Consider the following 57,049-nt stretch of genomic DNA (forward strand, 5'->3'; position numbering starts at 1 on the left):
TAACGGGTCCTGCATACTCATGGGCTAGACGCTCCTAATACAAAAAAATTAGCCTTGCGGCTACATATGTCGCCGAGAATCTCCGAGCATAGAAAACACGGGCTCAGGCGAGCCGGGTATTCTAGACACACTCCGGAAATGAAACAAGCCCCAAAAGGGGCTTGTTCCAGATTCAAGGTCACCGGTGGTCAGTATCTTGCGATACCTCCCACCTGGACGCTGAAAGTACTTACCAGCTGGCTTTAACCAGACCTGGTACGTCACCACGCATTGCCGCTTCACGCAGTTTGTTACGGCCGAGGCCGAACTTGCGGTAAACGCCGTGTGGACGACCGGTCAGGCGGCAGCGGTTACGCATGCGCGAAGCGCTTGCGTCACGTGGCTGCTTCTGCAGAGCAACTGTAGCTTCCCAACGCGCTTCTGGACTTGCGTTCAGATCAACGATGATCGCTTTCAGTGCTGCACGCTTCTTGGCGTACTTGGCAACCGTGAGCTGACGCTTCAGCTCGCGGTTTTTCATGCTCATCTTGGCCATGGTCCTACTCCAATCAGTTGCGGAACGGGAATTTGAATGCACGCAGCAGAGCGCGGCCTTCATCATCGTTCTTGGCAGTGGTGGTCAGGGTGATGTCCAGACCGCGGAGAGCATCGATCTTGTCGTAGTCGATTTCCGGGAAGATGATCTGCTCTTTCACGCCCATGCTGTAGTTACCACGACCATCGAAGGACTTGGCATTCAGGCCGCGGAAGTCGCGAACCCGAGGCAGGGAGATCGACAGCAGACGATCCAGGAATTCGTACATACGCTCACGGCGCAGGGTCACTTTGACGCCGATCGGCCAACCTTCACGGACTTTAAAGCCAGCGATGGATTTCCGAGCGTAAGTCACAACGACCTTTTGACCGGTGATCTTTTCCAGGTCAGCAACAGCGTGCTCGATGACTTTTTTGTCGCCGATCGCTTCGCCCAGACCCATGTTCAGGGTGATTTTGGTAACGCGCGGAACTTCCATCACGTTCCCGAGCTTAAGTTCTTCCTTAAGCTTGGGGGCGATTTCCTTCCGGTAAATCTCTTGTAGTCGTGCCATGGTCTTATCTACCTAGCAGTGTTCAAGCATCAACCGCTTTTTGGGTCGACTTGAAGACACGAATTTTCTTACCGTCTTCTACTTTGAAACCAACACGATCAGCCTTGTTGGTTTCGCCGTTGAAGATGGCGACGTTAGAAGCGTGCAGTGGCGCTTCTTTCTCGACGATACCGCCCTGTACGCCCGACATCGGGTTAGGCTTGGTATGACGCTTGACCAGGTTCAGACCACCAACGACCAGACGGTCGTCAGCGAGAACCTTCAGCACCTTACCGCGCTTACCTTTGTCTTTGCCGGCGATCACGATGATCTCGTCGTCACGACGAATCTTTTGCATGTCGGATCTCCTTACAGCACTTCTGGGGCGAGCGAGACGATCTTCATGAACTTCTCAGTACGAAGTTCACGGGTCACTGGCCCAAAGATACGGGTGCCGATCGGCTCTTGCTTGTTGTTCAGAAGAACAGCAGCGTTGCCATCAAAGCGGATAATGGAGCCATCTGCACGGCGTACGCCGTGACGAGTGCGGACTACAACAGCAGTCATCACTTGGCCTTTTTTCACCTTACCGCGAGGAATTGCTTCCTTCACGGTAACTTTGATGATGTCACCGATACCAGCGTAACGACGATGGGAGCCACCCAGCACCTTGATGCACATAACACGGCGAGCGCCGCTGTTATCGGCCACATCGAGCATGGATTGAGTCTGAATCATATAATTTCTCCGACCCCTAGTCCTTAGACTTCCACAGCGCGTTCGAGAACATCAACCAGTGCCCAAGACTTGGTCTTGGCCAGCGGACGAGTTTCACGAATAGTGACTTTGTCGCCGATGTGGCACTGATTGGTTTCGTCGTGCGCGTGCAGCTTAGTCGAACGCTTAACATATTTACCGTAGATCGGGTGCTTAACGCGACGCTCGATCAAAACGGTGATGGTTTTGTCCATCTTGTCGCTGACAACACGGCCAGTCAGCGTACGGACAGTCTTTTCGGCTTCAGCCATGATCACTTACCTGCCTGCTGGTTGAGCACAGTCTTCACGCGAGCGATGTCACGCTTAACTTGCGAGAGCAGATGAGACTGCCCCAACTGGCCAGTTGCTTTCTGCATACGCAGATTGAACTGGTCGCGCAGCAGGCCGAGCAGTTGCTCGTTCAGCTGCTGTGCGGATTTTTCACGAAGTTCATTCGCTTTCATCACATCACCGTCCGTTTAACAAAGGAGGTGGCGAGCGGCAGCTTTGCAGCAGCCAGGGCGAAAGCCTCACGCGCCAGCTCTTCAGAAACACCCTCGATTTCATACAGGACTTTGCCTGGCTGAATCTGGGCTACCCAGTATTCCACGTTACCCTTACCTTTACCCATCCGAACCTCGAGAGGTTTTTTGGAGATCGGCTTGTCCGGGAATACACGGATCCAGATCTTGCCGCCACGTTTTACGTGACGGGTCAGAGCACGACGCGCTGACTCGATCTGACGAGCGGTGAGACGACCACGAGCTACAGACTTCAGCGCGAACTCGCCGAAGCTGACTTTGCTACCGCGCTGAGCCAGACCACGGTTGTGGCCTGTCATCTGCTTGCGGAACTTCGTACGCTTAGGTTGCAACATTTGGCGTACCCCTTACTTAGCAGCTTTTTTACGAGGCGCTGGTGCTTGTGGTTTCAGTTCTTCTTGGCGACCACCAATTACTTCGCCTTTGAAGATCCAAACCTTTACACCGATCACACCGTAAGTGGTGTGAGCTTCGTAGTTGGCATAGTCGATGTCGGCACGCAGGGTGTGCAGTGGCACACGACCTTCGCGATACCATTCAGTACGTGCGATTTCAGCACCGCCGAGACGACCGCTCACTTGGATTTTGATGCCTTTGGCACCAATGCGCATGGCGTTCTGTACGGCGCGCTTCATAGCGCGACGGAACATTACGCGACGCTCCAGCTGCTGAGCTACGCTCTGCGCAACCAGCATACCGTCGAGCTCCGGCTTGCGGATCTCTTCGATATTGATGTGCACAGGCACACCCATTTGCTTGGTCAGGTCCTGACGCAGTTTCTCAACATCTTCACCTTTCTTCCCGATAACGATACCTGGACGAGCGGTGTGGATGGTGATACGTGCAGTTTGGGCCGGACGATGGATATCGATACGGCTTACGGACGCGCTTTTTAGTTTGTCTTGGAGATACTCACGCACCTTCAGATCAGCGAACAAGTAGTCCGCATAAGTCCGACCGTCTGCGTACCAGACGGAGGTGTGCTCCTTGACGATTCCCAGGCGAATGCCAATGGGATGTACTTTCTGACCCATCTCTTCGACTCCGTTACTTGTCAGCAACCTTGACAGTGATATGGCAAGACCGCTTGACGATGCGATCAGCACGGCCTTTGGCACGTGGCATGATGCGCTTCAGCGAACGCCCTTCGTTGACGAAAACGGTGCTGACCTTCAGGTCATCAACGTCTGCGCCTTCGTTATGCTCGGCGTTGGCTACGGCCGACTCCAGCACTTTCTTCATGATCTCGGCGGCTTTCTTACTGCTGAAAGCCAACAGGTTGAGCGCTTCGCCCACCTTCTTCCCGCGGATCTGGTCGGCGACCAAGCGGGCTTTCTGGGCGGAGATTCGAGCGCCCGACAACTTAGCGGCTACTTCCATTTCCTTACCCCTTAACGCTTGGCTTTCTTGTCTGCCACGTGCCCACGATAAGTGCGGGTACCGGCAAACTCGCCTAGTTTGTGGCCGACCATGTCTTCGTTAACGAGAACTGGGACGTGTTGACGACCGTTGTGTACTGCGATGGTCAGACCGACCATTTGTGGCAGGATCATCGAACGACGCGACCAGGTCTTAACTGGTTTGCGATCGTTCTTTTCCGCCGCCACTTCGATCTTCTTCAGTAGGTGAAGATCAATAAAAGGACCTTTTTTCAGAGAACGTGGCACTGTCGTATCCCTCTATTTACTTGCGACGACGGACGATCATTTTGTCGGTACGCTTATTACCACGAGTCTTCGCGCCCTTAGTCGGGAAGCCCCATGGCGATACCGGATGACGACCACCAGAGGTACGACCTTCACCACCACCGTGTGGGTGGTCAACCGGGTTCATGGCAACACCACGAACGGTTGGGCGAACGCCACGCCAGCGTTTGGCACCAGCTTTACCCAGCGAACGCAGGCTGTGCTCGGAGTTCGAGACTTCACCCAGGGTCGCGCGGCATTCAGCCAGCACTTTACGCATCTCACCAGAACGCAGACGCAGGGTCACGTAGACACCTTCACGAGCGATCAGCTGAGCCGAAGCACCAGCGGAACGAGCGATTTGCGCGCCTTTACCTGGCTTCAATTCGATGCCGTGTACGGTGCTACCAACTGGAATGTTACGCAGTTGCAGAGCGTTGCCCGGCTTGATCGGTGCCAGGGCACCTGCGATCAGCTGGTCGCCAGCGCTCACGCCTTTAGGGGCGATGATGTAGCGACGCTCGCCATCTGCGTACAGCAGCAGAGCGATGTGAGCAGTACGGTTTGGATCGTATTCGATACGCTCGACAGTGGCAGCGATGCCATCTTTGTCGTTACGACGGAAGTCGACCAGACGATAATGCTGCTTATGGCCACCACCGATGTGACGAGTGGTAATACGACCATTGTTGTTACGACCACCAGACTTCGATTTCTTCTCGAGCAGCGGTGCGTGAGGAGCGCCTTTATGCAGCTCCTGGTTGACCACCTTGACCACAAAACGGCGGCCAGGGGAAGTCGGTTTGCATTTAACGATTGCCATGATGCACCCCTTCCTTACTCAGCACTGCTGCTGAAATCGAGATCTTGGCCTGGCTGAAGGGAGATAACTGCCTTCTTCCAGTCATTACGCTTGCCCAGACCGCGAGCAGTGCGCTTGCTCTTACCCAGAACATTCAGGGTAGTAACACGCTCTACTTTCACGCTGAACAGGCTTTCGACGGCCTTCTTGATTTCCAGCTTGGTTGCATCGGTTGCAACCTTGAAAACGAACTGGCCTTTCTTGTCAGCCAGAACCGTAGCCTTTTCGGAAACGTGCGGGCCAAGCAGAACTTTAAATACGCGTTCCTGGTTCATCCCAGCAGCTCCTCGAATTTCTTCACGGCCGACACGGTGATCAACACCTTGTCGTATGCGATCAGACTAACTGGATCGGAACCTTGCACGTCACGTACATCAACGTGTGGCAGGTTGCGAGCAGCCAGGTACAGGTTCTGATCAACAGCTTCAGACACGATCAAAACGTCGGTCAGGCTCATGTTGTTCAGCTTGCCCAGCAGATCTTTGGTTTTCGGGCTTTCAACAGCGAAGTCCTGAACCACAACCAGACGATCAGTACGCACGAGTTCAGCAAGGATGGAGCGCAGTGCTGCGCGATACATCTTCTTGTTGAGCTTCTGAGAGTGATCCTGTGGACGAGCTGCGAAAGTGGTACCGCCGCCACGCCAGATTGGGCTACGGATAGTACCGGCACGAGCACGGCCAGTACCTTTCTGACGCCAAGGGCGCTTACCGCCACCACGTACGTCGGAACGGGTCTTTTGCTGCTTGCTACCTTGACGGCCGCCGGCCATGTAGGCCACGACTGCTTGGTGAACCAGCGTCTCGTTGAATTCGCCGCCAAATGTCAGTTCGGAAACTTCGATCGCTTGAGCGTCATTTACATTTAATTGCATGTCAGCTTCCCCTTAACCGCGAGCCTTGGCCGCTGGACGTACAACCAGGTTGCCGCCAGTAGCGCCAGGAACAGCACCCTTGACCAACAACAGATTGCGTTCAGCGTCGACGCGCACTACTTCGAGGGACTGCACGGTCACGCGCTCAGCGCCCATATGACCGGACATTTTTTTGCCCTTGAATACACGACCAGGAGTCTGGCACTGGCCAATAGAGCCCGGGACGCGGTGGGAAACGGAGTTACCGTGAGTGTTGTCTTGGCCACGGAAATTCCAACGCTTGATCGTACCCTGGAAGCCTTTACCCTTGGACTGACCGGTTACATCAACCAGTTGACCAGCGGCGAAGATTTCAGCGTTGATCAGATCGCCAGCCTGGTAGTCGCCGTCTTCGAGACGGAACTCCATAACAGTGCGACCAGCTGCAACGTTTGCTTTAGCGAAGTGACCTGCTTGAGCAGCAGTCACGCGCGAAGCACGACGCTCGCCGACAGTGACTTGCACTGCACGATAGCCATCGGTTTCTTCAGTTTTGAACTGGGTGACGCGATTCGGCTCGATCTCAATGACCGTGACCGGAATGGAGACACCTTCTTCGGTGAAAATACGGGTCATACCGCATTTACGACCGACTACACCAATAGTCATGTTGTAAACCTCATGAGTGTACGGGGCTTTCACCCGCTATGGCCGCCCATTTCAGAGCGTTACACGACTAAGACCCAAGTCTTAGCCGAGGCTGATCTGTACTTCCACACCGGCCGCCAGATCGAGCTTCATAAGTGCATCAACGGTTTTATCCGTTGGCTGGACGATGTCCAGTACGCGCTTATGAGTACGGATCTCGTACTGGTCACGCGCGTCTTTGTTGACGTGCGGGGAGACCAGAACGGTGAACCGCTCTTTACGGGTAGGCAGTGGAATTGGACCACGCACTTGAGCACCAGTACGTTTCGCGGTTTCCACGATTTCCTGGGTGGATTGGTCGATCAGGCGATGGTCAAAAGCCTTCAACCTGATACGGATTTGCTGATTTTGCATTGGATTTCAGACTCCGGCTGCTATTCCCAGCGAGCGCAATACGCCCGTTAAAAGGAGGCGCAATTCTATAGACGCCCCAGATAGGTGTCAACCCAATAAAAAAGGCCCCCGCTAAGCGGGGGCCTTCTCAAAAAATCGAGCTATCTCAGAAGAGATAATTACTCGATGATTTTAGCTACAACGCCAGCACCAACGGTACGGCCGCCTTCGCGGATTGCGAAGCGCAGACCGTCTTCCATTGCGATGGTTTTGATCAGGGTAACAGTCATTTGAATGTTATCGCCTGGCATTACCATTTCAACGCCTTCTGGCAGTTCGCAGTTACCAGTCACGTCAGTAGTACGGAAGTAGAACTGTGGACGGTAGCCTTTGAAGAACGGAGTATGACGGCCGCCTTCTTCTTTGCTCAGAACGTAAACTTCTGCGGTGAACTTGGTGTGCGGCTTAACCGAACCCGGCTTAACCAGAACCTGGCCACGCTCAACGTCGTCACGCTTGGTACCACGCAGCAGAACGCCGCAGTTCTCGCCAGCACGACCTTCGTCGAGCAGTTTGCGGAACATTTCAACACCGGTGCAGGTGGTGACGGTGGTGTCACGCAGACCAACGATTTCCAGTGGATCTTGAACGCGAACGATACCGCGCTCGATACGACCAGTCACAACAGTACCGCGACCGGAGATCGAGAATACGTCTTCGATTGGCATCAGGAACGGCTTGTCGGTCAGACGAACTGGTTCTGGGATGTAGGTATCCAGAGTTTCAACCAGTTTACGAACGGCAGTGGTGCCCATTTCGTTTTCGTCGTTACCTTCCAGAGCCATACGAGCAGAACCGATGATGATCGGAGTGTCGTCGCCTGGGAAGTCGTAAGTGCTCAGCAGATCGCGCACTTCCATCTCAACCAGTTCCAGCAGCTCAGCGTCGTCTACCAGGTCAGCCTTGTTCAGGAAAACCACGATGTACGGAACGCCTACCTGACGGGACAGCAGGATGTGCTCACGGGTTTGTGGCATCGGACCATCAGCGGCCGAGCAAACCAGGATCGCGCCGTCCATCTGGGCAGCACCAGTGATCATGTTCTTCACGTAGTCAGCGTGACCTGGGCAGTCAACGTGAGCGTAGTGACGAATAGTCGAGTTGTACTCAACGTGCGCGGTGTTGATGGTGATACCACGAGCTTTTTCTTCTGGTGCGCTGTCGATCTTGTCGAAGTCAACACGAGCCGAACCGAAAACTTCGGAGCAGACGCGAGTCAGAGCAGCGGTCAGAGTGGTTTTACCGTGGTCAACGTGGCCGATGGTGCCAACGTTTACGTGCGGTAGGGAACGATCAAATTTTTCTTTAGCCACGACAATTAACTCCTTGCCTAAAGGACTGAATCAGCCTTGTTTTTTGGATACAGTTTCAGCGATGTGCGCCGGAGCTGTGTTGTATTTTTTGAATTCCATAGAGTAGCTTGCGCGACCCTGGGACATGGAGCGAACGTCGGTCGCGTAACCGAACATCTCACCCAACGGAACCTCGGCGCGAATCACTTTGCCGGAAACCGTGTCTTCCATACCCAAGATCATGCCGCGACGACGGTTAAGGTCGCCCATGACATCACCCATATAGTCTTCAGGTGTAACAACTTCTACCGCCATGATTGGCTCAAGCAACTCACCACCGCCCTTCTGGGCCAGTTGCTTGGTTGCCATGGAAGCAGCCACCTTAAACGCCATCTCGTTGGAGTCGACGTCGTGGTAAGAACCGTCAAAAACGGTTGCTTTCAGGCCGATCAGCGGATAGCCGGCAACAACACCGTTCTTCATCTGCTCTTCGATACCCTTCTGGATAGCCGGGATGTATTCCTTAGGAACAACACCACCAACTACTTCGTTCACGAATTGCAGACCTTCCTGACCTTCGTCAGCAGGAGCAAAACGGATCCAGCAGTGACCGAACTGACCACGACCGCCGGACTGACGAACGAACTTGCCTTCGATTTCACAGTTCTTCGTGATGCGCTCACGATAGGAAACCTGAGGCTTACCGATGTTGGCTTCGACGTTGAACTCACGGCGCATCCGGTCAACCAGGATGTCCAGGTGCAACTCGCCCATGCCGGAGATGATCGTTTGACCAGTCTCTTCATCAGTCTTGACGCGGAAAGATGGATCTTCCTGAGCAAGTTTGCCCAGAGCGATACCCATTTTTTCCTGGTCATCCTTGGTCTTAGGCTCAACGGCAACCGAAATAACCGGCTCCGGGAAGTCCATGCGAACCAGGATGATTGGCTTAGCAGCGTCGCACAAAGTCTCACCAGTGGTGACGTCCTTCATGCCGATCAGGGCCGCGATGTCACCAGCGCGTACTTCCTTGATCTCTTCACGGGCGTTTGCGTGCATTTGCACCATACGACCCACGCGCTCTTTCTTGCCTTTAACCGAGTTGATCACGCCGTCGCCGGAGGCCAACACGCCCGAGTAAACGCGGACGAAGGTCAAAGTACCCACGAATGGGTCAGTAGCGATCTTGAACGCCAGAGCCGAGAACGGCTCGCTGTCATCGGCGTGACGCTCCATCTCTTCTTCCTCGTTATCAGGGTTGGTACCCTTGATAGCAGGAATGTCAGTTGGGGCAGGCAGGTAGTCGATAACGGCGTCGAGAACCAGGGGAACACCCTTGTTCTTGAAGGAAGAACCGCAAACAGCCAAGACGATCTCACCAGCGATAGTACGCTGACGCAGAGCGGCCTTGATTTCCGCGTTGGTGAGTTCTTCACCTTCGAGGTACTTGTTCATCAGTTCTTCGCTGGCTTCGGCAGCAGCCTCAACCATGTTATTGCGCCATTCGTCAGCCAGTTCCTGCAGTTCTGCAGGGATAGGCTTGCGAACAGGGACCATACCTTTGTCAGCGTCATTCCAGTAAACAGCTTCCATGTTGATCAGATCGATCTGACCCTGGAAGTTGTCTTCGGAACCGATAGCCAATTGGATTGGCACCGGGGTGTGACCCAGACGCTGCTTGATCTGACCGATCACGCGCAGGAAGTTGGCACCAGCACGGTCCATCTTGTTTACGTAAACAAGACGTGGAACGCCGTATTTGTTGGCTTGACGCCATACGGTTTCCGACTGAGGCTCAACACCCGAAGTACCACAGAACACAACGACAGCGCCGTCGAGTACGCGCAGGGAACGTTCAACTTCAATGGTGAAGTCTACGTGGCCCGGGGTATCGATTACGTTGAAGCGATGCTCATCCTTGTACTGCTTCTCGGAACCTTTCCAGAAGGCGGTAATAGCAGCAGAAGTAATGGTAATACCACGCTCCTGCTCCTGAACCATCCAGTCTGTGGTCGCGGCGCCATCATGCACCTCGCCCATTTTGTGACTTTTGCCGGTGTAAAACAGTACGCGCTCGGTGGTGGTGGTTTTACCAGCATCCACGTGAGCAACGATACCGATGTTACGGTAGCGGCTAATCGGAGTAGTACGAGCCATAAAGCCCTCGCAAAATTAGTGAAGCTAAGATTAGAAGCGGTAGTGCGAGAAAGCTTTGTTAGCTTCAGCCATACGGTGCACGTCTTCACGCTTCTTAACAGCAGCACCTTTACCTTCAGCAGCGTCCAACAGTTCGCCAGCCAAACGCAGAGCCATAGACTTCTCGCCGCGCTTACGGGCGAAGTCTACCAACCAGCGCATTGCCAGAGCGTTACGACGGGACGGACGAACTTCAACCGGAACCTGGTAAGTAGCACCGCCTACGCGGCGCGACTTCACTTCGACCAGCGGAGCGATGGCGTCGAGAGCTTTCTCGAAGATTTCCAGGGGGTCGCTGTTCTTGCGTTCTTTAACCTTTTCCAGCGCGCCATAAACGATACGCTCGGCAACGGCTTTCTTGCCGCTTTCCATCACGTGGTTCATGAACTTGGCCAGAATTTGGCTTCCGTATTTTGGATCGTCAAGCACTTCGCGCTTGGCTGCTACGCGTCTTCTTGGCATGGATAAGCCCTCAAACGGTCTTCAGGTTCGCTCGGAATCGGTGCCCTTTCGGGACGCCTCCGACCTTACTCTTATCGACTCAGAAAATAAGATGATTCAGTTTTACAAAAAGCCGCTACTACTTAGGCTTCTTGGTACCGTACTTCGAACGACCCTGGTTACGACCTTTAACGCCGGAAGTATCCAAGGAGCCGCGTACGGTGTGGTAACGAACACCTGGCAAGTCTTTTACACGACCGCCGCGGATCAGTACCACGCTGTGCTCTTGCAGGTTGTGGCCTTCACCACCGATGTACGAGGAAACCTCGAAACCGTTGGTCAGACGCACACGGCATACTTTACGCAGTGCCGAGTTAGGTTTTTTCGGCGTAGTGGTATACACGCGAGTGCATACGCCACGACGTTGCGGGCAGTTCTGCAGCGCAGGTACGTCGGATTTCTCGACGATACGCTTACGCGGCTGACGTACCAGCTGGTTGATAGTTGCCATCTACTAGCTCCACTGTTGTCTTGCGACGCTATTGTCTTGCAAGAAAAGCAAAATGGCAGGAACGAATTCCCGCCAAATTTAGGGGTACAAGAGTCTAAAGAGGATCTTGTCCCCAGTCAAGGCAAGGCCCCGACCTCCCCTCTCATCGAACCGCGACAAAATTGCCTCGATCCGACGAATGGGGGCTGCCAGGGCCCAGACTTATTTATCGCAGAACTCAGTTACCGCTAGAGTTCAGCGCTTCGGTCAGTGCAGCTTCCACTTCACTGGCGCTTACGCGCAGCGGCTTGTCAGCATCACGGCGGCGCTTGCGCTCGCTGTGGTAAGCCAAACCGGTACCTGCCGGGATCAGACGACCCACGACCACGTTTTCTTTCAGGCCGCGCAGGTAATCGCGCTTGCCGGTTACCGCTGCTTCGGTCAGTACGCGAGTGGTCTCCTGGAAGGAGGCCGCCGAGATGAACGACTCAGTGGACAACGACGCCTTGGTGATACCCAGCAGCACGCGAGTGAACTTGGAAACGAATTTCTCTTCGTTCGTCAGGCGCTCGTTTTCCACCAGCACGTGAGTCAATTCCATCTGGTCGCCCTTGATGAAACTGGAATCGCCAGACTCAGCGATTTCAACTTTACGCAGCATCTGACGCAGGATGGTCTCGATGTGCTTATCGTTGATCTTCACGCCTTGCAGGCGGTAAACGTCCTGGATCTCGTTAACGATGTACTTGGCCAGCGCACTCACACCCAGCAGACGCAGGATGTCGTGTGGATCGCTTGGACCGTCGGAGATAACTTCGCCGCGGTTTACCTGTTCGCCTTCGAACACGTTCAGGTGACGCCACTTCGGAATCAGCTCTTCATACGGATCGCTACCGTCGTTCGGGGTAATGACCAGACGGCGCTTGCCCTTGGTCTCTTTACCGAACGCGATGGTACCGCTGACTTCAGCCAGAATCGACGCTTCTTTCGGACGACGAGCTTCGAACAAGTCGGCAACACGCGGCAGACCACCGGTGATGTCACGGGTCTTCGAAGTTTCTTGCGGGATACGCGCGATAACATCACCGATCGCGATCTTCGCACCATCCGCTACACCGACCAGGGCGTTGGCTGGCAGGAAGTACTGAGCGATTACGTCAGTGCCTGGCAGCAACAAGTCCTTGCCGTTGTCATCGACCATCTTCACGGCAGGACGGATGTCTTTACCGGCAGCTGGACGATCTTTCGCGTCGAGTACTTCAATGTTGGTCATACCGGTCAATTCGTCAGTCTGACGCTTGATCGTGATGCCTTCTTCCATGCCCACGTAGGTCACGGTACCTTTCATTTCGGTAACGATTGGGTGAGTGTGCGGATCCCACTTGGCCACGATTGCGCCAGCGTCGACCTTGTCACCTTCTTTAACCGAGATCACAGCACCGTACGGCAGCTTGTAGCGCTCACGCTCACGACCGTAGTCATCAGCGATTGCCAGCTCACCGGAACGGGACACAGCAACCAGGTGGCCATCCACTCGCTCAACGTGCTTCAGGTTGTGCAGACGGACGGTACCGCCATTCTTCACCTGAACGCTGTCAGCTGCGGAGGTCCGGCTTGCCGCACCACCGATGTGGAACGTACGCATGGTCAGCTGGGTACCCGGCTCACCGATGGACTGGGCAGCGATAACGCCGACCGCTTCACCGATGTTCACCTGGTGACCACGAGCCAAGTCACGGCCGTAGCACTTGGCGCAAATGCCATAGCGGGTTTCGCAGCTGATCGGCGAGCGAACAATCACTTCGTCGATGCTGTTGAGTTCGATGAACTCGACCCACTTCTCGTCGACCAGAGTGCCGGCAGGAACGATAACTTCCTCGGTACCTGGCTTGAATACGTCACGGGCAATAACACGACCCAATACGCGTTCACCCAGCGGCTCTACAACGTCACCGCCTTCAATGTGCGGAGTCATCAGCAGGCCGTGCTCGGTGCCGCAATCGATCTCGGTTACAACCAGATCTTGTGCAACGTCTACCAGACGACGCGTCAGGTAACCGGAGTTAGCAGTTTTCAACGCGGTATCCGCCAGACCTTTACGAGCACCGTGAGTGGAGATGAAGTACTGAAGTACGCTCAAACCTTCACGGAAGTTCGCAGTAATCGGCGTTTCGATGATGGAACCGTCCGGCTTGGCCATCAGGCCACGCATACCGGCGAGCTGACGGATCTGCGCAGCAGAACCCCGCGCGCCCGAGTCGGCCATCATGTACATCGAGTTGAAGGATTCCTGGTCAACTTCGACGCCGTGGCGGTCGATGACTTTCTCTTTCGAGAGGTTGGCCATCATCGCCTTGGATACTTCGTCGTTCGCCTTGGACCAAAGGTCGATCACCTTGTTGTACTTCTCGCCCTGGGTTACCAGGCCGGAAGCGTACTGGCTTTCGATCTCTTTCACTTCGTCGGTGGCTGCACCGATGATGCGGGCTTTTTCATCCGGGATAACGAAGTCGTTAACGCCGATGGAAACGCCGGAAATGGTCGAATAAGCAAAACCGGTGTACATCAACTGGTCAGCGAAGATCACGGTCTCTTTCAAACCAACCACGCGGTAGCACTGGTTGATCAGCTTGGAGATCGCCTTTTTCTTCATCGGCAGGTTGACGACATCGTACGACAGACCTTTTGGCACAACTTGATACAACAGCGCACGGCCGACAGTGGTGTCGACGATACGGGTGTTGGTCACGCTGCCGCCGTCACGGTCGTTGACGGTTTCGTTGATCCGCACCTTGACCTTGGCGTGCAGTGCGGCTTCGCCGGCACGGAACACACGGTCAACTTCCTGCAGGTCAGCGAACACACGACCTTCGCCCTTGGCGTTGATCGCTTCACGGGTCATGTAGTACAGACCCAGTACAACGTCCTGCGACGGAACGATGATTGGCTCACCGTTGGCTGGCGACAGAATGTTGTTGGTCGACATCATCAACGCGCGCGCTTCCAACTGGGCTTCCAGTGTCAGCGGTACGTGCACGGCCATTTGGTCGCCGTCGAAGTCGGCGTTGTACGCAGCACAGACCAGCGGGTGCAGCTGAATAGCCTTACCTTCGATCAGTACCGGTTCAAACGCCTGGATACCCAGACGGTGAAGGGTCGGTGCACGGTTGAGGAGAACCGGGTGTTCACGGATCACTTCAGCGAGAACGTCCCAAACCTCTGGCAGTTCGCGCTCGACCATTTTCTTGGCGGCTTTGATGGTGGTCGCGAGACCGCGCATTTCCAGCTTGCCGAAAATGAACGGCTTGAACAGCTCGAGAGCCATCTTCTTCGGCAGACCGCACTGGTGCAGACGCAGGGTCGGGCCTACGGTAATTACCGAACGACCGGAGTAGTCAACACGCTTACCGAGCAAGTTCTGACGGAAACGACCTTGCTTACCCTTGATCATGTCGGCCAAGGATTTCAGAGGACGCTTGTTCGAACCAGTGATAGCGCGGCCACGACGACCGTTGTCGAGCAAGGCATCGACAGCTTCTTGCAACATACGCTTTTCGTTGCGCACGATGATGTCCGGAGCGGACAGGTCAAGCAGGCGCTTCAAGCGGTTGTTACGGTTGATCACGCGACGGTACAGGTCGTTGAGGTCGGAAGTCGCGAAACGACCACCATCCAACGGTACCAGCGGACGCAGATCTGGCGGCAGAACCGGCAGAACGGTCAGCACCATCCACTCTGGCAGGTTGCCGGAACCCTGGAAGGCTTCCATCAACTTCAGACGCTTGGACAGCTTCTTGATCTTGGTTTCGGAGTTGGTTTGCGGAATCTCTTCACGCAGACGGCCAATCTCGTGCTCCAGGTCGATAGCGTGCAGCAGTTCGCGGACAGCTTCGGCACCCATGCGGGCATCGAAATCGTCACCGAATTCTTCCAGCGCTTCGAAGTACTGCTCGTCGTTCAGCAGCTGACCTTTTTCAAGGGTGGTCATGCCTGGATCGATAACGACATAGCTCTCGAAGTAGAGAACGCGTTCGATATCACGCAGGGTCATGTCCATCAGCAAGCCGATACGGGACGGCAGCGATTTCAGGAACCAGATGTGGGCAACCGGCGAAGCCAGCTCGATGTGCGCCATGCGCTCACGACGAACCTTGGCCAGTGCAACTTCAACGCCGCACTTCTCGCAGATCACACCACGGTGCTTCAAGCGCTTGTACTTACCGCACAGGCACTCGTAATCCTTTACCGGGCCAAAGATCTTGGCGCAGAACAGGCCGTCACGCTCAGGTTTGAACGTACGGTAGTTGATGGTTTCCGGCTTTTTAACTTCACCGAACGACCACGAACGGATCATCTCAGGCGATGCCAATCCAATACGGATGGCGTCGAACTCTTCGACTTGACCCTGGTTTTTCAGCAAATTCAGTAGGTCTTTCAAGGCCTTTCCTCCTGGCGGAGCAGAGAGCGGGCTAAACGGCCCCGCTCTCGATTCGCGTCACGTGTTATTCGGTTTCCAGATCGATATCGATGCCGAGGGAACGAATTTCTTTGATCAACACGTTGAAGGACTCGGGCATGCCCGGCTCCATACGGTGATCGCCGTCCACGATGTTTTTGTACATCTTGGTCCGACCGTTCACATCGTCCGACTTCACTGTGAGCATTTCTTGCAGAGTGTAAGCAGCACCGTATGCTTCCAGTGCCCAGACCTCCATCTCCCCGAAACGCTGACCACCGAACTGAGCCTTACCACCCAGCGGCTGCTGGGTAACGAGGCTGTACGAACCGGTAGAACGAGCGTGCATCTTGTCGTCTACCAAGTGGTTCAGCTTCAGCATGTACATGTAGCCAACAGTAACCGGGCGCTCGAACTTGTTGCCGGTACGGCCGTCGAACAGCTGCATCTGGCCGCTTTCTGGCAGGTCTGCCAGTTTCAGCATGGCCTTGATTTCGCTTTCCTTGGCACCGTCGAACACCGGGGTAGCCATTGGAACGCCGCCGCGCAGGTTCTTCGCCAGATCCAGGATTTCCTGGTCGGAGAAGGTATCCAGCTCTTCGTTGCGACCGCCGATCTCGTTGTAGATCTCGTGCAGGAACTTACGCAGGTCTGCGACCTTGCGCTGCTCTTCGATCATACGGTTGATCTTCTCGCCCAGACCTTTGGCCGCGAGGCCCAGGTGGGTTTCAAGGATCTGACCAACGTTCATACGCGAAGGTACGCCCAACGGGTTGAGGACGACGTCGACCGGTGTGCCATTGGCATCGTGCGGCATGTCTTCAACCGGCATGATCACGGAGACCACACCTTTGTTACCGTGACGACCGGCCATCTTGTCGCCCGGTTGGATGCGACGACGGATTGCCAGGTAAACCTTGACGATTTTCAGCACGCCTGGAGCCAGGTCATCGCCTTGCTGCAGTTTGCGCTTCTTGTCTTCGAACTTGTCGTCCAGCAGACGGCGACGATCAACGATATAGGCCTGGGCCTTCTCGAGCTGCTCGTTCAGAGCATCTTCAGCCATGCGCAGTTTGAACCACTGGCCGTGCTCAAGACCGTCGAGAACTTCGTCGGTGATGTCCTGACCTTTCTTCAGACCTGCGCCGCCTTCAGCCTTGTGGCCTACCAGGGCGGAACGCAGACGTTCGAAGGTCGCGCCTTCAACGATACGGAACTCTTCGTTCAGATCCTTGCGGATCTCGTCGAGCTGGGTCTTCTCGATGGACAGTGCACGAGCATCACGCTCAACGCCGTCACGGGTGAAGACCTGTACGTCGATGACAGTACCCTTGGTACCGGTAGGTACGCGCAGGGAGGTGTCTTTAACGTCGCTGGCTTTTTCACCGAAGATCGCACGCAGCAGTTTTTCTTCTGGAGTCAGTTGGGTCTCGCCTTTCGGAGTGACCTTACCTACCAGGATGTCGCCTGCGCCAACTTCAGCACCTACATAAACGATACCGGCTTCGTCCAGCTTGTTCAGTGCAGCTTCACCCACGTTCGGGATGTCTGCAGTGATTTCCTCTGGCCCAAGCTTGGTGTCACGTGCCACACAGGTCAGTTCCTGAATGTGGATCGTGGTGAAACGGTCTTCTTGAACAACACGCTCGGACAGGCAGATGGAGTCTTCGAAGTTGAAGCCGTTCCATGCCATGAACGCGATGCGCATGTTCTGGCCCAGTGCCAGTTCACCCATGTCGGTGGACGGGCCGTCGGCCATGATGTCGCTACGCTGAACGCGATCACCCTTGCTCACCAGCGGACGCTGGTTGATGCAGGTGTTCTGGTTCGAGCGGGTGTATTTGGTCAGGTTGTAGATGTCGACACCGGCTTCGCCAGTTTCAACTTCGTCATCGGCAACACGGACCACGATACGGCTGGCATCAACGGAGTCGATCACGCCGCCACGACGAGCCACGACGCAAACGCCGGAGTCACGGGCTACGTTACGCTCCATGCCGGTACCTACCAGCGGCTTGTCAGCGCGCAGGGTCGGTACAGCTTGACGCTGCATGTTGGAACCCATCAACGCACGGTTGGCGTCGTCGTGCTCGAGGAACGGGATCAGCGACGCTGCAACCGAAACTACCTGCTTCGGCGAAACGTCCATCAAGGTGACGTCTTCCGGCGCCTTGACGGTGAACTCGTTCAAGTGACGAACCGCTACCAGCTCGTCGACCAGGACTTTCTTGTCGTTCATCGTGGCCGAGGCCTGGGCGATCACGTGATCCGCTTCTTCGATGGCGGACAGGAACACGATCTCGTCGGTGACCAGAGCGTCTTTCACCACACGGTACGGGCTCTCGAGGAAGCCGTACTGGTTGGTGCGCGCATACGCAGCCAGGGAGTTGATCAGACCGATGTTCGGACCTTCCGGCGTTTCGATCGGGCAAACACGACCGTAGTGCGTCGGGTGTACGTCACGAACTTCAAAGCCTGCACGCTCACGGGTCAGACCGCCTGGGCCCAGTGCCGAAACACGGCGCTTGTGGGTGATCTCGGAGAGCGGGTTGTTCTGGTCCATGAACTGCGAGAGCTGGCTGGAGCCGAAGAACTCTTTCACCGCCGCAGCCACTGGCTTGGCGTTGATCAGGTCTTGTGGCATCAGGCCTTCGCTTTCAGCCATCGACAGACGCTCTTTGACCGCACGCTCAACACGCACCAGGCCAACGCGGAACTGGTTCTCGGCCATTTCGCCTACGCAGCGAACACGACGGTTACCCAGGTGGTCGATGTCATCGACGATGCCTTTACCGTTACGGATGTCGACCAGAGTCTTCAGTACCGCGACGATGTCTTCCTTGCACAACACGCCCGAACCTTCGATCTCGGTACGACCGATACGACGGTTGAACTTCATCCGGCCGACCGCAGACAGGTCATAGCGCTCAGGGCTGAAGAACAGGTTGTTGAACAGGGTCTCGGCAGCGTCTTTGGTCGGTGGCTCGCCAGGACGCATCATGCGATAGATCTCGACCAGCGCTTCCAATTGGTTGCTGGTGGAGTCGATCTTCAGAGTGTCGGAGATGAACGGACCGCAGTCGATGTCGTTGGTGTACAGGGTCTCGATGCGAACGACCTGAGCCTTGGCGATTTTGGCCAGGATCTCGGTGTTCAGCTCGGTGTTGCACTCAGCCAGGATTTCGCCTGTAGCCGGGTGAACGATGACCTTGGCGGTAGTGCGACCCAGGACGTAGTCCAGAGGCACTTCCAGCTCTTTAATACCGGCTTTTTCGATCTGGTTGATGTGGCGCGCAGTGATACGACGGCCAGCTTCAACAATGACCTTGCCTTTTTCATCCTGGATGTCCAGGACGGCAATTTCACCACGCAGACGCGAAGCGATCAGCTCCAGCTTGAGGGTTTCATCCTTCAGGCTGAATACGTTGGTGGTGTAGAAGGCGTCCAGCACTTGCTCAGTGGTATAGCCGAGCGCGCGCAGCAGTACCGAGGCCGGCAGCTTGCGACGACGGTCGATACGCACGAACACGCAGTCTTTAGGGTCGAACTCGAAGTCCAACCAAGAACCACGGTACGGAATGATCCGCGCGGAGTACAGGAGCTTGCCGGAGCTGTGCGTCTTGCCGCGGTCGTGGTCAAAGAACACGCCCGGGGAACGGTGCAGCTGGGAAACGATAACACGCTCGGTACCGTTGATAACGAAGGTACCGTTCTCAGTCATCAATGGGATTTCGCCCATGTAGACTTCTTGCTCTTTGATGTCCTTGATCGCTTTGTTCGACGATTCTTTGTCGAAAATGATCAGGCGGACTTTTACCCGCAAAGGTACGGCGTACGTAACACCGCGCAACACGCATTCTTTGACATCAAATGCCGGTTCGCCCAGGCGATAACCGACGTACTCCAGCGCAGCATTGCCGGAGTAGCTGATGATCGGGAAAACGGATTTGAAGGCCGCATGCAGGCCCACGTCGCGGAACTGATCTTTGGTCGCTCCCGCCTGCAAGAATTCACGATACGAATCCAGCTGGATAGCCAGAAGGTACGGGACATCCATGACGTCCGGCAACTTGCTAAAGTCCTTGCGGATACGTTTTTTCTCAGTATATGAGTAAGCCATCAGCGTTCCCCAGCTTGGTCACCTGCTTGTTTGGCCCCTCCGACGGGAGCAGCCAGAAAATCTTGCAAACCCCATGGTTTGCACCACCGCATCGGGTGGCTACAGCGCGTTAATGGCGGCGACCGAGTCGACAGCCAAGAACGGAAAAAGGCCGGTGGCAAGAGCCACCAGCCATCAGCCTTCAGCTTAACGCTTGGGCTGGAGACGCAAGGTCGATGCTTACTTCAGCTCGACTTTAGCGCCTGCTTCTTCCAGTACTGCTTTGGCTTTGTCAGCTGCGTCTTTGGCAACAGCTTCCAGAACCAGGGCAGGAGCGCCGTCAACTACAGCCTTGGCTTCTTTCAGGCCCAGACCGGTCAGTTCACGTACTGCCTTGATCACGTTTACTTTCTTCTCGCCAGCTTCGGTCAGCATGACGTTGAATTCGGTTTGCTCTTCAACAACGGCAGCAGCAGCAGCTGGGCCAGCGGAAGCAGCGGCAGCGGAAACGCCGAATTTTTCTTCGAAAGCTTTGATCAGCTCAACAACCTGCAGAACCGACATTTCAGCTACGGCGTTGAGGATATCGTCTTGGGAGATAGACATTGCTGTATTTCCTGAATTGGGGGACGGCCTACGCGGCCATCGAAATAAACAAAAATACGCGAGAGAAGTCGCTCAGCCTTAGGCTGCGGCAGCTTCTTTTTGCTCGCGAACTGCAGCCAGAGTACGAGCCAGCTTGCTGGTAGCGCCTTGAATCACGCTCATCAGCTGCGAAATGGCTTCGTCGCGGGTCGGCAGTGTTGCCAGTACGTCGATTTGGTTAGCTGCGAGGAACTTGCCCTCGAACGCAGCTGCCTTGATCTCGAACTTATCCTGACTCTTGGCGAATTCTTTGAACAAACGGGCAGCAGCGCCTGGATGTTCTTTGGAGAACGCGATCAGAGTCGGGCCGGTGAACACGTCGTTGAGAACACTGTATTCAGTGTCAGCAACAGCGCGCTTGAGCAGGGTGTTACGTACAACACGTACGTATACGCCAGCTTCACGAGCCTCTTTACGGAGTCCGGTCATAGCGCCTACTGTCACACCACGGGCATCAGCCACGACAGCGGACAGAGCAGCTTTGGCAGCCTCGTTGACTTCAGCGACGATGGCCTTCTTGTCTTCGAGATTAATTGCCACGGGTTTAACTCCTGCTTGTTACCGTTTCATCTGGCCGAAGCCGGATGTCGTTTTGGTGTCTGATTCGGTAAGGAACCGGGAGCACCATCTGCGTAGGCTTGTGGTTTAAGACTTGCGCCGCCTACGGTCTTGGATAGCCCCCGCCAGGCAGGGACCCCAATTTTTTCAATTGGCGCAATCTCTCGCGCCAATCTGTGTCTTATACGTCCAGCGAGCCTTGGTCGATGACCAGACCTGGGCCCATAGTGGTGCTCAGGGTAACGCGCTTGACGTAGATACCTTTCGAGGAAGCTGGCTTGATACGCTTCAGATCAGCGATCAGGGCTTCAACGTTTTCCTTCAGCTTGACGGCGTCGAAGCCGACTTTGCCAACGGAGGTGTGAATGATGCCGTTTTTGTCGGTGCGATAACGAACCTGACCAGCCTTGGCGTTTTTAACCGCGGTAGCTACGTCTGGAGTCACGGTGCCGACTTTCGGGTTAGGCATCAGACCACGTGGACCGAGGATCTGACCCAACTGACCTACAACGCGCATTGCATCCGGGGAAGCAATAACTACGTCGTAGTTCAGGTCGCCGCCTTTCATTTCGGCAGCCAGGTCGTCCATGCCAACGCGGTCAGCGCCGGCGGCCAGAGCAGCTTCAGCTGCCGGGCCTTGGGTGAAGACAGCTACACGTACAGTCTTACCGGTACCGTGTGGCAGCACAGTTGCGCTACGAACGACCTGGTCGGATTTACGTGGGTCAACACCCAGGTTTACAGCAACGTCAACGGACTCGCTGAACTTGACAGTCGACAGCTCGGTCAGCAGGGCAGCAGCGTCTACAAAGTTGTAGGACTTGCCTGCTTCGATTTTGCCGGCGATAGCCTTTTGGCGCTTGGTCAGCTTAGCCATTACACACCCTCCACGTTAAGGCCCATGCTACGAGCAGAACCGGCGATGGTACGCACGGCTGCATCCATATCAGCTGCAGTCAGATCCGCGTTTTTGGTTTTCGCGATTTCTTCCAGCTGAGCACGAGTAACGGTGCCAACCTTAACGGTGTTAGGACGAGCGGAACCGCTAGTCAGACCAGCAGCTTTCTTCAGCAGAACCGAAGCCGGGGTCGACTTGGTTTCGAAAGTGAAGCTACGGTCGCTGTATACAGTGATGATCACTGGAGTCGGCAGACCTGGCTCAAGACCCTGAGTACGGGCGTTGAAGGCCTTGCAGAATTCCATGATGTTCACGCCGTGCTGACCCAGAGCTGGACCGACGGGTGGGCTAGGGTTGGCCTGAGCGGCCTTCACTTGCAGCTTGATGTAAGCGGTAATCTTCTTGGCCATGAGGCACTCCAATTACGGGTTCTAACGCCTCGAAAGGCTCCCCGGTTACTTGCGCGTTTATCCCAGTGACGACAAAACCCCACAGCCTAAGGCTGCGGGGTTGGGATGCTTGCCCAGCTAGACCTTCTCGACCTGGCTGAACTCCAACTCTACCGGAGTAGAGCGACCGAAAATGAGCACTGCCACTTGGATCCGGCTCTTTTCGTAGTTAACTTCTTCGACGGTACCGTTGAAATCAGCAAACGGACCATCTGTGACACGAACAACCTCACCCGGCTCGAACAAAGTCTTCGGCTTGGGCTTGTCGCTACCATCAGCAACACGACGCAGAATTGCTTCTGCCTCTTTGTCGGTGATCGGAGCAGGCTTATCAGCAGTACCGCCGATAAAACCCATGACACGAGGAGTGTCCTTGACCAAGTGCCAAGTACCTTCATTCATGTCCATCTGAACCAGCACGTAGCCAGGGAAGAACTTGCGTTCGCTTTTACGCTTCTGGCCATTCCGCATTTCAACCACTTCTTCAGTGGGAACCAGAATTTCGCCGAAGCCATCTTCCATGCCTGCGAGCTTTACGCGCTCTAGCAAAGAGCGCATAACATGCTTCTCGTAACCCGAGTAAGCATGCACAACGTACCAACGCTTAGCCACGGGACACCCTTAGCCAACAATCAAGGAAACAAGCCAGCCGAGCAGGGAATCAAGCCCCCACAACAGCAACGCCATAACCAGAACAACAGCCACAACGATCAACGTGGTCTGCGTGGTTTCTTGGCGAGTCGGCCAAACGACTTTACGGATTTCGGTGCGAGCTTCCTTTACCAAGACCGCGAACGACTTGCCTTTAGCAGTCTGCAGGCCTACAAAGGCAGCTACAGCGGCAAGGGCGAGCAAAGCGAGGACGCGGTACAGGATCGGCGAAGCAGAGTAGTACTGATTGCCAACAACGCCTACGACCACCAATGCGACTACGGCGAGCCACTTGACGAGATCGAAACGAGAGCTTTGAGCTTCAGCCTTAGGAGTCATCTATGAAGATCCTGTGAAAAGAAAGCCAGACACACCACGTGAATCTGGCAGGTCAGGAGGGAATCGAACCCCCAACCTACGGTTTTGGAGACCGTCGCTCTGCCAATTGAGCTACTGACCTAAAACAAAATCAGGCCGACCATTATGCAGGCCTGAAAAAGACTTTACAACAACCAACCCCTAGAGACTTGAAAACACCCAGCAACAAAGCCAAGCACAACACAATCAAGCCGAGGCAGCTGTTAAAACAAAGGCAGATATTTTCATATCTGCCTTGTTATATGGAGCTCTTGAGCGGATTTGAACCGCTGACCTCACCCTTACCAAGGGTGTGCTCTACCAACTGAGCTACAAGAGCAAAACACCGTGCACAACCTGCAAACTTGGAGCGGGTAGCGGGAATCGAACCCGCATCATCAGCTTGGAAGGCTGAGGTTCTACCACTAAACTATACCCGCGGAGCTTGCAGCTCACGCTAAAAATGGTGGAGGGGGAAGGATTCGAACCTTCGAAGTCGTAGACGTCAGATTTACAGTCTGATCCCTTTGGCCGCTCGGGAACCCCTCCTAAGCGAGCCGGCATTCTACATCACGCCGGCCTTCTGTCAAGCATTTTCTCATTTAAAAATATGAGGTTAGCTGCGTTGACCTCGCTTCTCACTGAAGGCCTTAAAGGTCTTCACTGCGAAGCGGGCGCCATTCTATGCAAACTATTCGAGAGTTGCAATGCCTTCGCACAGCATTATTTTATGTTTTAACTCATTGAATTCCTTAGCAAGGTTTTCAAAGGGCAGATCATCCGCCAGGCGTCGGCTTTCCGGGGCTACGCGAAGCCAGTAACCCGAGACGTCGGGCGTACTCAGCAACTGAAGCTTGACCTTTATATCCAGGCTAATGAGACGCTGTTCGAGAGATTGCGCTTCGTGCTGATCCGCAAAGCCGCCGATGTACAAGCAGGTGCTTTGCGCATCGGACGCTTTTGCCCGATCCCTGCGGACCACGGCATCCGACGATTCACTCAGCAGTCGAATATCCTGCTGAGAACCCCGATAGAGACTCAAGGGCGTGACATCCTTGGCGCGCAGAGGCGCTTCTTGCTGGTGCCAAATGTAGTAGAAGGCGTTGAGGACGAGTAAAAGCAAAAACAGCCAACGCATAATCACCTCAAGATAAAGGACATGCCATCGCCAACCCGACAAAAACCAAGTCAGGAACGAGTCGGGCCTGGGGCACGGCATCTCGGACCAGATCGGCATCTCCACCGGTCAGGAACACAGTGAAGTCATCACCCCAGTAGCTACGGGCCTGCTCAAGCTGAGTCAACACAAACCCCCTGAGCATCAGCGTGCAGCCGCGCTCGACTGCCTCTACGGTCGTACGACCAGGAGAAAGGCGCTCCAGAGCCCTTTCGGCGGCGGCATCGTCGTAACGGATCTTGCGCGTGTGCGTACGCAGCTGGTTTCGCATGAGCGGCATACCAGGACAAATAAAGCCGCCGAGGTGCTCGCCATCTGCAGCAATAAAATCTGCAGTCGCCGCCGTACCAAAATCAAGCACGAGGCAGGCACCTGAAGCCAATTTGAATCCACCCAACATTGCCAGCCACCGATCAAGCCCAAGACGCTCGAAATCCTCGTAGCCGTTACGTACGCCTGCCATTTCACGCGCAGAGGCCGCACAGGAAACAGCAACGCCAAAAGCCTCCACCAGCGCCTCGGCAAGCCTGCTTGTTTCTTCCTGGGCACGAACGCTCACCAACCGGCAGCGCGTCAGCGACAAGCCAGGCAACGCCACCAGGCTTTCTATCAACGCGACATCCGAACCCGCAACGCCCTCTGCGCAAGCACCTACCCCACCTGAGCCGAGCACACGCCATTTGATAAAGCTATTCCCACAGTCGAGCTCAAGAATCATCACGCAACCTCAGGCTTAACTCACCACCACTGTATATTTTCTCGCCCCCATCGACGCTTAAACGCAAAGCACCTTGCCCATCGACACCCAGCACCACGCCGTCCACTTGGTTGACACCTGCAATGAGCGATACCGCCTTGCCCTGCCACGCATGACTCTGCTCCCATTCCGCCTGAAGTGCTGCGAAGCCAGCGGCTCTATGACGATCAAGATAGCTTTGCAACTGCAAACCGAGTTGGGCCACCAGGACATTACGATTGACAGGAGCCCCCGTCTCGAGCTGCACCGAGGTCCATTGCTGATCAACCTCGTCAGCCCTCTGCATATTCACATTGATCCCGATTCCTAGGACAACGTGACAGATATCAGCAGGGTCCCCTACCAATTCCAGCAATATCCCGGCAATTTTTTTCTGCCCAACCAACACATCGTTTGGCCACTTCAAGGCAGCCCCGCGCATACCCGACTCACGCAGGGCCTGCATGACAGCCAGGCCGACAACAAGACTCAAACCTTCAAGCTGTCGAAGACCACCCTCTATACGCAGTACAAGGCTGTAATACACATTTTGCGCGAAGGGGCTGACCCACTTTCGGCCACGCCTGCCTCTTCCTGCTGTTTGCTGCTCCGCCAGCACCAGGAACGGCGCCGCAGAGCCTGTCTCGACAAGACGCAGTGCTTCGGCATTGGTAGAGTCAATGGAGTCGGAAATATGAACAGGCCACGCTAACGAGGGCGCAAACAGCGCGATCTCCTCAGCACTCAAGAACACCAGCGGCGAAGCCAATTGATACCCTTTGCCACGAACCTTATGGATGGGCAGGTTCAGCTCTGCCTCAAGGTGCTGGAGTTGTTTCCAGACTGCACTTCGACTGACGCCCAGGGCGGCGCCAAGTGCTTCTCCGGAGTGAAATCGGCCGTCTTTCAGAAGTTTTAACAACGTCAGCATGCAAGTATCGCCTCACAATGAGGCACGCATGATAGCCATGCGCAGGGTCATTGCATAGAAAGGCCGGACATAAGCGCTAAAGGTCTCAGCCACCTCCCGGCGCATTTTCGACCGCCCAAAACAAAACCCCTGTCTGCGTTAGCAAACAGGGGTTCTGGAATTTAATCTTGACGATGACCTACTCTCACATGGGGAAACCCCACACTACCATCGGCGATGCATCGTTTCACTGCTGAGTTCGGGATGGGATCAGGTGGTTCCAATGCTCTATGGTCGTCAAGAAATTCGGGTACTGAGTCGTGACCATGTGGCCTCGCTTCAGCAAATTGGGTATGTGATAGCTTTCGGTGTTTTGTGAACGTCGAACTTTCGGTTCATTTCGTCTTCACACACCGCAATCTGGTGCTCTTTTGCCTTTCAGCTCGAAGCAAGCAAATTGCTTGGGTGTTATATGGTCAAGCCTCACGGGCAATTAGTATTGGTTAGCTCAACGCCTCACAGCGCTTACACACCCAACCTATCAACGTCGTAGTCTTCGACGGCCCTTCAGGGAACTCAAGGTTCCAGTGAGATCTCATCTTGAGGCTAGTTTCCCGCTTAGATGCTTTCAGCGGTTATCTATTCCGAACATAGCTACCCGGCAATGCCACTGGCGTGACAACCGGAACACCAGAGGTTCGTCCACTCCGGTCCTCTCGTACTAGGAGCAGCCCCTCTCAAATCTCAAACGTCCACGGCAGATAGGGACCGAACTGTCTCACGACGTTCTAAACCCAGCTCGCGTACCACTTTAAATGGCGAACAGCCATACCCTTGGGACCGGCTTCAGCCCCAGGATGTGATGAGCCGACATCGAGGTGCCAAACACCGCCGTCGATATGAACTCTTGGGCGGTATCAGCCTGTTATCCCCGGAGTACCTTTTATCCGTTGAGCGATGGCCCTTCCATACAGAACCACCGGATCACTAAGACCTACTTTCGTACCTGCTCGACGTGTCTGTCTCGCAGTCAAGCGCGCTTTTGCCTTTATACTCTACGACCGATTTCCGACCGGTCTGAGCGCACCTTCGTACTCCTCCGTTACTCTTTAGGAGGAGACCGCCCCAGTCAAACTACCCACCATACACTGTCCTCGATCCGGATAACGGACCTGAGTTAGAACCTCAAAGTTGCCAGGGTGGTATTTCAAGGATGGCTCCACGCAGACTGGCGTCCACGCTTCAAAGCCTCCCACCTATCCTACACAAGCAAATTCAAAGTCCAGTGCAAAGCTATAGTAAAGGTTCACGGGGTCTTTCCGTCTAGCCGCGGATACACTGCATCTTCACAGCGATTTCAATTTCACTGAGTCTCGGGTGGAGACAGCGCCGCCATCGTTACGCCATTCGTGCAGGTCGGAACTTACCCGACAAGGAATTTCGCTACCTTAGGACCGTTATAGTTACGGCCGCCGTTTACCGGGGCTTCGATCAAGAGCTTCGCGTTAGCTAACCCCATCAATTAACCTTCCGGCACCGGGCAGGCGTCACACCCTATACGTCCACTTTCGTGTTTGCAGAGTGCTGTGTTTTTAATAAACAGTCGCAGCGGCCTGGTATCTTCGACCGGCATGAGCTTACGGAGCAAGTCCTTCACCCTCACCGGCGCACCTTCTCCCGAAGTTACGGTGCCATTTTGCCTAGTTCCTTCACCCGAGTTCTCTCAAGCGCCTTGGTATTCTCTACCCAACCACCTGTGTCGGTTTGGGGTACGGTTCCTGGTTACCTGAAGCTTAGAAGCTTTTCTTGGAAGCATGGCATCAACCACTTCGTTATCTAAAAGATAACTCGTCATCAGCTCTCGGCCTTAAGATCCCGGATTTACCTAAGATCTCAGCCTACCACCTTAAACTTGGACAACCAACGCCAAGCTGGCCTAGCCTTCTCCGTCCCTCCATCGCAATAACCAGAAGTACAGGAATATTAACCTGTTTTCCATCGACTACGCTTTTCAGCCTCGCCTTAGGGACCGACTAACCCTGCGTCGATTAACGTTGCGCAGGAAACCTTGGTCTTTCGGCGTGGGTGTTTTTCACACCCATTGTCGTTACTCATGTCAGCATTCGCACTTCTGATACCTCCAGCAAGCTTCTCAACTCACCTTCACAGGCTTACAGAACGCTCCTCTACCGCATCACTTACGTGATACCCGTAGCTTCGGTGTATGGTTTGAGCCCCGTTACATCTTCCGCGCAGGCCGACTCGACTAGTGAGCTATTACGCTTTCTTTAAAGGGTGGCTGCTTCTAAGCCAACCTCCTAGCTGTCTAAGCCTTCCCACATCGTTTCCCACTTAACCATAACTTTGGGACCTTAGCTGACGGTCTGGGTTGTTTCCCTTTTCACGACGGACGTTAGCACCCGCCGTGTGTCTCCCATGCTCGGCACTTGTAGGTATTCGGAGTTTGCATCGGTTTGGTAAGTCGGGATGACCCCCTAGCCGAAACAGTGCTCTACCCCCTACAGTGATACATGAGGCGCTACCTAAATAGCTTTCGAGGAGAACCAGCTATCTCCGAGCTTGATTAGCCTTTCACTCCGATCCACAGGTCATCCGCTAACTTTTCAACGGTAGTCGGTTCGGTCCTCCAGTTAGTGTTACCCAACCTTCAACCTGCCCATGGATAGATCGCCCGGTTTCGGGTCTATTCCCAGCGACTAGACGCCCTATTAAGACTCGCTTTCGCTACGCCTCCCCTATTCGGTTAAGCTCGCCACTGAAAATAAGTCGCTGACCCATTATACAAAAGGTACGCAGTCACAGAACAAAGTCTGCTCCCACTGCTTGTACGCATACGGTTTCAGGATCTATTTCACTCCCCTCTCCGGGGTTCTTTTCGCCTTTCCCTCACGGTACTAGTTCACTATCGGTCAGTCAGTAGTATTTAGCCTTGGAGGATGGTCCCCCCATATTCAGACAAAGTTTCTCGTGCTCCGTCCTACTCGATTTCATGACTAAGAGATTTTCGCGTACAGGGCTATCACCCACTATGGCCGCACTTTCCAGAGCGTTCCGCTAATCTCAAAGCCACTTAAGGGCTAGTCCCCGTTCGCTCGCCACTACTAAGGGAATCTCGGTTGATTTCTTTTCCTCAGGGTACTTAGATGTTTCAGTTCCCCTGGTTCGCCTCTTGCACCTATGTATTCAGTACAAGATAACCATCTTATGATGGCTGGGTTCCCCCATTCAGACATCTCCGGATCAAAGTCTGTTTGCCGACTCCCCGAAGCTTTTCGCAGGCTACCACGTCTTTCATCGCCTCTGACTGCCAAGGCATCCACCGTATGCGCTTCTTCACTTGACCATATAACCCCAAGCAATCTGGTTATACTGTGAAGACGACATTCGCCGAAAATTCGAATTTCTCAATTAAGAGAACTCACAAATTTTACCTTAGCCTGATCCGTTACCAGTGAAAGTAACGTTCAGTCTATCTTTCTATCACATACCCAAATTTTTAAAGAACGATCTAATCAAAGACTAGAAATCAACATTCACCATCAACTTGATGGAATGCTCATTTCTAAGCTTTCAAAACTTTCAGAAGCAGTAGTGGTGGAGCCAAACGGGATCGAACCGTTGACCTCCTGCGTGCAAGGCAGGCGCTCTCCCAGCTGAGCTATGGCCCCGTATTTCTACAGGCGTTTCCCACACAAAATTGGTGGGTCTGGGCAGATTCGAACTGCCGACCTCACCCTTATCAGGGGTGCGCTCTAACCAACTGAGCTACAGACCCAATTTCGGGCTGCTTCTTATCGTCTTCTTCAATGAATCAAGCAATTCGTGTGGGAACTTATGGAGCAGCTGATGTCGTCGATTAAGGAGGTGATCCAGCCGCAGGTTCCCCTACGGCTACCTTGTTACGACTTCACCCCAGTCATGAATCACACCGTGGTAACCGTCCTCCCGAAGGTTAGACTAGCTACTTCTGGTGCAACCCACTCCCATGGTGTGACGGGCGGTGTGTACAAGGCCCGGGAACGTATTCACCGCGACATTCTGATTCGCGATTACTAGCGATTCCGACTTCACGCAGTCGAGTTGCAGACTGCGATCCGGACTACGATCGGTTTTATGGGATTAGCTCCACCTCGCGGCTTGGCAACCCTCTGTACCGACCATTGTAGCACGTGTGTAGCCCAGGCCGTAAGGGCCATGATGACTTGACGTCATCCCCACCTTCCTCCGGTTTGTCACCGGCAGTCTCCTTAGAGTGCCCACCATTACGTGCTGGTAACTAAGGACAAGGGTTGCGCTCGTTACGGGACTTAACCCAACATCTCACGACACGAGCTGACGACAGCCATGCAGCACCTGTCTCAATGTTCCCGAAGGCACCAATCTATCTCTAGAAAGTTCATTGGATGTCAAGGCCTGGTAAGGTTCTTCGCGTTGCTTCGAATTAAACCACATGCTCCACCGCTTGTGCGGGCCCCCGTCAATTCATTTGAGTTTTAACCTTGCGGCCGTACTCCCCAGGCGGTCAACTTAATGCGTTAGCTGCGCCACTAAGAGCTCAAGGCTCCCAACGGCTAGTTGACATCGTTTACGGCGTGGACTACCAGGGTATCTAATCCTGTTTGCTCCCCACGCTTTCGCACCTCAGTGTCAGTATCAGTCCAGGTGGTCGCCTTCGCCACTGGTGTTCCTTCCTATATCTACGCATTTCACCGCTACACAGGAAATTCCACCACCCTCTACCATACTCTAGTCAGTCAGTTTTGAATGCAGTTCCCAGGTTGAGCCCGGGGATTTCACATCCAACTTAACAAACCACCTACGCGCGCTTTACGCCCAGTAATTCCGATTAACGCTTGCACCCTCTGTATTACCGCGGCTGCTGGCACAGAGTTAGCCGGTGCTTATTCTGTCGGTAACGTCAAAACAGTTACGTATTAGGCAACTGCCCTTCCTCCCAACTTAAAGTGCTTTACAATCCGAAGACCTTCTTCACACACGCGGCATGGCTGGATCAGGCTTTCGCCCATTGTCCAATATTCCCCACTGCTGCCTCCCGTAGGAGTCTGGACCGTGTCTCAGTTCCAGTGTGACTGATCATCCTCTCAGACCAGTTACGGATCGTCGCCTTGGTGAGCCATTACCCCACCAACTAGCTAATCCGACCTAGGCTCATCTGATAGCGCAAGGCCCGAAGGTCCCCTGCTTTCTCCCGTAGGACGTATGCGGTATTAGCGTCCGTTTCCGAACGTTATCCCCCACTACCAGGCAGATTCCTAGGCATTACTCACCCGTCCGCCGCTCTCAAGAGAAGCAAGCTTCTCTCTACCGCTCGACTTGCATGTGTTAGGCCTGCCGCCAGCGTTCAATCTGAGCCATGATCAAACTCTTCAGTTCAAACATCTTTGGGTTTTTAAGAAACCCTAAACTTGGCTCAGCAATCGTTGGTTACATCTTTGATTTCTCGCGGAGTAACTTGTGATGCTGATAATCTTGTTGACTATCAGTCTGACTCCACAAGCACCCACACGAATTGCTTGATTCAGTTGTTAAAGAGCGGTTGGTTAAGATCTTTCGTCTCAACCGAGGCGCGCATTCTACAGCAGCCTCATTTGCTGTCAAGTGATTATTTTCAGAAGTTTTCGAAGATTTCTTCAACAACTTCAACCACTTGCGCTTCCGATCTCTCGTTAGCGGGAGGCGAATTCTACAGCGTTACACGCTGCTGTCAACACCTCTTTTCTCCGCTTTCGACCGAGAAGATCGAAACGCTAATAGAGCCAAACAACACTGCCCTACCAACTCCTTCTGCGCTTCGATGAACTGAAGCAAGTCGCTGTCGAATCTCGCGTAACTCTTTGTTTACCAAGGAGTTTTCCGTTTCGACTACGCCGGAAGTGGGGCGAATTATAGACAGATATAATTCGCCGTCAACACTTAATTTCAGGTTTATTCGGATTTGAGCGTGATACGCGCAAATGCCTTCTTCCCGGCCTGGCAGACGTGGGTAGCGCCCAGCGCGTATATAAAGGTGCGATCGACAACCTCACCATCTATACGCACACCACCGGAACCCAGGAGGTCACGCGCAACCGCCGAGTTCTTGACCAGGCCTGCCTTATTAAGCACGGCAGCAATCGGCATCGCCTCAGCGGCAGACAGCTCAATCTCCGGCAGATCATCCGGCAGCTCGCCATCCTTCATGCGATTGCCCGCCGCGCGATGCGCACTGGCCGCCGCCTCTTCACCATGGAAGCGCGCAACGATCTCTTCAGCCAGCTTGATCTTAACGTCACGCGGATTGGCACCCGCCTCGACATCGGCGCGCAGGGCATTGATCTCATCCATGGAGCGGAAGCTCAACAGCTCGAAGTAGCGCCACATCAGCGCGTCGGGAATGGAAACCAGCTTGCCGTACATCACGCCCGGCGCTTCCTGGATGCCGACATAATTGCCCAGGGACTTGGACATCTTCTTGACGCCATCCAACCCTTCCAGCAACGGCATGGTCAGAATGCACTGGGCCTCCTGCCCATAAGCACGCTGCAGTTCACGCCCCATCAACAGGTTGAACTTCTGGTCAGTGCCGCCCAACTCAACGTCGGCACGCAACGCTACCGAGTCATAGCCCTGAACCAGCGGATATAGGAACTCATGAATGGCGATCGGCTGATTTGTCGAGTAACGCTTGTCGAAGTCATCGCGCTCAAGCATGCGCGCCACGGTGTACTGCGAGGTCAGGCGAATGAAATCCGCCGGGCCCATCTGATCCATCCAGGTGGAGTTGAACGCCACCTCGGTTTTCGCCGGATCGAGAATCTTGAACACCTGAGTCTTGTAGGTCTCGGCATTGTCGAGAACCTGCTCGCGCGTCAGCGGCGGACGCGTTGCACTCTTACCGCTCGGATCACCGATCATCCCGGTGAAGTCACCTATAAGGAAGATGACCTGGTGCCCCAGCTCCTGGAACTGGCGCAGCTTATTAATAAGCACGGTATGCCCCAGGTGCAGATCCGGCGCCGTCGGATCAAAGCCAGCCTTGATACGCAGGGGCTGGCCACGCTTGAGCTTTTCGATCAGCTCGGCCTCGACCAACAGTTCTTCCGCACCACGTTTTATCAGCGCTAGCTGCTCTTCAACCGACTTCATAACAGACCCGCAAGGCTCAGATTCAAAAGGGAACCAACCATACAAGATCAGGGACTAATTACAAGTTTTGCCCTGCGCACGGACACCGTTCAGCAAGCCCAGCGTTCGCGAGCTTGCGCCACAGATGATTTGGTTATATTTTATACAGTTATTTCATCTTCATCATGTCATTCATCTTTTCCATTTCATCTTCAAAGTCAAAATTACTTATGACCACAGAACCGTCTAAAGCGCCGCCGCTTTACCCGAAGACCCACCTGCTCGCAGCAAGTGGTATCGCCGCCCTTCTCAGCCTGGCACTCCTGGTATTCCCTTCCAGTGACGTAGAAGCCAAACGAACATCCCTGAGCCTTGACCTGGAAAGCCCGGTTGAACAACTCACACAAGATCAAGACGCTTCCGACGCACAACAAGCCACAAATGCGCCAACCGAATCGCCGTTCGCACAGATAGAAAGCAGCCCCGAAGACACCCAGCAGGCAACCCAGGACCAGCCTGTACCTGCTGCTGACACGGCCAAGAACCCTCTGCACCGCGAAGTGATCGTGACCAAGGGCGACACCCTGTCGACCCTGTTCGGGAAAGTCGGCCTCCCTGCCACTACCGTTAACGAGGTACTGGCCAGCGACAAACAAGCCAAGCAATTCACCCAGCTCAAACATGGCCAAAAGCTTGAATTTGAATTCACTCCCGATGGCCAGCTGAACAACCTGCACAGTAATGTCAGCGACCTTGAAAGCATCACCCTGACCAAGGGTGCCAAAGGCTTCGCCTTCAACCGCATTACCACCAAGCCGGTGATGCGCTCCGCCTACGTCCACGGCGTGATCAACAGCTCGCTGTCACAATCCGCCGCGCGCGCCGGCTTGTCTCACAGCATGACCATGGACATGGCCAGCGTGTTTGGCTACGACATCGACTTCGCCCAGGACATCCGCCAGGGCGACGAATTCGACGTGATCTACGAGCAGAAAGTCGCCAACGGCAAAGTGGTCGGTACCGGCAATATTCTCTCCGCGCGCTTCACCAACCGCGGCAAGACCTACACCGCCGTGCGCTACACCAACAAGCAAGGCAACAGCAGCTACTACACCGCCGATGGCAATAGCATGCGCAAGGCCTTCATCCGCACCCCGGTAGACTTCGCTCGTATTAGCTCGCGTTTCTCCATGGGTCGCAAGCATCCAATTCTGAACAAAATTCGCGCTCACAAGGGCGTGGACTATGCAGCCCCGCGCGGCACGCCCATCAAGGCAGCCGGTGACGGCAAGGTGCTGCTGGCCGGACGTCGCGGCGGTTACGGCAATACCGTGATCATCCAGCACGGCAATACCTACCGCACGCTGTATGGCCACATGCAGGGCTTCGCCAAGGGCGTGTCGACCGGCAGTAATGTCAAGCAAGGCCAGGTGATCGGCTACATCGGCACCACAGGCCTGTCGACCGGCCCGCACTTGCACTACGAGTTCCAGGTGAATGGCGTGCACGTCGATCCACTGGGCCAGAAACTGCCAATGGCCGACCCGATCGCCAAGGCCGAGCGCGCCCGCTTCCTGCAACAAAGCCAGCCGCTGATGGCGCGCATGGACCAGGAGCGCTCCACCCTGCTCGCCTCGGCGAAGCGCTAAGCCATGCCACGCTATATAGGTGTGATGTCCGGGACCAGCCTTGATGGCCTGGACATAGCCCTGATCGAACAAGACCCGGCGATCAAACTGATCGCCACGCACTACATCCCCATGCCCAGCGCCCTGCGCACCGAGCTGCTGGGTCTTTGCGCCAGCGGCCCGGATGAGATAGCGCGCTCGGCCATCGCCCAGCAGCACTGGGTAGAACTCGCCGCGCAAGGCATTCACGCCTTGCTCGAGCAGCAAAACCTCAAGCCCCAGGACATCCGCGCGATTGGCAGCCATGGCCAGACCATCCGCCACGAACCCGCTCGGGGTTTTACGGTGCAGATTGGCAACCCTGCTCTACTCACAGAGCTGACAGGCATCACGGTTGTCAGTGACTTTCGCAGCCGCGATGTGGCTGCCGGCGGCCAGGGCGCGCCATTGGTGCCCGCGTTTCATGAGGCATTGTTTGGTGAACGCACCGGCAACCGTGCCGTATTGAATGTGGGAGGCTTCAGCAATCTCAGCCTGATCGAGACCGGCAAGCCTGTCGCCGGTTTCGACTGCGGCCCGGGTAACGTCTTGTTGGACGCCTGGATTCACCTGCAGCGCGGCGAACACTTTGATCGCGACGGCCAGTGGTCTGCCAGCGGCAAGGTAGAACCCCAGTTGCTCAACGCGCTGCTGGCCGATCCCTTCTTCCAGACCCAAGGCCCGAAAAGCACCGGGCGCGAAGTGTTCAACCTCGAGTGGCTGCAACGACACCTCGCACGCTTGCCCGTGTTCGAGCCCCAAAATGTCCAGGCTACCCTGCTGGAACTGACGGCCCAGACCATCGTCGAGTCCTTGCAGGCTGCACAGGCCCAGACAGAGACCCTGCTGGTCTGTGGCGGCGGCGCCCACAATGGCACACTGATGAAGCGGCTGGCCGCGCTGCTCCCTGCGACCCAGGTCAGCAGTACTGCCACTTTCGGTGTAGACCCCGACTGGGTCGAAGCGATGGCCTTCGCCTGGCTGGCCCATTGCTGCCTGGCAGGCATTGCCGCCAACCGCCCGAGCGTCACCGGTGCACGCGGACTGCGGGTACTGGGTGCCATTTACCCCGCGTAACAATACCCAGACAGCAAAACGCCGCTTGGCCGATCAAAGCCAAGCGGCGTTTTTGTATCCGTTGCAGACCAGGACGTCGATCAGATCGAGAACGAAGACCCGCAACCACAGGTAGTGGTAGCGTTAGGGTTCTTGATCACGAAACGCGACCCCTCCAGACCTTCCTGGTAATCCACCTCGGCACCTGCCAGGTATTGGAAGCTCATCGGATCCACGACCAGGCTCACGCCCTCGCGCTCGACGATGGTGTCGTCATCGGCCACATCTTCATCGAAGGTAAAACCGTACTGAAACCCTGAACAACCGCCGCCCGTAACGAATACGCGCAGCTTCAAGCGATCATTACCCTCTTCATCGACCAGGCTCTTCACCTTGTGCGCAGCACCGTGGGTGAATTGCAAAGCCGTGGGGGTGAAGGATTCAACGCTCATGCTGATAATCTCCCGGCGTAGCGCCGCCATATGCGTAATGGCCGGCATTATCCGCTTCTCCTAGAAAAGCGGTCAACTATTATGGGAGCAGTGGCAAGCTTCAAGCCATGAGCTTCGAGCTTGCCACTTACACCTTGAAGCTGTTTTTAAGGCAGCATGCCCGCGTGGGACAAGCCCAGCTTCTCATCCAGGCCAAACAGGATGTTCATGTTCTGCACCGCCTGGCCCGACGCACCCTTGACCAGGTTGTCGATCACCGACAGCACCACGACCAGGTCGCCATCCTGAGGACGGTGCACGGCAATCCGGCACACGTTGGCGCCGCGCACGCTACGGGTTTCCGGGTGGCTGCCGGCCGGCATTACGTCGACGAACGGTTCATTGGCGTAGCGCTTTTCAAACAATGCCTGCAGATCCACCGACCGATCGACCACGGTTGCGTAGAGTGTGGAGTGAATGCCACGGATCATCGGCGTCAGATGCGGCACGAAAGTCAGGCCCACCTCCTTACCTGCGGCACGGCGCAGCCCTTGGCGGATTTCCGGCAGATGGCGATGCCCTTTTACCGCGTATGCCTTCATGCTTTCCGACGTCTCGGAGTACAGCGAACCCACAGCCGCACCACGACCGGCGCCACTCACACCCGACTTGCAGTCCGCGATCAGGCGCGAAGCATCCGCCAGGCCCGCTTCCAGCAATGGCAGGAAACCCAACTGCGTGGCGGTGGGATAGCACCCCGGTACCGCGATCAGGCGCGCTTGCTTGATCTGCTCACGATTGACTTCCGGCAGGCCGTAGACCGCTTCCTCCAGCAATTGCGGCGCACCGTGGGGCTGGCCGTACCACTTGGCCCACTCATCGGCATCCTGCAGGCGAAAGTCCGCCGACAAGTCGATCACCTTGGTGCCCGCAGCCAGCAATTCGCCAGCCAACGCGTGAGCAACGCCGTGAGGAGTGGCAAAGAACACCACATCGCAGGCGCCCAGTGTCTTGATGTCCGGAACGCTGAACGCCAGGCCGTCATAGTGGCCGCGCAGGTTCGGGTACATATCGGCCACGGCCAGTCCGGCCTCGGATCGGGAAGTGATGACCACCACCTCAGCTTGCGGATGCTGAGCCAACAGACGCAGCAATTCGACACCGGTGTAACCCGTGCCGCCGACGATACCGACCTTGACCATAAACCTGCCCTCAACGAACCCACTGGAAAGCCGTCGATAATAGGGGCCGTATCGTCCTGCGACAACCGTCAACGTGACGTACGGGCGCATGAGCCACTACTATCTTCAGTTACCGTGAACCTGGGAATAACTAGAAATGCTCTATCTATGGATCAAAGCCTTCCACATCGTCAGCATCGTCTGCTGGTTTGCCGGGTTGTTCTACCTGCCACGCCTGTTTGTCTACCACGCCCAAAGCGAAGACACCGTCAGCAAGGAACGCTTCAGCATCATGGAGCGCAAGCTCTACCGCGGCATCATGGGCCCGGCGATGGTCGCCAGCCTGGTATTCGGCATCTGGCTGATTGCGCTCAACCCTGCGATCTTTAAATCCGGCGCCTGGATCCACGCCAAGCTCACCCTGGTGGTGTTGCTGATCGGCTACCACCACATGTGCGGCGCGCAGGTAAAACGCTTCGCCCGTGGCGAAAACACCCGCAGCCATGTCTTTTATCGCTGGTTCAATGAAGTGCCCGTTCTGATATTGCTGGCTATCGTAATTTTGGTCGTAGTCAAACCGTTCTAATTTCAATTACTCGGGGTACCTCCAATGTCGCTGCCCGCTTTGCTTGAACAACGTCTGCGCCTGCCGGTCGTCGCTGCGCCGATGTTTCTGATTTCCAACCCGCAACTGGTCCTGGCGTGCTGTCGCAACGGGGTGGTCGGCAGCTTTCCGGCGCTCAATCAGCGCGAGAGCAGCGGCTTCAAGGCTTGGCTGGAGGAAATCGAAGCGGGCCTGGCGCAGCTGGACAATCCCGCGCCGTATGCCGTCAACCTGATCGTGCATAACAGCAACCCACGGCTTGAGGCTGACCTGGCCATCTGCGTCGAGCACAAGGTGCCCATCGTCATCACCAGCCTCGGTGCAGTGAAGGAGCTGGTGGATGCCGTCCACAGCTACGGTGGCTTGGTGTTCCACGATGTCACGACCCGGCGCCATGCCGAAAAGGCCGCTGAAGCCGGCGTGGATGGCTTGATTGCCGTAGCCGCCGGAGCCGGTGGTCATGCAGGCACCTGGAGCCCATTCGCGCTGATCGCCGAGATTCGCCAGTTCTTCGACAAGACCCTGCTGCTGGCCGGCTGCCTCAACCATGGACATGAAATCCTCGCAGCCCAGTTGCTGGGCGCAGACCTGGCATATTTCGGCACGCGCTTTATCGGCACCACCGAAAGCCACGCCCCGGATGCCTATAAAGAGATGCTGCTCACATCGCGCGCCGCCGACATCGTGCACACTCCCGCTGTCTCCGGCGTGCCTGCCAGCTTCATGCGCAAGAGCCTGGAAAACGCCGGTTTCGACCTGGCTGCGCTGCAAGGCAAGGGCGAAGTCAACTTCGGCTCCAAGCTCAAGCCGTTGAGCGACGAAGCGAAAGCCTGGAAGACGGTATGGTCTGCCGGCCAGGGTGTCGGAGAGATTGACGATTTGCCCAGCGTCGATGAACTCGTTGCCCGCCTGGATGCCGAATACCGCAAGGCGCGCGAGCAGGCGGCACAATTGCGCTGGCCACGCTGAACCCATCGCAAGGCCTGCCCATCCGGCAAGCCTGCACCACCTCCCTGAACAAGTGACAAGGAAGCCCGCATGAGCGACAACCGTTTCAAGATTGTGTTTGATGGAGCCTTGCTCCCGGGTGTCGAAAGCACCACGGCCAAACTGAACCTGGCCGAGCTGTTCAAGAGTGAAGTCGAAGCCATCGAGAAACTCTTCACTGGCCGCCCGGTTGCACTCAAACGCGATCTATCCCGTCCGGATGCCGAAACCTACCTCACTGCGCTGAAAAACGCCGGGGTGGATGCGCGCATCGAACCCGAACAACCAGTGGCCTTCAGCCTCGCCGAAACCCACGAGACGGAGTCCTCCAACACCGATTACTCGCGCCCGGCGGCCTCACCTTACGCCCCGCCACGCGCCACCGTGGGCGATGAACTGCCGGAATACGCCACCCTCAAGGTCTTTACCATCCACGGGCGCATTGGCCGTCTGCGGTATCTGGCCTGGACGCTGGTACTGACTCTCGCGCTGCTGGTGGCTGGCGGCATTATCAGCACCGTCAGTTTCGCGGTAGCCACGGCCTCGCCAGTATTGGGCACCCTCATTGGCGTGGTGCTCGGCCTGGCATTGTTCGTTGCGCTGGTGTGGGTCAGCGTGCAAATCGGTGTGCAGCGCCTGCACGACCTGGGATGGTCCGGCTGGCTGTACTTTCTGAACCTCGTACCTCTGGTGAACAGCGTCTTCCCGATCCTGCTGCTGGTATTGCCAGGTAATGCGGGCGCCAACCAATACGGCGCACCGCCTCCGCGCAACTCCACGGCGGTAAAAGTCCTCGCCACGTTGTGGCTGGCGTTTATCCCGGTGGTGCTGGCCATCGTCGTCACGCTGGGCATGAACGGTTACCTGGACCAGCTCGAAGCCAACATGGACAGCAGCTACGAAAGCAGCTCCATCACCTCCGATGACGACGCCGATCAAGCCGCCACTGTCGAGGAAGACGACGCGCAAAGTGCTGACGAAGCGGCCGAACCTGTAGACTCTCCAGAACAGTAAAGAAACGCCCGCCGCCTGTGATGCCTCCGTCACAGGCCGGGGGCGTTGCGATGGAGAAAGGCATGACCCGTTACGCTCTGATCACCGGTGCCTCCAGCGGCATCGGCCTGGCCTTGGCCGAAGCCCTTGCCCGTCGCGGCCGCAGCTTGATTCTGGTGGCCCGCCAGCGTGATCAGTTGGAAAGCATTGCAATCGAATTGACTCAACGCTTTGGCGTCGAAGTGCTGTTTCGCGCCTGCGACCTGGGCGAGCCACTGCGCTTGTCCGGGTTCCTGCTGGAGCTGGAAGAAGGCGAGCGGCAGATCGATTTGCTGGTGAACTGCGCCGGCATCGGCACCAGCGGCCCATTCCTGGCCCAGGACTGGATGACCGAGCAGGATCTGATCGAAGTCAACATCCTGGCCCTGACCCGCATGTGTCACGCCCTTGGCAATGCCATGGCGCTGCATGGCGGCGGGCAGATCCTCAACGTTGCCTCGGTTGCAGCGTTCCAACCCGGCCCGTGGATGAGCAGCTATTACGCCAGCAAGGCCTATGTACTGCACTTCTCCGAAGGACTGCGTGAAGAACTCAAGACCTGCGGCATCAAGGTTTCGGTACTCTGCCCGGGCCCGACGCGTACCGCGTTCTACGGCACCGCGCAAATGGACACGGCCAAGCTCGAGGGCAGCGACAAGCTGATGAGCCCGGAAGAAGTTGCGCTTTACACCGTGCGTGCGCTGGAAAAGAACAAAGCCATCATCATTCCCGGCCGACGCAACCGCTGGATCGCCTTCAGCCCGCGTTTCAGCCCGCGCTGGCTCACCCGCAAGATCGCCGGGGCCATCAACAAGGCCTATTGCCCGCGCTGATTGCCTGAGTACACTCACCCTGCACTTTCATAATGGAGAAACAGCTGTGGATACTCTGTTCACCAAGATCATCAACAGAGAAATACCCGCGGATATCATCTACGAAGATGATCAAGTCCTTGCCTTCAAGGACATCCACCCGGCAGCCCCCGTGCATTTCCTGGTGATCCCGAAGAAACACATTCCCACCCTCAACGACCTGACTGAGGAAGACAAGGCCCTGGCTGGCCATATTCTGTTCACTGCCCAGCGCCTGGCGGTGGAGCAAGGCTGCGAAGAAGGCTTCCGGGTGGTGATGAACTGCAACCCGAAAGGCGGACAGACCGTTTATCACATCCATATGCATGTGCTGGGTCAGCGCCAGATGAACTGGCCGCCGGGCTGATTCCCCGTTGGAGCTTGCGACTGCTTCGTAGTCGAACGGCAGCAAGCTCCCTCGCCACAAGGGCAAATTGACTCAGCGCAAACGCTCCCCCCTCTCTTGCGGTAAACTGGCCGCCGAGATTCTTCCCGGAGGTCAGCATGACTACCCAACGTCACTACTCGCCGATTGATCGCCTGTTACTGCAAGCCGACATGGCCATGCGCACGCTGCTGCCTTTCAGCGGCCAACCGTATCGCCCGTCGCCCGCCATCGTGCAGCCCGATGCACAGATGAGCGAGACCGATACCCGCCATGTCGCTGGCCTGATGCGTATCAACCATACCGGTGAAGTCTGTGCCCAGGCGCTGTATCAAGGCCAGGCCTTGACCGCCAAGCTGCCGCAGGTGCGTGCAGCCATGGAGCATGCCGCCGAGGAAGAAATCGACCACCTGGCCTGGTGCGAGCAACGCATCCGCCAGTTGGGGAGCCACCCCAGCGTGCTGAACCCGCTGTTTTATGGCTTGTCGTTTGGCATCGGCGCCGCCGCAGGGCTGATCAGCGACAAGGTCAGCCTGGGTTTTGTCGCAGCAACCGAACATCAGGTGTGCAAGCACCTGGATGAGCACCTTGAGCAACTGCCGGCCGAAGACGAAAAGTCGCGGGCGATTCTCGAACAAATGCGCATCGACGAAGAGCACCACGCCGAAAGCGCGCTGGATGCCGGCGGCTTTCGCTTCCCGGCTCCTGTGCGGTTTGGCATGAGCGTGCTGGCCAAGGTCATGACCAAAAGCACGTATCGGATCTGACTGCATCAAGCCTGAGTCGCAAAAAAGGGCGCTTTCAAAGCGCCCTTTCTTTTTGCCAGCAGATTGTGCCATCAACCCAGCTCAATGATTTCGTAATCATGGGTGATGGCCACACCGGCCGCGCCCAGCATGATCGACGCCGAGCAGTACTTCTCTGCCGACAGCTCGATGGCCCGCTTGACCTGGGCTTCCTTCAGCCCCCGCCCCTTGACCACAAAGTGCATGTGGATCTTGGTGAACACCTTGGGATCTTCAGTGGCGCGCTCGGCTTCCAGGAAGGCTTCGCAGCTTTCCACGGCCTGGCGGGACTTCTTCAGGATACTGACCACGTCGAAATTGCTGCAACCGCCTACACCCAGCAGGAGCATTTCCATCGGGCGTACGCCCAGGTTACGGCCACCGGCTTCCGGCGGGCCATCCATGACCACCACATGGCCACTGCCCGACTCACCGAGGAACATGGCTTCGCCCGCCCATTGGATGCGTGCCTTCATCGCCCAGACTCCACTGCTAAAAAAGGGTCGCCAGCTTAGCACAGGGGCTGATCACGGCAGTGTTTCCCATGAAAGCGATCAATAGCAGGATTTCCCGGCTAATTTGGCTAATAGAGACAGAATGTGTCTGGTAAGCTGGCGCCAACTCAATGGCGCATTGCCATCCTTTGTACAGCATGTATCAATGCCGATACCGCTGGTATAAAAACAAATCCATCTACACCGTGCAGTCTTTTCGGGATACAACCATGGTTGCTCTTACTCCCATACCCAAGATCAAGAATCTCGACAAGCTGCTGATGCACTGCCAGCGCCGGCGCTATCCGGCCAAGCACAACATCATCTGCGCCGGCGAGCGTTCCGAAACGCTGTTCTTCATTATCAAAGGCTCGGTCACCATCCTGATCGAGGATGAAGACGGCCGTGAAATGATCATCGCCTACCTGAACACCGGGGATTTCTTTGGGGAGCTGGGGCTGTTTGAACAGGCCGGCAAGGAGCAGGAGCGCAGTGCCTGGGTGCGCGCCAAGGTCGAATGCGAAGTGGCCGAGATCAGTTACGCCAAATTTCGCGAACTGGCCCAGCACGATCCCGACATTCTCTACGCCCTCAGCGGGCAAATCGCCCAGCGTCTGCGCGACACCACGCGCAAGGTCGGCGACCTGGCGTTCTTTGATGTCACCGGCCGCGTGGCGCGCTGCCTGTTGGAGTTGTGCAAGCAGCCCGACGCCATGACCCATCCCGACGGCATGCAGATCAAAGTCACGCGCCAGGAAATCGGGCGCATTGTCGGCTGTTCACGGGAGATGGTCGGACGGGTGCTCAAGGACCTCGAAGAGCGCAACCTGGTGCACGTCAAAGGCAAGACGATGGTGGTGTTCGGTACCCGTTAAGCCGGCAGGAAGCTGGCCAACATCTGACGGTACAACGTGTCGAGCCGGCTGATGGCGTCCGGCGCGGCGAAGGCTTCGTGCAGGGCGATATGGCTGTCGGCACGTACCCGCTGCTCAAGGCCACACGCCTGGTTGAAGCGATTGACCGCCGCGATCAACTCATCGCGATCGTTTTCCAGCAACAGCGCACCGTGCACCAACCCCACCGGACGACCGCCGACTTGTCGCCAGCGCTGGGCAGTGCCGACCATCTTGCGACCGTTGAGGTTGACGTTATAGCGACCATCACAAAACGCCCCGTCGATTTCACCGACCGAGGCGTCACCGCCCAACTCGATCAACAGATCGCAGATCGGCTGGCATAAACGCTGGTAACCGGTTTCGATGCGGCCTTGATCGCCTTCGCTGCGCGGGGGGGCGTAGACAAGGGCAATATTCACCGTGGCACTCGATTGCGGCACCGGCTCGCCGCCGGTTTCGCGCAGCAATACCGGCCAACCGGCGTCCGCCGAGACCTGGCTGGCGGTTTCGAACGCCGGCAGCCGACTCAAGCGGCGGGGCATTACCAGGGCTTGGTCGCTGGGTTGCCAGAACAATAGGCCGAATTCCTGCTCACCCGCGCAAACGGCCGCCAGGAGGTCTTGCTCGGCGGCAAGACCTGCTTGGACAGTCATCGACATTGGCTTGGTCATCGAACACCTACCTCTCTGGATCAGCACAGAATCAAATGTGGGAGCTGGCTTGCCTGCGATGCAGGCACCTCGGTGTATCTATATCACCAAGGTGACGCTATCGCAGGCAAGCCAGCTCCCACAAAAGCCAGCCCCCACACTTACCGACGTTGAAAGTCAGTCGAGGGTCGAACCACTCACCGCCACGCCACGCTCCGGGAAGAACAGACGCTGCAACTCCGCCCCCGGGTTCTCGGCGCGCATGAAGGTCTCGCCCACCAGGAACGAGTACACCCCACTGATTTCCATCAGTTCCACATCGGCACGGTTGACGATGCCACTCTCGGTAATCACCAGACGGTCGCGCGGAATCCGCGGCAGCAGGTCGAGGGTGTTTTCCAGGCTGACTTCGAAGGTGTGCAGATTACGGTTGTTGACGCCCACCAGCGGGGTGTCGAGGGTTTTCAGCGCACGTTCCAGCTCATCACCGTCGTGTACTTCGACCAGCACATCCAGGCCGACACTCTTGGCCACGGCCGCCAGCTCCGCCATCTTCACATCATCCAGCGCGGAGACGATCAGCAGCACGCAGTCGGCGCCCAAGGCGCGGGCTTCGACGATCTGGTACGGGTCGACCATGAAATCCTTGCGGATCACCGGCAACTTGCACGCCGCGCGAGCCTGCTGCAGGAACAGGTCGCTGCCTTGGAAGTAATCGATATCGGTGAGCACGGAGAGGCACGTCGCCCCGCCCTTCTCATAGCTCTTGGCAATGTCTTCAGGAATGAAGATCTCGCGGATCACACCCTTGCTGGGCGAAGCCTTCTTGATTTCAGCAATGACGGCAGGCTGTTTTTCCTTGGCCTGCTTGATCAGTGCATTGGCAAAACCACGCGGTGCGTCAGCGATTTTCGCCTGGCTTTCCAGCTCGGCGAGGCTGACGCGAGCACGGCGCTCGGCGACTTCTTCGGCCTTGCGGGCCAGGATCTTTTCCAGAACGGTCGGCACACTCATCCTTCATTCTCCATCTTGAATACTGCGGTGAATGCTCCCAGTTCTTCGAGCTTCTCGCGAGCCAGACCAGTGTGCAGCGCATCGTGGGCCAAGGCGACACCTTCCTTAAGACTATAGGCGTGGTCGGCTGCGTAAAGTGCCGCGCCAGCATTCAGAACAATCATTTCCGCCGCTTTTTGACCGTTCTCGGTCTTGCGACGCCCGAGGGCATCGCGAATCAGTTCCAGCGATGCCGCCGGGCTTTCCACCGCCAGGCCGTGCAGGCTCTGGCTTTTCATGCCCAAGTCTTCAGGCTCGACCCAGTATTCGGTGACCTGGTCGTCCTTCAACTCCGCCACGAAGGTCGGTGCTGCCAGGCTGAATTCGTCCAGGCCGTCCTTGGAATGCACCACCAGCACATGCTTGCTGCCCAGGCGTTGCAACACTTCCGCCAGCGGCCGGCAAAGGGCCTGGCTGAACACGCCGACCACCTGGTGCTTCACACCGGCCGGATTCGTAAGCGGGCCGAGCATGTTGAACAGGGTGCGCAGGCCGAGGTCCTTGCGCGGGCCTGCGGCGTGCTTCATCGCGCCATGGTGGGACTGGGCAAACATGAAGCCGATGCCGACGTTGTCGATGCAGCGCGCCACTTGTACCGGGGTCAGGTTGAGGTAGATGCCGGCTGCTTCCAGCAGGTCGGCACTGCCGCTCTTGCCGGACACCGCACGGTTGCCGTGCTTGGCCACGGTGCAACCCGCCGCCGCGACCACAAAGGAGGACGCCGTCGACACGTTGAAAATATTCGCACCGTCGCCGCCGGTGCCGACCACGTCGACCACGCCATCGAGGGTCTTGAGCTCAACCTTGTCCGCCAGCTCGCGCATGACCGACACGGCGCCGACGATCTCGTCGATGCTCTCGCTCTTCATGCGCATGGCCATCATGAACGCGCCGATCTGCGCGTCGGTGCATTGACCGGTCATGATCTCGCGCATCACATCGCTCATTTCAGCGGTGCTCAGGTCCAGGTGGCCGACGATACGGCTCAGGGCAGTCTTGATATCCATGGAAAGTCCTTAGCGCGTGCCGCCGCTCTGCTTGAGAAAGTTGGCGAACAGCTCGTAGCCCTGCTCGGTCAGGATCGATTCGGGGTGAAATTGCACCCCTTCGATATTCAGTGTCTTGTGGCGCAGGCCCATGATCTCGTCGACCGAACCGTCTTCCAGCTGGGTCCAGGCGGTGAGTTCCAGGCATTCCGGCAGGGTCTCGCGCTTGACCACCAGCGAATGGTAGCGGGTCACGGTCACCGGCAGGTTGAGGCCGTGAAACACGCCCACATCATTATGGAACACCGGGCTGGTCTTGCCGTGCATCACCTGGCGCGCGCGCACCACGTCACCGCCAAAGGCCTGGCCGATGGACTGGTGGCCCAGGCATACGCCCAGGATCGGCAGCTTGCCGGCGAAATATTGGATTGCATCCAGGGAAATACCCGCCTCGGTCGGCGTGCACGGGCCTGGCGAAACCACGATACGCTCCGGGTTCAGGGCAGCGATCTCGGCCACGCTCAGTTCGTCGTTGCGCACTACCTTGACCTCGGCACCCAGCTCGCCCAGGTACTGCACAACGTTGTAGGTAAAGGAGTCGTAGTTATCAATCATCAGCAACATGGGGGAAACCTCAGGAATTGGGGGTCTGTTCAGCCAGCGCAACGGCGCGGAACATCGCGCGGCGCTTGTTCAGGGTTTCTTCCCATTCGAGGGCCGGCACCGAGTCGGCGACAATCCCGCCGCCGGCCTGCACGTGCAGTTCCCCGTCCTTGATCACCGCCGTACGGATCGCAATGGCGGTGTCCATGTTGCCGTTCCAGGCGAAATAACCCACGGCGCCGCCGTAGACACCGCGCTTGACCGGTTCCAGCTCGTCGATGATCTCCATCGCGCGGATCTTCGGCGCACCCGACAAGGTGCCCGCCGGCAGAATCGCACGCAGCGCGTCCATCGCGGTCAAGCCGGCTTTCAGCTCACCGGTGACGTTGGACACAATGTGCATCACATTCGAGTAACGCTCGATCACCATCTTCTCGGTGAGTTTCACCGAACCGATTTCCGACACACGCCCGGTGTCGTTGCGGCCCAGGTCGATCAGCATCAGGTGCTCGGCGATTTCCTTGTCGTCACTGAGCAGGTCTTCTTCCAGCGCCAGGTCGGCTTCTTCGGTCGCGCCACGCGGGCGTGTGCCGGCGATCGGGCGCACGGTGATCAGGTTGTCTTCGACCCGCACCAGCACTTCCGGCGAACTGCCCACCACGTGGAAGTCGCCAAAGTTGAAGAAGTACATGTACGGCGTCGGGTTGAAGCAGCGCAGCGCGCGATACAGGTCGATCGGCGCAGCCTTGAAGTCGATGGACATGCGCTGCGACGGCACCACTTGCATGCAGTCACCGGCGAGGATGTATTCCTTGATGGTATCGACCGCGCGCTCGTAGTCATCCTGAGTAAAGCTTGAACGAAAGATCGGGTCGGCTGCCGGTGGACGGCTGAGGTCCAGGCCGCGACGCGGGGTGATCGGCTGGCGCAGTTTTTCCAGCAGGGCTTCGAGGCTGGCCTGGCCCTGCTCGAAGGCGTCGGCCTTGGACGGGTCGGCGAGCACGATCGCGTGCATCTTGCCGGCGAGGTTGTCGAACACCACCACCGCATCCGAGACCATCAACAGAATGTCCGGCACACCCAGCGGATCCGGGTTCGGGCATTTGCCCAGGCGTTTTTCCACGTAGCGCACGCAGTCGTAGCCGAAATACCCCACCAGGCCGCCGTTGAAACGCGGCAGGCCAGGGATGGTCGGCACGTTGTAGCGCGCCTTGAAGGTTTCGACGAACGCCAGCGGGTCTTCCACGTCATGGCTTTCGATCTCGACGCCATCATGGGTGATGCTCACGTGATGGTCGTGTACCCGCAGTACGGTGCGGCACGGCAGGCCGATGATCGAGTAGCGGCCCCACTTCTCGCCGCCCTGTACCGATTCGAGCAGGTAGGAGTTGGGCTCGTCGGCCAGTTTCAGGTAGATCGACAGCGGCGTATCGAAGTCGGCCAGGGTTTCGCAGGCCATGGGAATGCGGTTATAGCCGGCAGCGGCCAAACGCAGGAATTCTTCGCGGGTCATGATGTGCCTCGTGGCATGAGGGTCTAACAGTCAGGTATGCAAACGTGCCGCAGCGCGGCCAGGATCAGTCAGGCGCGCCAACGCCAGCGGGCCAGGGCCTTGATGACTTTCATCCAGAGTTTGCGAGTGACCACCACGATGGAATTTCCAGAAGGGGACGGATCGATGTCGGGCAACGTTATCTCAGCGCCCGCTCCCAAGCAACCGGGGATTAACAGTCGCAGGTCATCAATCACCAGCGCTGGCGACTCTTCGGCGATCGGCCGGCCATGGTTGTAGCCGTAACTGAGCGCCACGCACTGCACGCCAGCGGCCTTTGCCGCCAGCACATCACTGCGCGAATCGCCGACAAACAACGACTGGGAGGCCGGGATATTGGCCATTTTCATCACGAAAAACAGCGCTGCCGGGTCGGGCTTCTTCTGCGGCAAGGTATCGCCACCGATGATCCAGCGGAAATACCGGCCGATTTTCATCTGGTCCAACAGCGGCGCGACGAAACGCTCCGGCTTGTTGGTGATCAGGGCCATTTCCACGCCCTGCTTGCTCAGCCATTTGAGCGTGTCGCGCACGCCGGGGTAGACCACGGTCAGTTCGTGGCCGCCTTCATAGGCGGCATTGAACAGTTCCAGGGCGTGCTCGGCCTCGACATCGTCGACGCCTTCGGCATCGATGTGATCGGCCAAGGCCCGGCGCACCAGCATCTGCACGCCGTTGCCGACCCACTCGCGCACCGATTCGATCCCCGCCGGCTTGCGCCCCAGCTTGAGCAGCATCTCGTCCACCGCCGCTGCCAGGTCAGGCACCGAATCGATCAACGTACCGTCCAGATCGAACATCACCAGCCGTGGCAGCTTGCCGGGAAACAGCTGCTCGAAGCCGCTCATGGACGCGCCAGCGCCAGTTCTGCACGCATCTTGTCGATGACTTCCTGGTAATCGGGGGCGTTGAAGATCGCCGAGCCGGCCACAAAGGTGTCGGCGCCTGCTGCTGCGATTTCACGGATATTGTTGACGTTGACCCCGCCGTCGATTTCCAGGCGGATATCGCGGCCCGAGGCATCGATCAGCGCGCGGGCTTCGCGCAGTTTGTTCAGGGTGCCGGGGATGAACTTCTGCCCGCCGAAGCCTGGGTTGACGCTCATCAGCAAGACCATGTCGACCTTGTCCATCACGTATTCAAGCACGCTCAGCGGGGTCGCCGGGTTGAACACCAGGCCCGCCTTGCAGCCGCCTTCGCGGATCAGTTGCAGGGTGCGGTCGACGTGCAGCGTGGCTTCCGGGTGGAACGTGATGTAGGTGGCGCCGGCCTCGATGAAGTCGCCGACGATGCGGTCCACCGGGCTGACCATCAGGTGCGCGTCGATCGGCGCGGTGACGCCGTACTTGCGCAGCGCCGCGCAGACCATCGGGCCGATGGTCAGGTTGGGCACGTAGTGGTTGTCCATGACATCGAAGTGCACGAAGTCGGCACCGGCGGCCAACACTTTGTCCACTTCCTCACCCAGGCGGGCGAAGTCGGCGGAGAGAATCGATGGAGCAATGACGAAGGGCTGCATGACGCACCTTTTTTGAGCTAAATCACGATGGCGCGCATTGTATACCTCATGCTTTGCCCTGCGCACCGTGACCTGGCTCAACGGCTAGTACGCAGCCCGATAGATTTTCTCGATATCCGCCGCGCTGAGCTTGCGCGGATTGTTGCGCATCAGGCGCTCGATACCGGCCGCTTCGGTGGCCATGGACGCGATAGCCTCCTCGGGCACGCCAAAGCTGCGCAGGCCTGCCGGGATCTCCACGGCAGCGCACAAGCGTGTCATCGCCTCGACTGCCTGGTCGGCCGCATCGTTGACGCTGAGCCCGCTCACATTCACGCCCATGGCCTGGGCAATGTCCTGCATGCGCTCGACACAGGCCAGCTTGTTCCAGTGCATCACATACGGCAACAACAGGGCGTTGCTCACGCCGTGGGCGATATTGAAGCGCCCGCCCAGCGGGTACGCCAATGCGTGCACCGCGCCGACCCCGGCGTTACCGAATGCCATGCCGGCCATCAGGCTCGCGGTGGCCATGTCATCGCGGGCCTGCAGGTTGGCCGGGTTGGCGTAGGCCTTGGGCAGCGCCGTGGCAATCAGCTTGATCGCGCCAATGGCCAGGGCATCGGTGATCGGCGAGGCGTTCAGCGACAAATAGGACTCGATGGCATGCACCAGCGCATCCACACCACTGGCCGCGGTGACACTGCGCGGGCAGGTCAAGGTCATTTGCGGGCTGATCAACGCGACATCCGGCAGCAGGTAATCGCTGACGATGCCTTTCTTCAACTGCGCGGCCTTGTCGGAGAGGATCGCGACATTGGTCACCTCGGAGCCGGTGCCGGCAGTGGTAGGGATCGCGATCAGCGGCGGGCCCTTGCGCGGCACCTGGTCGACGCCGAACAAATCCGCCAGCGCGCCGTGGTAACCGGCATAGGCTGCGACACTCTTGGCGATGTCGATGGCGCTGCCACCGCCCACGCCGATCAGGCCATCGTGCCCGCCTTCGCGGTACACGCGCATGCAGTCCTCGACGATGGCGATTTCCGGGTCGGGCAGCACGCGGTCGAAGATTTCGTAAGTGCGCTCACCAAGGTGTTCGAGCGCCAGCGCCACGGTGCCGGACTTGACCAGTGCGGCATCGGTAACGATCAGCGGGTTGTCCACATCCAGGCGTGTGAGTTCGGCAGCCAGTTGTTCGATGGCGCCAGCGCCGGTCAGCAGTTTGTGGGCGATCTTGAATGAGGAAGTACTCATGTGCGCGGCCTCTTATTCGGAAATGGGCTGGCACTAGAGTAGCTGAGGGAAATAGGTTGTCAGCCATTCAGCAACTGAATGGTCTGAATGAACACAAAACCAATGTGTGTGGGCTTGCTCGCGAAAGCGGTGTGTCAGTCAACAGACCTTTTACTGATCCACCGCTCTCGCGAGCAAGCCCGCTCCCACATTTTGATCTCCGCTTGGGTTTAGACCTGCGCGGTACGCAGTTTTTCGCTGCGGCCGCGCAGCCATTCCAATGTCAGCAACAGCAACACCGAGAAGGCAATCAACAAGGTCGCCGCCGCAGCAATGGTCGGGCTGAGGTTCTCGCGGATGCCGCTGAACATCTGGCGCGGCAGGGTCGCTTGCTCGGGGCCGGCGAGGAACAGCGTCACCACCACCTCGTCGAACGACGTGGCGAAGGCGAACAGCGCGCCGGAGATCACCCCCGGTGCAATCAACGGCAGGGTCACCCGGCGAAACGCGGTCAATGGCGAAGCGCCCAGACTGGCAGCCGCCCGCACCAGATTATGGTTGAACCCCTGCAACGTCGCCGACACGGTGATGATGACAAACGGCACGCCGAGCACCGCGTGCACCACAATCAGCGAGAAGAAACTGTTGCCCAGGCCCAGCGGCGCAAAGAACAGGTAACTGGCCACGCCAATGATCACCACCGGCACCACCATCGGCGAAATCACCAAGGCCATGACCAAGGCTTTGCCGGGGAAATTCCCGCGCGTCAGGCCAATCGCCGCCAGCGTGCCGAACACCATGGCCAGCACCGTGGCCGCCGGGGCGACGATGATGCTGTTCTTCAAGGCACGCATCCATTCGGCCGAGGCGAAGAAGTCCTGGTACCAGTGCAGCGAAAAACCCTGCAGCGGGTACACCAGGAAACTGCCGCTGTTGAACGACAGAGGGATGATCACCAGCACGGGCAGGATCAAGAACAGCAGGATCAGGCCGCAGAGAATCCGCAAGCTGTAGAACCACACCCGCTCGACGGGCGACATATAAGGGCTCAGCATCGCAAGGTCTCCTCAGCTCAGGCGCAGGCGACTGGCGCCCACCAGCCGGTTATAGATCAGGTACAGCACCACGGTCGCCAGCAGCAGCAAGCCGCCCAGCGCCGTCGCCATGCCCCAGTTGATGCTCGTGTTGGTGTAGAAGGCCACGAAGTAGCTGACCATCTGGTCGTTCGGGCTGCCGAGCAGCGCCGGCGTGATGTAGTAACCAATCGCCAGGATGAACACCAGCAGGCAGCCGGCGCCGACCCCGGCGTAGGTCTGCGGGAAGTACACGCGCCAGAAGCTTGCGAATGGGTGACAACCCAGGGAAATTGCCGCACGCATATAGGTGGGCGAGATACCCTTCATCACGCTGTAGATCGGCAGGATCATGAACGGCAGCAGGATGTGCACCATCGAGATGTAGACCCCGGTGCGGTTGAATACCAGCTCCACCGGTTTGTCGACCAGGCCCATGCCCATCAACGCGCTATTGATCAGGCCACCGGACTGCAGCAACACGATCCACGCCGCCACCCGCACCAGGATCGAGGTCCAGAACGGCAGCAGCACGAGGATCATCAGCAGGTTGCTTTTGCGCGCCGGCAGGTTGGCCAGCAGGTAGGCCAGGGGATAGGCCAGCAGCAGGCACACGAAGGTGATCACCAGGCCCATCCAGAAGGTGCGGGCGAAGATGTCCAGGTAGATCGCCTGGTCCGGCGTGGCCGGGGCGACTTCGCCGAGGTCGTCGATGCGATGATCGACGGCCGCCAGCAGGTAATACGGTGTGAGGCTGCTGGTATTGCGCCGGATCGCCTGCCAGTACGCCGGGTCGCCCCAGCGTTCATCGAGGCTTTCCAGCGCTTCTTTATAGGAAGCGGGTGCGTCGCTGAACGGCAGCGCCCGCGCGGTTTTGGTCAGCAGGCTGCGATAGCCGGCCAGTTCCATGTTCAAGCGCTTGGACAGGTCGCCCAGGGTCTGGTTTTTACGCGCTTCGCCCAGGTCCTCGCTGAGGGCCTGATACACCGGCTCGCCCGGCAAACCCCGGCCATCCCAGGTCTTCACCGCGACCACGGTGCGCGGCAAACCGCCCACCACTTCCGGGTTGCCGACGCTTTTGTAAAGCAGCGCAACAATCGGCACCAGGAACACCAGCAGCAAAAACAGCACCAGCGGCGCAATCAAGGCCTGCGCCTTCCAGCGATTGAGCCGCTCGGCACGCGCCAGGCGCTGCTTGAGGGTGGGGCTGGGAATGGCGATAACCATGGCAAACTCCGGAACTTGAAAATGAATGCGCTCTGCCCAACACAGCAGATTTCATGTGGGGGCGGGCTTGTGTGGGAGCGCGCTGGCTCGCGAATGCGGTGTGACAGTCAGCCCATGAGGAGACTGATCCACCGTATTCGCGAGCAAGCCCGCTCCCACACTTACCGGTTCGCACATGGGTCCAGCGGTGTTGCAGGTTATTTGGCAGCCCAGGAATTGAAGCGCTGCTCCAACTGCTCGCCGTTGTCCGCCCAGAAGCTCACATCAATCTGCACCTGGTTGGCGATGTTCTCTGGCGTGGTCGGCATATCCTTCAGCACATCCTTGGCCAGCAACGGTACGGCTTGGGTATTGGCCGGGCCGTAAGCGATGTTTTCCGAATAGGTTTTCTGCTGCTGCGGCTGCACCGAGAAGGCGATGAATTTCTTCGCCGCTTCCGCGCGATCCTTGGCCAGGCCCTTCGGAATAGCCCAGGCATCGAAGTCGTAGATGCCGCCGTTCCACACCACTTTCAGGTTGCTCTCTTTCTGCACGGCAGCGATGCGACCGTTGTAGGCCGAGCTCATCACCACGTCGCCCGAGGCGAGGTACTGCGGCGGCTGTGCACCGGCTTCCCACCACTGGATCGACGGCTTGAGTTCGTCGAGTTTCTTGAACGCACGGTCCTGGCCATCCTTGCCGGCCAGCACTTTGTAGACGTCCTTCGGTGCAACCCCATCAGCCATCAAGGCGAATTCCAGGGTGTACTTGGCGCCCTTGCGCAGGCCGCGCTTGCCCGGGAATTTCTTGGTGTCCCAGAAATCTGCCCAACTGGTCGGTGCAGAAGCCAGCTTGTCGGCGTTGTAGGCCAATACGGTGGACCACACGAAGAAGCCCACGCCGCACGGCTGGATCGCGCCCTTCACGTAGTCGCCCGCGTTGCCGAACAGTTTCGGGTCCAGCGGCTCGAACATATCTTCGTCGCACCCACGCGACAGTTCCGGGGATTCGACTTCCACCAGGTCCCAGGACACGCTCTTGGTATCGACCATGGCCTTGACCTTGGCCATTTCGCCGTTGTACTCGCCAGCGACGATCTTGCCGTTGCCGGCACTTTCCCACGGTGCATAGAAAGCCTTGACCTGGGCCGCCTTGTTCGCGCCGCCGAAGGACACGACCGTCAGGTCCGGGCCTGCCATGGCCTGTGTCGCGCCCATCAATCCAATCGCCAGGGCCGAATATTTAAGGGATCTCAACATTGTTGTTCTCTCCACGTGCAGGGTTGGTGAAGCCATGGGGCGATCAATTCGCCTCTAGAAGTGGGTCGAGTGCGCGAACGTGCTCGACTTGCCAGCCAATCGGTACCACGTCGCCAACCGCCAACGCTGGGTCCAGCTCGGCGATCGGTTGTTTCACAAAAAAATCGGTCTTGCCGCAGACTTCCAGGCGCACACGCACGTGGTCACCCAGGTAGATGAACTCCGCCACCCGCCCGGAGAAACGGTTGCTGCAGCTCTCGCTGGAACCATTCAGGCTGACGCGCTCAGGGCGAACCGACAGGGTCACCGGGCCGCCGACCTGGCCGACGTTCACCGCCAGCGCCTCGACCTTCTCGCCGCGCGCCAGCTCCACCACGCAACGGTCGCCGGTATGGCTGTGCAGGCGCCCGTTGAGGCGATTGTTCTCGCCGATGAAGTTGGCGACGAAGGTGTTCTTCGGCTCTTCATAGAGGGTGCGCGGCGCGGCAATCTGCTGGATCTCGCCCTGGTGGAACACCGCTACCCGGTCAGACATGGTCAAGGCTTCGCCCTGGTCGTGGGTGACGTACACCACGGTCACGCCGAGCCGCTGGTGCAGGTGCTTGATCTCCATCTGCATGTGTTCACGCAGTTGTTTGTCGAGGGCGCCGAGGGGTTCGTCCATCAACACCAGTTGCGGCTCGAACACCAGCGCCCGGGCCAATGCCACGCGCTGTTGCTGGCCGCCGGAGAGTTGCGCCGGGTAGCGCTGGGCGAAGGCGTCGAGCTGGACCATATTCAGCACGCGCTTGACCCGCTCGCTGATGTCGGTCTTGCTCAAGCCGCGCACCGACAGCGGGAACGCGAGGTTCTCGGCGACGGTCATGTGCGGGAACAACGCGTAGTTCTGGAACACCATGCCGATATCACGCTTGTGCGGCGGCACGTTGTTGATGGAGCGGCCGGCCAGTTGGATTTCGCCAGCGGTCGGCGTTTCAAAGCCGGCGAGCATCATCAGGCTGGTGGTCTTGCCCGACCCGGACGGCCCGAGCAGGGTGAGGAACTCGCCCTTGCGAATCTCCAGGTTGAGGTCCTTGACGATCAGGTTCTCGCCGTCGTAGCTCTTCTGCACGCCACGAAAGCTGACCAGCACATCATTTGAATCCACCTCGCTCATACCCGCACCTTTGTGTTTTGGACTGCCGTGGCACAAGCGTAGTCCAGCCGCTAGACCCCGGAAATCGGGGGCCAGGAGAGAATCGCATCAGCCGGATGGAAGGTTGGGGGTAGGGATCGCCCTACACGAATGGCGGGGACAGGACAGTGCTGCGACAAGATGCGAGCTGCAAGCGGCAAGAATGGGCATCTACCTGCGAAACACCTGTCGCAAACAGACACGCCCCTTCCCTGTAGAAGCCCGGCTTGCCGGCGATGCGTACGAAGAATCGTCTTCGCCGGCAAGGAATAGACGTCACCCCGCGTCCTACAAAAGCTTGTGCTCCATGGCGTACTTCACCAGTTCCGCCAACGAAGTGATATTGAGCTTCTGCATCAGCCGCGCCTTGTGGGTGCTGATGGTCTTGCTGCTCAGCGCCAGCTGCTGGGCGATGTCATTGACATTGGCGCCCTGGGCCAGGCGCTCGAACACCGAGAACTCCCGCTCCGACAGCAGCGAATGCAGCGGACGGGCGTCCGTCAGGCCGACTTCAAAGACCATGCGGTCCGCCAGGTCCGGATCGATGTAGCGCCCACCGGCCGCCACCTTGCGGATCGCCGTGAGCAACAGCGCCGGGTCGCTGTCCTTGGTTGCGTAACCGGCAGCACCGACCTTCAGGGCGCGGGCGGCCATCTGCGCTTCATCGTGCATGGACAGCACCAGGATTGCCGGCGGATTGCTCAACGCGCGTATCCGCGCAATCGCCTCCAAACCGTTGACGCCAGGCATCGAGATATCCAGCAACACCACCTCGCAGGGCACATGGCGCAAGGTCTCGAGCAACTGCTCGCCATTGCTCGCCTCGCCCACGACCTGCAGGTCTTTGGCCAGGCCGATCAATTGCTTGATGCCTTCTCGAACGATGGTGTGGTCTTCGGCTACCAGTACGCGAATCACAAGGCCTTCCTCTTAGGGTTATGCATCCAACGGCACCGTGACACTCAGGGTCGTGCCCTCCCCCAGCTCGCTGTCCAGGCTCAGTTGCCCGCCCATGATCAACACC

General features: G+C 57.2%; 58 protein-coding genes, 6 tRNA genes and 3 rRNA genes (2 of these 67 running past the window's edge). 9 read left to right on the forward strand and 58 right to left on the reverse strand.

All coding sequences use genetic code 11. The features are described 5' to 3' along the window. From rpsH to tyrS, 41 genes are all read right to left on the reverse strand, one after another. On the reverse strand, positions 1-21 hold the beginning of the coding sequence (gene rpsH / locus JFU04_RS26435) for a 30S ribosomal protein S8 (protein ID WP_010566853.1). The gene continues 372 nt to the left of window position 1, outside the view; the window shows 21 of its 393 coding nt (coding positions 1-21); the start codon lies at positions 19-21; its stop codon lies off the left edge, out of view. A 208-nt stretch (positions 22-229) separates the two neighbouring features. Beyond that, entirely contained in the window at positions 230-535 is a 306-nt protein-coding gene (rpsN, locus tag JFU04_RS26440; RefSeq protein ID WP_003176414.1) for a 30S ribosomal protein S14, read from the reverse strand. A gap of 13 nt (positions 536-548) precedes the next feature. After that, positions 549-1,088 carry a 50S ribosomal protein L5 gene (gene rplE, locus JFU04_RS26445; protein WP_003194642.1) on the reverse strand — a complete coding sequence of 180 codons (540 nt, stop codon included), beginning with the start codon at positions 1,086-1,088 and terminating at the stop codon, positions 549-551. A gap of 22 nt (positions 1,089-1,110) precedes the next feature. Then, positions 1,111-1,425 carry a 50S ribosomal protein L24 gene (rplX, locus tag JFU04_RS26450; RefSeq protein ID WP_007896770.1) on the reverse strand — a complete coding sequence of 105 codons (315 nt, stop codon included), beginning with the start codon at positions 1,423-1,425 and terminating at the stop codon, positions 1,111-1,113. Between the two features lie 11 nt (positions 1,426-1,436). After that, positions 1,437-1,805 (reverse strand): 50S ribosomal protein L14, encoded by a 369-nt coding sequence (gene rplN / locus JFU04_RS26455; RefSeq protein ID WP_002555479.1) that lies wholly within the window; start codon positions 1,803-1,805, stop codon positions 1,437-1,439. Positions 1,806-1,828: 23 nt separating this feature from the next. After that, positions 1,829-2,095 (reverse strand): 30S ribosomal protein S17, encoded by a 267-nt coding sequence (gene rpsQ, locus JFU04_RS26460; protein ID WP_003176419.1) that lies wholly within the window; start codon positions 2,093-2,095, stop codon positions 1,829-1,831. Positions 2,096-2,097: 2 nt separating this feature from the next. Further along, positions 2,098-2,289: a 50S ribosomal protein L29 gene (gene rpmC, locus JFU04_RS26465; RefSeq protein WP_002555481.1), complete on the reverse strand. Its 192-nt coding sequence runs from the start codon at positions 2,287-2,289 to the stop codon at positions 2,098-2,100. Beyond that, the gene (gene rplP, locus JFU04_RS26470; protein WP_003176421.1) at positions 2,289-2,702 is read right to left on the reverse strand and encodes a 50S ribosomal protein L16; all 414 of its coding nucleotides are present in this window, start codon (positions 2,700-2,702) and stop codon (positions 2,289-2,291) included. Before rplP ends, rpmC begins: the two co-directional genes overlap by 1 nt. Before the next feature lie 12 nt (positions 2,703-2,714). Next, positions 2,715-3,401 carry a 30S ribosomal protein S3 gene (gene rpsC, locus JFU04_RS26475; protein WP_003176422.1) on the reverse strand — a complete coding sequence of 229 codons (687 nt, stop codon included), beginning with the start codon at positions 3,399-3,401 and terminating at the stop codon, positions 2,715-2,717. Positions 3,402-3,414: 13 nt separating this feature from the next. After that, entirely contained in the window at positions 3,415-3,747 is a 333-nt protein-coding gene (gene rplV / locus JFU04_RS26480; protein ID WP_003103908.1) for a 50S ribosomal protein L22, read from the reverse strand. A gap of 11 nt (positions 3,748-3,758) precedes the next feature. Next, complete coding sequence (rpsS, locus tag JFU04_RS26485) at positions 3,759-4,034, reverse strand: 30S ribosomal protein S19 (protein WP_002555486.1); 276 nt, start codon at positions 4,032-4,034, stop codon at positions 3,759-3,761. A 16-nt stretch (positions 4,035-4,050) separates the two neighbouring features. Continuing rightward, on the reverse strand, positions 4,051-4,875 hold the full coding sequence (gene rplB / locus JFU04_RS26490) for a 50S ribosomal protein L2 (protein WP_003186055.1): 825 nt from the start codon (positions 4,873-4,875) through the stop codon (positions 4,051-4,053). Between the two features lie 14 nt (positions 4,876-4,889). After that, positions 4,890-5,189, reverse strand: a complete 300-nt coding sequence (rplW, locus tag JFU04_RS26495) for a 50S ribosomal protein L23 (RefSeq protein ID WP_002555488.1) — start codon at positions 5,187-5,189, stop codon at positions 4,890-4,892. Then, positions 5,186-5,788 (reverse strand): 50S ribosomal protein L4, encoded by a 603-nt coding sequence (rplD, locus tag JFU04_RS26500; protein WP_003176424.1) that lies wholly within the window; start codon positions 5,786-5,788, stop codon positions 5,186-5,188. The genes rplW and rplD overlap by 4 nt, the downstream gene beginning before the upstream one ends. Positions 5,789-5,800: 12 nt before the next feature. Continuing rightward, positions 5,801-6,436: a 50S ribosomal protein L3 gene (rplC, locus tag JFU04_RS26505; protein ID WP_003194649.1), complete on the reverse strand. Its 636-nt coding sequence runs from the start codon at positions 6,434-6,436 to the stop codon at positions 5,801-5,803. Positions 6,437-6,517: 81 nt separating this feature from the next. Beyond that, entirely contained in the window at positions 6,518-6,829 is a 312-nt protein-coding gene (rpsJ, locus tag JFU04_RS26510) for a 30S ribosomal protein S10 (RefSeq protein WP_003186070.1), read from the reverse strand. 158 nt (positions 6,830-6,987) lie between these two features. Next, on the reverse strand, positions 6,988-8,181 hold the full coding sequence (gene tuf, locus JFU04_RS26515; RefSeq protein WP_025857206.1) for an elongation factor Tu: 1,194 nt from the start codon (positions 8,179-8,181) through the stop codon (positions 6,988-6,990). 30 nt (positions 8,182-8,211) lie between these two features. Beyond that, positions 8,212-10,317 (reverse strand): elongation factor G, encoded by a 2,106-nt coding sequence (gene fusA, locus JFU04_RS26520; protein ID WP_065909927.1) that lies wholly within the window; start codon positions 10,315-10,317, stop codon positions 8,212-8,214. 30 nt (positions 10,318-10,347) lie between these two features. After that, a complete protein-coding gene (rpsG, locus tag JFU04_RS26525) occupies positions 10,348-10,818 on the reverse strand; it encodes a 30S ribosomal protein S7 (protein ID WP_002555493.1) in 471 nt (156 codons plus the stop codon). Between the two features lie 118 nt (positions 10,819-10,936). Next, a complete protein-coding gene (rpsL, locus tag JFU04_RS26530; protein WP_002555494.1) occupies positions 10,937-11,308 on the reverse strand; it encodes a 30S ribosomal protein S12 in 372 nt (123 codons plus the stop codon). Between the two features lie 217 nt (positions 11,309-11,525). After that, complete coding sequence (rpoC, locus tag JFU04_RS26535) at positions 11,526-15,725, reverse strand: DNA-directed RNA polymerase subunit beta' (RefSeq protein WP_065909923.1); 4,200 nt, start codon at positions 15,723-15,725, stop codon at positions 11,526-11,528. A 64-nt stretch (positions 15,726-15,789) separates the two neighbouring features. Continuing rightward, positions 15,790-19,863: a DNA-directed RNA polymerase subunit beta gene (gene rpoB, locus JFU04_RS26540; RefSeq protein ID WP_025857208.1), complete on the reverse strand. Its 4,074-nt coding sequence runs from the start codon at positions 19,861-19,863 to the stop codon at positions 15,790-15,792. Between the two features lie 219 nt (positions 19,864-20,082). Then, positions 20,083-20,448: a 50S ribosomal protein L7/L12 gene (gene rplL / locus JFU04_RS26545; protein WP_016969476.1), complete on the reverse strand. Its 366-nt coding sequence runs from the start codon at positions 20,446-20,448 to the stop codon at positions 20,083-20,085. Positions 20,449-20,526: 78 nt separating this feature from the next. Beyond that, complete coding sequence (gene rplJ / locus JFU04_RS26550; protein ID WP_016969477.1) at positions 20,527-21,027, reverse strand: 50S ribosomal protein L10; 501 nt, start codon at positions 21,025-21,027, stop codon at positions 20,527-20,529. A 199-nt stretch (positions 21,028-21,226) separates the two neighbouring features. Further along, complete coding sequence (gene rplA / locus JFU04_RS26555; RefSeq protein WP_003176434.1) at positions 21,227-21,922, reverse strand: 50S ribosomal protein L1; 696 nt, start codon at positions 21,920-21,922, stop codon at positions 21,227-21,229. Continuing rightward, positions 21,922-22,353 carry a 50S ribosomal protein L11 gene (gene rplK, locus JFU04_RS26560; protein WP_003176435.1) on the reverse strand — a complete coding sequence of 144 codons (432 nt, stop codon included), beginning with the start codon at positions 22,351-22,353 and terminating at the stop codon, positions 21,922-21,924. Before rplK ends, rplA begins: the two co-directional genes overlap by 1 nt. 117 nt (positions 22,354-22,470) lie before the next feature. Beyond that, positions 22,471-23,004, reverse strand: coding sequence for a transcription termination/antitermination protein NusG (nusG, locus tag JFU04_RS26565; RefSeq protein ID WP_003176436.1), 534 nt, complete (start codon positions 23,002-23,004; stop codon positions 22,471-22,473). Positions 23,005-23,013: 9 nt separating this feature from the next. Then, positions 23,014-23,382, reverse strand: a complete 369-nt coding sequence (gene secE / locus JFU04_RS26570) for a preprotein translocase subunit SecE (RefSeq protein WP_003194658.1) — start codon at positions 23,380-23,382, stop codon at positions 23,014-23,016. 45 nt (positions 23,383-23,427) lie between these two features. Then, a tRNA-Trp gene (locus tag JFU04_RS26575) sits at positions 23,428-23,503 on the reverse strand. A gap of 161 nt (positions 23,504-23,664) precedes the next feature. Then, a tRNA-Thr gene (locus JFU04_RS26580) sits at positions 23,665-23,740 on the reverse strand. A gap of 26 nt (positions 23,741-23,766) precedes the next feature. Then, positions 23,767-23,840 (reverse strand) — tRNA-Gly (locus tag JFU04_RS26585). A gap of 24 nt (positions 23,841-23,864) precedes the next feature. Then, a tRNA-Tyr gene (locus JFU04_RS26590) sits at positions 23,865-23,949 on the reverse strand. A gap of 142 nt (positions 23,950-24,091) precedes the next feature. Then, positions 24,092-24,538 carry a hypothetical protein gene (locus JFU04_RS26595; RefSeq protein ID WP_106802492.1) on the reverse strand — a complete coding sequence of 149 codons (447 nt, stop codon included), beginning with the start codon at positions 24,536-24,538 and terminating at the stop codon, positions 24,092-24,094. A gap of 7 nt (positions 24,539-24,545) precedes the next feature. Beyond that, complete coding sequence (locus JFU04_RS26600; RefSeq protein ID WP_106802491.1) at positions 24,546-25,295, reverse strand: pantothenate kinase; 750 nt, start codon at positions 25,293-25,295, stop codon at positions 24,546-24,548. Then, positions 25,285-26,244 carry a bifunctional biotin--[acetyl-CoA-carboxylase] ligase/biotin operon repressor BirA gene (birA, locus tag JFU04_RS26605; protein ID WP_201145987.1) on the reverse strand — a complete coding sequence of 320 codons (960 nt, stop codon included), beginning with the start codon at positions 26,242-26,244 and terminating at the stop codon, positions 25,285-25,287. The genes JFU04_RS26600 and birA overlap by 11 nt, the downstream gene beginning before the upstream one ends. 165 nt (positions 26,245-26,409) lie before the next feature. After that, positions 26,410-26,525: ribosomal RNA gene (gene rrf / locus JFU04_RS26610) — 5S ribosomal RNA — on the reverse strand. A 170-nt stretch (positions 26,526-26,695) separates the two neighbouring features. Then, positions 26,696-29,587 (reverse strand): 23S ribosomal RNA (locus JFU04_RS26615). A gap of 249 nt (positions 29,588-29,836) precedes the next feature. Next, positions 29,837-29,912: transfer RNA gene (locus tag JFU04_RS26620), tRNA-Ala, on the reverse strand. A gap of 30 nt (positions 29,913-29,942) precedes the next feature. Beyond that, positions 29,943-30,019, reverse strand: a tRNA-Ile gene (locus JFU04_RS26625). A gap of 82 nt (positions 30,020-30,101) precedes the next feature. Then, positions 30,102-31,638: ribosomal RNA gene (locus JFU04_RS26630) — 16S ribosomal RNA — on the reverse strand. The 16S, 23S and 5S rRNA genes sit together here with 2 tRNA genes alongside, the layout of an rRNA operon. Positions 31,639-32,190: 552 nt before the next feature. After that, positions 32,191-33,390 carry a tyrosine--tRNA ligase gene (gene tyrS, locus JFU04_RS26635; protein ID WP_065904579.1) on the reverse strand — a complete coding sequence of 400 codons (1,200 nt, stop codon included), beginning with the start codon at positions 33,388-33,390 and terminating at the stop codon, positions 32,191-32,193. A 209-nt stretch (positions 33,391-33,599) separates the two neighbouring features. Here tyrS and JFU04_RS26640 point away from each other — a divergent pair, with 209 nt between their 5' ends. Beyond that, on the forward strand, positions 33,600-35,018 hold the full coding sequence (locus tag JFU04_RS26640) for a peptidoglycan DD-metalloendopeptidase family protein (RefSeq protein WP_201145988.1): 1,419 nt from the start codon (positions 33,600-33,602) through the stop codon (positions 35,016-35,018). A 3-nt stretch (positions 35,019-35,021) separates the two neighbouring features. Then, on the forward strand, positions 35,022-36,113 hold the full coding sequence (locus JFU04_RS26645) for an anhydro-N-acetylmuramic acid kinase (RefSeq protein WP_201145989.1): 1,092 nt from the start codon (positions 35,022-35,024) through the stop codon (positions 36,111-36,113). Positions 36,114-36,193: 80 nt separating this feature from the next. Here JFU04_RS26645 and erpA read toward each other — a convergent pair whose 3' ends face one another. Then, a complete protein-coding gene (gene erpA / locus JFU04_RS26650; protein WP_003176443.1) occupies positions 36,194-36,544 on the reverse strand; it encodes an iron-sulfur cluster insertion protein ErpA in 351 nt (116 codons plus the stop codon). A gap of 146 nt (positions 36,545-36,690) precedes the next feature. Beyond that, positions 36,691-37,725, reverse strand: a complete 1,035-nt coding sequence (gene argC / locus JFU04_RS26655; RefSeq protein WP_106802487.1) for an N-acetyl-gamma-glutamyl-phosphate reductase — start codon at positions 37,723-37,725, stop codon at positions 36,691-36,693. A 136-nt stretch (positions 37,726-37,861) separates the two neighbouring features. On the opposite strand from argC, the gene hemJ reads away from it, so the two are divergent. The 6 genes from hemJ (at position 37,862) to coq7 (ending at position 42,330) form a co-directional block, all read left to right on the forward strand. Beyond that, positions 37,862-38,290 carry a protoporphyrinogen oxidase HemJ gene (hemJ, locus tag JFU04_RS26660; RefSeq protein WP_106802486.1) on the forward strand — a complete coding sequence of 143 codons (429 nt, stop codon included), beginning with the start codon at positions 37,862-37,864 and terminating at the stop codon, positions 38,288-38,290. Between the two features lie 24 nt (positions 38,291-38,314). Next, positions 38,315-39,277 carry an NAD(P)H-dependent flavin oxidoreductase gene (locus JFU04_RS26665; RefSeq protein WP_201145990.1) on the forward strand — a complete coding sequence of 321 codons (963 nt, stop codon included), beginning with the start codon at positions 38,315-38,317 and terminating at the stop codon, positions 39,275-39,277. 69 nt (positions 39,278-39,346) lie between these two features. Further along, positions 39,347-40,309, forward strand: a complete 963-nt coding sequence (locus tag JFU04_RS26670; protein WP_201145991.1) for a DUF805 domain-containing protein — start codon at positions 39,347-39,349, stop codon at positions 40,307-40,309. A 62-nt stretch (positions 40,310-40,371) separates the two neighbouring features. Then, complete coding sequence (locus JFU04_RS26675) at positions 40,372-41,160, forward strand: SDR family NAD(P)-dependent oxidoreductase (RefSeq protein WP_065904592.1); 789 nt, start codon at positions 40,372-40,374, stop codon at positions 41,158-41,160. Positions 41,161-41,206: 46 nt separating this feature from the next. Further along, positions 41,207-41,545 (forward strand): histidine triad nucleotide-binding protein, encoded by a 339-nt coding sequence (locus JFU04_RS26680; RefSeq protein WP_010206940.1) that lies wholly within the window; start codon positions 41,207-41,209, stop codon positions 41,543-41,545. Between the two features lie 137 nt (positions 41,546-41,682). Beyond that, positions 41,683-42,330 (forward strand): 2-polyprenyl-3-methyl-6-methoxy-1,4-benzoquinone monooxygenase, encoded by a 648-nt coding sequence (gene coq7 / locus JFU04_RS26685; RefSeq protein WP_017138087.1) that lies wholly within the window; start codon positions 41,683-41,685, stop codon positions 42,328-42,330. Positions 42,331-42,401: 71 nt separating this feature from the next. On the opposite strand, the gene JFU04_RS26690 is transcribed toward coq7, so the two are convergent. After that, on the reverse strand, positions 42,402-42,824 hold the full coding sequence (locus tag JFU04_RS26690) for an OsmC family protein (RefSeq protein ID WP_003176451.1): 423 nt from the start codon (positions 42,822-42,824) through the stop codon (positions 42,402-42,404). Positions 42,825-43,072: 248 nt separating this feature from the next. On the opposite strand from JFU04_RS26690, the gene crp reads away from it, so the two are divergent. Next, positions 43,073-43,717: a cAMP-activated global transcriptional regulator CRP gene (gene crp, locus JFU04_RS26695; protein WP_065904593.1), complete on the forward strand. Its 645-nt coding sequence runs from the start codon at positions 43,073-43,075 to the stop codon at positions 43,715-43,717. Here the strand turns inward: crp and JFU04_RS26700 are convergent. From JFU04_RS26700 to JFU04_RS26765, 14 genes are all read right to left on the reverse strand, one after another. Continuing rightward, positions 43,714-44,409 (reverse strand): lipoate--protein ligase family protein, encoded by a 696-nt coding sequence (locus JFU04_RS26700; RefSeq protein WP_120450174.1) that lies wholly within the window; start codon positions 44,407-44,409, stop codon positions 43,714-43,716. The two genes, crp and JFU04_RS26700, sit on opposite strands and share 4 nt — an antisense overlap. A 156-nt stretch (positions 44,410-44,565) precedes the next feature. Continuing rightward, positions 44,566-45,402, reverse strand: a complete 837-nt coding sequence (gene trpC / locus JFU04_RS26705) for an indole-3-glycerol phosphate synthase TrpC (protein ID WP_065904597.1) — start codon at positions 45,400-45,402, stop codon at positions 44,566-44,568. Beyond that, positions 45,399-46,448 (reverse strand): anthranilate phosphoribosyltransferase, encoded by a 1,050-nt coding sequence (gene trpD / locus JFU04_RS26710; RefSeq protein ID WP_065904599.1) that lies wholly within the window; start codon positions 46,446-46,448, stop codon positions 45,399-45,401. Before trpD ends, trpC begins: the two co-directional genes overlap by 4 nt. 9 nt (positions 46,449-46,457) lie before the next feature. Beyond that, positions 46,458-47,051: an aminodeoxychorismate/anthranilate synthase component II gene (locus tag JFU04_RS26715; RefSeq protein WP_201145992.1), complete on the reverse strand. Its 594-nt coding sequence runs from the start codon at positions 47,049-47,051 to the stop codon at positions 46,458-46,460. A gap of 10 nt (positions 47,052-47,061) precedes the next feature. Then, positions 47,062-48,543 carry an anthranilate synthase component I gene (gene trpE / locus JFU04_RS26720; protein ID WP_065904602.1) on the reverse strand — a complete coding sequence of 494 codons (1,482 nt, stop codon included), beginning with the start codon at positions 48,541-48,543 and terminating at the stop codon, positions 47,062-47,064. 68 nt (positions 48,544-48,611) lie between these two features. Then, positions 48,612-49,430, reverse strand: a complete 819-nt coding sequence (locus JFU04_RS26725; RefSeq protein WP_201145993.1) for a phosphoglycolate phosphatase — start codon at positions 49,428-49,430, stop codon at positions 48,612-48,614. Next, the gene (gene rpe / locus JFU04_RS26730) at positions 49,427-50,101 is read right to left on the reverse strand and encodes a ribulose-phosphate 3-epimerase (RefSeq protein WP_065904606.1); all 675 of its coding nucleotides are present in this window, start codon (positions 50,099-50,101) and stop codon (positions 49,427-49,429) included. Before rpe ends, JFU04_RS26725 begins: the two co-directional genes overlap by 4 nt. An 84-nt stretch (positions 50,102-50,185) precedes the next feature. Continuing rightward, entirely contained in the window at positions 50,186-51,334 is a 1,149-nt protein-coding gene (locus tag JFU04_RS26735; RefSeq protein WP_120450178.1) for an iron-containing alcohol dehydrogenase, read from the reverse strand. 209 nt (positions 51,335-51,543) lie between these two features. Further along, positions 51,544-52,368 carry an ABC transporter permease gene (locus JFU04_RS26740; RefSeq protein WP_017739612.1) on the reverse strand — a complete coding sequence of 275 codons (825 nt, stop codon included), beginning with the start codon at positions 52,366-52,368 and terminating at the stop codon, positions 51,544-51,546. A gap of 12 nt (positions 52,369-52,380) precedes the next feature. Next, the gene (locus tag JFU04_RS26745) at positions 52,381-53,613 is read right to left on the reverse strand and encodes an ABC transporter permease (RefSeq protein WP_065904609.1); all 1,233 of its coding nucleotides are present in this window, start codon (positions 53,611-53,613) and stop codon (positions 52,381-52,383) included. Between the two features lie 197 nt (positions 53,614-53,810). Further along, positions 53,811-54,851 carry an ABC transporter substrate-binding protein gene (locus tag JFU04_RS26750; protein WP_106802479.1) on the reverse strand — a complete coding sequence of 347 codons (1,041 nt, stop codon included), beginning with the start codon at positions 54,849-54,851 and terminating at the stop codon, positions 53,811-53,813. Positions 54,852-54,894: 43 nt separating this feature from the next. After that, positions 54,895-56,007, reverse strand: a complete 1,113-nt coding sequence (locus JFU04_RS26755; RefSeq protein ID WP_065904611.1) for an ABC transporter ATP-binding protein — start codon at positions 56,005-56,007, stop codon at positions 54,895-54,897. 306 nt (positions 56,008-56,313) lie between these two features. Further along, entirely contained in the window at positions 56,314-56,943 is a 630-nt protein-coding gene (locus tag JFU04_RS26760) for a response regulator (RefSeq protein ID WP_065904613.1), read from the reverse strand. 18 nt (positions 56,944-56,961) lie between these two features. Beyond that, positions 56,962-57,049, reverse strand: the final stretch of a protein-coding gene (locus tag JFU04_RS26765) for a PAS domain-containing sensor histidine kinase (RefSeq protein WP_201145994.1). 1,907 nt of this gene lie beyond the right edge of the window; the window shows 88 of its 1,995 coding nt (coding positions 1,908-1,995); its start codon lies off the right edge, out of view; its stop codon occupies positions 56,962-56,964.

The organism is Pseudomonas sp. TH21 (assembly GCF_016651025.1).
Classification (GTDB): domain Bacteria; phylum Pseudomonadota; class Gammaproteobacteria; order Pseudomonadales; family Pseudomonadaceae; genus Aquipseudomonas; species Aquipseudomonas aylmerensis.

Coding starts and splice junctions, on each gene's coding strand:
- rpsN (WP_003176414.1), bottom strand. CDS start 535: ATGGCCAAGATGAGCATGAAAAACCGCGAGCTGAAGCGTCAGCTCACG.
- rplE (WP_003194642.1), bottom strand. CDS start 1,088: ATGGCACGACTACAAGAGATTTACCGGAAGGAAATCGCCCCCAAGCTT.
- rplX (WP_007896770.1), bottom strand. CDS start 1,425: ATGCAAAAGATTCGTCGTGACGACGAGATCATCGTGATCGCCGGCAAA.
- rplN (WP_002555479.1), bottom strand. CDS start 1,805: ATGATTCAGACTCAATCCATGCTCGATGTGGCCGATAACAGCGGCGCT.
- rpsQ (WP_003176419.1), bottom strand. CDS start 2,095: ATGGCTGAAGCCGAAAAGACTGTCCGTACGCTGACTGGCCGTGTTGTC.
- rpmC (WP_002555481.1), bottom strand. CDS start 2,289: ATGAAAGCGAATGAACTTCGTGAAAAATCCGCACAGCAGCTGAACGAG.
- rplP (WP_003176421.1), bottom strand. CDS start 2,702: ATGTTGCAACCTAAGCGTACGAAGTTCCGCAAGCAGATGACAGGCCAC.
- rpsC (WP_003176422.1), bottom strand. CDS start 3,401: ATGGGTCAGAAAGTACATCCCATTGGCATTCGCCTGGGAATCGTCAAG.
- rplV (WP_003103908.1), bottom strand. CDS start 3,747: ATGGAAGTAGCCGCTAAGTTGTCGGGCGCTCGAATCTCCGCCCAGAAA.
- rplB (WP_003186055.1), bottom strand. CDS start 4,875: ATGGCAATCGTTAAATGCAAACCGACTTCCCCTGGCCGCCGTTTTGTG.
- rplW (WP_002555488.1), bottom strand. CDS start 5,189: ATGAACCAGGAACGCGTATTTAAAGTTCTGCTTGGCCCGCACGTTTCC.
- rplD (WP_003176424.1), bottom strand. CDS start 5,788: ATGCAATTAAATGTAAATGACGCTCAAGCGATCGAAGTTTCCGAACTG.
- rplC (WP_003194649.1), bottom strand. CDS start 6,436: ATGACTATTGGTGTAGTCGGTCGTAAATGCGGTATGACCCGTATTTTC.
- rpsJ (WP_003186070.1), bottom strand. CDS start 6,829: ATGCAAAATCAGCAAATCCGTATCAGGTTGAAGGCTTTTGACCATCGC.
- fusA (WP_065909927.1), bottom strand. CDS start 10,317: ATGGCTCGTACTACTCCGATTAGCCGCTACCGTAACATCGGTATCGTT.
- rpsG (WP_002555493.1), bottom strand. CDS start 10,818: ATGCCAAGAAGACGCGTAGCAGCCAAGCGCGAAGTGCTTGACGATCCA.
- rpsL (WP_002555494.1), bottom strand. CDS start 11,308: ATGGCAACTATCAACCAGCTGGTACGTCAGCCGCGTAAGCGTATCGTC.
- rpoB (WP_025857208.1), bottom strand. CDS start 19,863: ATGGCTTACTCATATACTGAGAAAAAACGTATCCGCAAGGACTTTAGC.
- rplL (WP_016969476.1), bottom strand. CDS start 20,448: ATGTCTATCTCCCAAGACGATATCCTCAACGCCGTAGCTGAAATGTCG.
- rplA (WP_003176434.1), bottom strand. CDS start 21,922: ATGGCTAAGCTGACCAAGCGCCAAAAGGCTATCGCCGGCAAAATCGAA.
- rplK (WP_003176435.1), bottom strand. CDS start 22,353: ATGGCCAAGAAGATTACCGCTTACATCAAGCTGCAAGTGAAGGCCGCT.
- secE (WP_003194658.1), bottom strand. CDS start 23,382: ATGACTCCTAAGGCTGAAGCTCAAAGCTCTCGTTTCGATCTCGTCAAG.
- JFU04_RS26595 (WP_106802492.1), bottom strand. CDS start 24,538: ATGCGTTGGCTGTTTTTGCTTTTACTCGTCCTCAACGCCTTCTACTAC.
- JFU04_RS26600 (WP_106802491.1), bottom strand. CDS start 25,295: ATGATTCTTGAGCTCGACTGTGGGAATAGCTTTATCAAATGGCGTGTG.
- birA (WP_201145987.1), bottom strand. CDS start 26,244: ATGCTGACGTTGTTAAAACTTCTGAAAGACGGCCGATTTCACTCCGGA.
- tyrS (WP_065904579.1), bottom strand. CDS start 33,390: ATGAAGTCGGTTGAAGAGCAGCTAGCGCTGATAAAACGTGGTGCGGAA.
- JFU04_RS26640 (WP_201145988.1), top strand. CDS start 33,600: ATGACCACAGAACCGTCTAAAGCGCCGCCGCTTTACCCGAAGACCCAC.
- JFU04_RS26645 (WP_201145989.1), top strand. CDS start 35,022: ATGCCACGCTATATAGGTGTGATGTCCGGGACCAGCCTTGATGGCCTG.
- erpA (WP_003176443.1), bottom strand. CDS start 36,544: ATGAGCGTTGAATCCTTCACCCCCACGGCTTTGCAATTCACCCACGGT.
- argC (WP_106802487.1), bottom strand. CDS start 37,725: ATGGTCAAGGTCGGTATCGTCGGCGGCACGGGTTACACCGGTGTCGAA.
- hemJ (WP_106802486.1), top strand. CDS start 37,862: ATGCTCTATCTATGGATCAAAGCCTTCCACATCGTCAGCATCGTCTGC.
- JFU04_RS26665 (WP_201145990.1), top strand. CDS start 38,315: ATGTCGCTGCCCGCTTTGCTTGAACAACGTCTGCGCCTGCCGGTCGTC.
- JFU04_RS26670 (WP_201145991.1), top strand. CDS start 39,347: ATGAGCGACAACCGTTTCAAGATTGTGTTTGATGGAGCCTTGCTCCCG.
- JFU04_RS26675 (WP_065904592.1), top strand. CDS start 40,372: ATGACCCGTTACGCTCTGATCACCGGTGCCTCCAGCGGCATCGGCCTG.
- coq7 (WP_017138087.1), top strand. CDS start 41,683: ATGACTACCCAACGTCACTACTCGCCGATTGATCGCCTGTTACTGCAA.
- JFU04_RS26690 (WP_003176451.1), bottom strand. CDS start 42,824: ATGAAGGCACGCATCCAATGGGCGGGCGAAGCCATGTTCCTCGGTGAG.
- crp (WP_065904593.1), top strand. CDS start 43,073: ATGGTTGCTCTTACTCCCATACCCAAGATCAAGAATCTCGACAAGCTG.
- JFU04_RS26700 (WP_120450174.1), bottom strand. CDS start 44,409: ATGACCAAGCCAATGTCGATGACTGTCCAAGCAGGTCTTGCCGCCGAG.
- trpC (WP_065904597.1), bottom strand. CDS start 45,402: ATGAGTGTGCCGACCGTTCTGGAAAAGATCCTGGCCCGCAAGGCCGAA.
- trpD (WP_065904599.1), bottom strand. CDS start 46,448: ATGGATATCAAGACTGCCCTGAGCCGTATCGTCGGCCACCTGGACCTG.
- JFU04_RS26715 (WP_201145992.1), bottom strand. CDS start 47,051: ATGTTGCTGATGATTGATAACTACGACTCCTTTACCTACAACGTTGTG.
- trpE (WP_065904602.1), bottom strand. CDS start 48,543: ATGACCCGCGAAGAATTCCTGCGTTTGGCCGCTGCCGGCTATAACCGC.
- JFU04_RS26725 (WP_201145993.1), bottom strand. CDS start 49,430: ATGAGCGGCTTCGAGCAGCTGTTTCCCGGCAAGCTGCCACGGCTGGTG.
- rpe (WP_065904606.1), bottom strand. CDS start 50,101: ATGCAGCCCTTCGTCATTGCTCCATCGATTCTCTCCGCCGACTTCGCC.
- JFU04_RS26735 (WP_120450178.1), bottom strand. CDS start 51,334: ATGAGTACTTCCTCATTCAAGATCGCCCACAAACTGCTGACCGGCGCT.
- JFU04_RS26740 (WP_017739612.1), bottom strand. CDS start 52,368: ATGCTGAGCCCTTATATGTCGCCCGTCGAGCGGGTGTGGTTCTACAGC.
- JFU04_RS26745 (WP_065904609.1), bottom strand. CDS start 53,613: ATGGTTATCGCCATTCCCAGCCCCACCCTCAAGCAGCGCCTGGCGCGT.
- JFU04_RS26750 (WP_106802479.1), bottom strand. CDS start 54,851: ATGTTGAGATCCCTTAAATATTCGGCCCTGGCGATTGGATTGATGGGC.
- JFU04_RS26755 (WP_065904611.1), bottom strand. CDS start 56,007: ATGAGCGAGGTGGATTCAAATGATGTGCTGGTCAGCTTTCGTGGCGTG.